This is a genomic window from Paenibacillus macquariensis (genome assembly GCF_900156375.1).
Lineage (GTDB): Bacteria > Bacillota > Bacilli > Paenibacillales > Paenibacillaceae > Paenibacillus_AQ > Paenibacillus_AQ macquariensis.
This window is the reverse complement of the sequence record NZ_FTNK01000012.1, coordinates 115,344-173,014: the sequence shown is the minus strand read 5'-3', so window position 1 is coordinate 173,014 and position 57,671 is coordinate 115,344. Positions and strand designations below refer to the sequence as shown.

Below are 57,671 nucleotides of genomic sequence, written 5' to 3'. Positions count from 1 at the left end.
CTGCAAAGCTTCCCAATGACTAAGTACAGTGTAACCAATAATGTGGGACGAATTGAATTTGAAGGAAATGTTGTTGCCGAAAGGACATCAGATGGAAAGAGAATATTTACGAAAGATGGTAAGAAACTTCTTGAAGAAGATGTAACCATACAAAAAGGAACAGATAACGGTAATGTTTATGATGATGTAAAATTCAATAACCTCAAATATTTGTTACCATGGTCGCCAAATGCGGATAAGACAGGAAGCGAATTAGCTGGTGTTGAAGAAAAACTGTACCACTATAATGAAAAAGGCGGAACAACGACTTGGGATCTGCCAAATAGCTGGAATAATGTATCAACAGTTAAGTTGTATACATTAACAGATACTGGTAAACAAAATGAAAAGGAATTGAATGTAGTTAATGGCAAAATCACTATAGATGCTAAACCAAAACAAGCTTACGTTGTATACAAAGGTGATGTTTCTGTAATTGCTAAAGATATGAAGTGGGGATTTGGAATGCCTGCAAAGGATCCAAGCTTCAATAGTGGAACATTAGATAATTGGGATGTAAAGAGTGGTGCAGCAACTGTAGAACGAAATACTCGTGGCCAGTACGAATTAGTAGTAAAAGATAACGCTGATGAAGAGACTGTACTAGAGACTCCATTATCAGGATTAAAGCCAGGAATATACTCAACATCCATATATGTTCAGGTAGGCAATACTCCAAACAGTACAAATGCTAATGATCCAAACACCGCAGGAAAGGCAAAACGTAAGACGACGATTGGTGTTAAAGATTTCGGCGGAGCAGACATAACAAACTATACTGAAAGTTCACCGCTTAAAAACTACATCTCAGCTGACTCAAAGCACAGCACCAATATGCAGAGAATGAGAGTCGTATTTGATGTAGCAGAAGGACAGGAAACTGCAACATTATACTTGAAGGTAGCACAAGGAACGGCGACTGTAACATTTGACGATGTCCGCTCTGTACCTACAAAGAGAGTTGTACCACAATCTCCAGAGGTAGTAGTAGCTGAAGATTTTGAAAATGTTGACCAAGGTTTGACTCCATTTATTATAGCAGATGCTGATGGAGTAAGTGATCCACGTACTCACTTATCAGAATTACACGCTCCATACACTCAGAAAGGTTGGAATGGCAAAGCAGTTGATGACGTATTAAATGGCGGATGGTCAGTTAAGTCACATAAAACAGGTAGCGGTCTTATCATGAGAACATTGCCACAGACTTTAAGATTCGATAAAGGAACAACGTACGAAGTAACATTCAAATATGAGAGCCAGTTCGATAAGAAGATTAATTTCGTTGTTGGCAACGGTACGAAGGAAGTGATGAATGTACCTATGCCGCAAGCAACTGTTCCTACACTGTTTACTGTTAAATTTACAGCAAACTCAGAAGATTACTGGATAGGAACAAGAAATACGGTTGGAAGTTCAGCCGGAGATTTTATTCTTGATGATCTAGTCGTTAAAGAAGCAAAGAATGCTACTATTGATCCACCACAAATTTCGCCTGTTGACTTATCAGTTATACCTGTAGATGGTATCACTGCAAGTGCAACGGGTTATCAAGAAGGTGATAACCCTGAAAATGTTCTTGATGGAGACACAGGCTCATTGTGGCACACAGCTTGGGACGGAAGTGATACATTACCACAATCCATTACGCTTGATTTAGGTAAAGCTTACAATGTAAACAGAGTTGATGTTACACCTAGACAGGAGACTGATGGTAAGGGTGTAGCTAATGGTAATGGATTTATTGCAAAATATGACTTATTTGTTAAGTATGCAGATGCTGAAGATTTTGTAAAAGTTGTTTCAAACGGAACATGGGAAAAAACAATTGCTACAAAACAAATAGCTATTGACAGTTCAAAGGCAATTACTCACGTTAAGTTAACTGCATTAGAAGGACGTGGTAATTACGCATCGGTAGCTGAGATGAGGGTTGCTCAAGAAGCGCCATTCATAACTGGACCAAGTAAAGTTGATGTTAGCACTTCCGTTGGTATGCATCCGGAAATGCCTGCAACTGTAAAGACAACATTGAGCAATGGCGCACAAATGGAATTACCAGTTCAATGGCAAGCAATTGAGCCTTCAAAATATGCTACTGAAGGAACATTTGAAGTCGTAGGGCATATTAATGGAGTTGAGGCTGCAGCGATTACAGCTACTGTTACCGTAACAGCTAGTGAAAAAGCAGATATCGTAGATGCAAAAGTAATGAATGTTTACACGACAGTAGGAACTACACCTGTTATGCCAGAATCGGCTAAAATGATAACTTCCAATGGTACAGTAATAAATGTACCTGTTACTTGGGATGAAATAGCTGAAGGTAGCTACCAGAATGTTGGATCATTCAATGTAGAGGGTACAGTAGAAGGGACTAATATCAAAGCACAAGCTATTGTAATAGTTACAGAACACCAAGCTACAATTCGTGAAATTCCTGAAATAAAAATGAGCACATTGATTGGTATAAAACCACTTTTACCAAATACGATTGAAGTAACAATGAGCGATAATTCAAAGAGATTTGTATCTGTTACGTGGGAAAGCATTTCTGATGAGCAGATAAGCAAAGAAGGTCAGTTTGCTGTAAATGGTACGATCGAAGGTGCGGATAAGAAAGCTATTGCAGAAATTACAGTAAAAGAAGATCCAAACATTGCATTGAGGAAACCTGCAACTGCAAGCAGTCAGCAGTCAAGTAATACTGCAGTGATGGGTAATGATGGTCAAACATCAACTCGTTGGAGCGTAAGTGATCCAAAAACTGAACACTGGTGGCAGGTTGACCTGGGAGCACAGTACGATGTTACTAGTTCAAAGATTACTTGGGAATCAGGTTCAAGTACTATGAAGTATAAAATAGAAGTATCTTCCGATGGGGAGAACTGGGAAAAAATTGTGGATAAGTGGGATAATCCAGTTACTGAAAGTTTCACAGAAGATACTTGGTCAGCTAATAATGTTAAATTTATAAAAGTGACTGCTTTAGGTGTTGATACAACATGGGCAGGTTTTCGTGAGTTTGAAGCTTACGGTGCTAAATCAATTACAGATCCAGGTCAAGAATATGCAGTTGAAGTACTAAATGGTGAAGGTAGCGGAAATTATGCTAAAGGAGCCACCGTTACAATAGCAGTATATGAAGCACCAGAAGGTCAAGAATTTGACAAATGGATTACTGATAATAGTAGCGTTGTATTCAAAGATGCAAGTGCAAAAGCTACTACATTTGTAATGCCTGGTGAAGCAGTAAAAGTAACAGCAACTTATAAAGATGTAACAGATCCAGGTCAAGAATATGCAGTTGAAGTAGTAAATGGTGAAGGTAGCGGAAATTATGCTAAAGGAGCCACCGTAACAATAGCAGTATATGAAGCACCAGAAGGCCAAAAATTTTACAAATGGATTACTGATAACAGTAACGTTGTATTCAAAGATGCAAGTGCAAAAGCTACTACATTTGTAATGCCTGGTGAAGCAGTAAAAGTAACAGCAACCTATTCATCGGATGGTGACTGGACACCATCACCAGATCCAACGCCAAGCCCTACACCTACACCAAAACCAAAAGATGATAATAAGCCAACAAAACCAGCAGATCCAGTAAAACCAACTAAGCCTGAAACTCCAAAAGTAAAGCTTTCTGATCTTGCGGATCACTGGGCTAAGGCGTCCATTGAAAAATCGGTTGAACTTGGTTTTGTAACTGGCTATGAAGACGGGACTTTCCGTCCGAATGGTACTGTAACTCGTGGTGAGTTTGCAACGATGTTAGCAAGAGCGCTGAAATTGGAACATGGCGATACTGAGTTTAGTTTTGCTGATCAAAAGCAAACACCGGTATGGGCTCAGCCATTCATTCATGCACTTATAAAAGCTGGTTTCATTTCTGGATACGAAGATGGTTCTTTCCGTGCAAATAATGAAATAACACGATCTGAATTCGTAGTCATTATTGTTCGTGCATTAGGTCTTGAAGTGGATTCTAATGCACACCTGACATTTAATGATGCGAAGCAGGTTCCGGCATGGGCTAGATCCTATGTTGCAGCAGCCGTGGAAGCGGGTCTAGTTAAGGGGAACGGTGATGGCAAATTCAATCCCAACGGTTCAACAACTAGAGCTGAAGCAGTCACTTTGATTCTAGCAATGCTTAACGCAAAAAAATAGAAGTAACTTCGAAGAAGATCGTCTGCTCTAGTGCAGGCGATCTTCTTGCTTCTTCATGAGATCGATAAAAAGTCGGGGCAGATGAATTTGGTTGTAGCAATTGCAATTAGCTTATATTATGGAATATCTAGAGATATGTGAGATTAAAAAGCGTACAGGGTTGCCTATAACTATATCATGATTTTGAATGTTTTATCATTCTGACCTCTTATCGGAAGGGCTATGATGAAAGTAGCAGATGAGTAATAGCCTGCATCAAAAAAGAATAGGGGAAAATGTTATAGTCATTGATCTTCTGACTAAAGAAGTGGTAACTGGCAGCTATCAAGAAATCCAAATTATTGTCATTAACTTATAAGTAGCGGGATAGTATGGAAAAATAATTTTACTCCATATATTCAGTTTATTGAGAAAATAAGCAGTACTCCTGCCCCACGGTGATAGTTATTACCACATTGATTTTAGGCGAGTTAAACAATCTTAAAGAAGTTAGAGAAGAACGCTATATTATACTTCAGTAGAATAAATTCCCCTCAAGCACATACTCGAATGAAATCATGAGGTACGAGTGCGCTGGAGGGGTTTTTCGTTTTTTATGGTAAACGTTAAATATGTTTACTTTGTAATGAACACATTTGACTTTTTCTGTAAAATTCGTCAAGAAATAAATATATTGTCATTAAACTATCGATGGCGGGAGAGTAAGATGTAAACATAAATAATTCGATTTATTGATCTATCTTCACGAAAAAGAACAGGGTTTTTGAGATCCTACAACGAATGACCTTGCCTCATTTATACATGACTCCAAACAGATATATAGCATTTTGTAATTAGAATGCTCCTTCCTATGAATATTTCCATGAATTTAAATATTTCGAATCATACTTAAATAGGGGAATAGGATTATGCCTCGATATTACATATTCAACATGTAGCTTACTTCAACTATATATTCAGTTTCCAGAGAAAATAAGGAGTTCTCTTGTTCCGTGATTAGAGTCTTATAATTATATGACTGATATGACTGATAAGGCTCCCTGTGCAGAGCTGGACAATATCCAAGCAGAGTTCTTTGTATCACCCTCAGGTAGCGATACAAATGACGGGTCTCACGACCATCCTTTCGCTACTTTGCAAGCGGCTCGAGATGCAGTGCGTCTAATTAACAGCTATATGACCGGAAATATATACGTGTCTATTACATCTGGTAGTTATTACGTCGATAATACGTTTTTATTCAATGAAAGTGATTCGGGTACGATTGGATTCGACGTTATTTATAGGAATTTGGATGGTTTGGGGACTGCGAAATTCATAGGCGGCAATAAAGTAACTTCGTCATGGAGTGCAGAATCGCGTACAGGCGCAGATGCAGACCTCCCTACTGCTGTAGAGGGAAAAGTATATAAAACTAATGTTGGAACAGGTATTTTTCTCTCAAATTAGTTGCGATCATCTCGAATAATGATTTTTTATAGAAAACACGAAAAATATGAGTCATAGAGTATCAGAATTGAAGTTATGGAAATATTGGGACAATTTGTTTGGTCTTGCTTCCAAACAACGGGGGACGTGTATGAGATGGGCGGTTCTTTCAATGATTAATATAATAAAAAATGTTAAAAAACATAAAAATGAATAGTTTTTGTGGTTGTTGGTTTACGAGTAGCCAAACTATACTGTAAGCGTTATCAGTATTCTGTTTGACAAGATTTAATCTTGTCAAACGTATGAAGCAAAGAGAGGTGAAATAATGAATAGTTGGGTGCTGTAATAATGAACTTCAGAAAAAAGAAATAACAACATCAGTTAAGGAAGGAGATGTGACGGGGGTTCACTTCAGAAGCGATCACATCGGAAATTAAACAGGGAGGAAAGATGCGAAATGGTGAAAACTTATCATAAATTCACTGCTATAATGATTGTTCTTTGCATGGTATTAGCCATAGATTTAAGTTCGGTTACAGATGCATTCGCTGCTGAAAAGGCTCCCAGTGCAGTGCCGGGCAATATCCAAGCAGAGTTCTTTGTATCACCCTCTGGTAGCGATACAAATGACGGGTCTCACGACCATCCTTTCGCTACTTTGCAAGCGGCTCGAGATGCAGTTCGACTTATTGACAGCAATATGACCGGAAATATATACGTGTCTATTGCATCTGGGAATTATTACGTCAATAGTACGATTTCATTCAATGAAAGTGATTCGGGTACGAATGGATTCAACATTATTTATAGGAATTTGGATGGTTTGGGGACCGCAAAATTCATAGGCGGCAATAAAGTAACTTCGTCATGGAGTGCAGTAACGCGTACAGGCGCAGATGCAGACCTGCCTGCTGCTGTAGAGGGAAAAGTATACAAAACTAATGTTGGAACAGACATTAATTTCAATACCTTATATGTTAACGATGCCAGAGCAATTATGGCACGAACAAAAAATTTAGAAATCGATCCAAGATTTCCTGCAGCATCAACTACCTATATGAGATCAGCCGGCGGAGGCATCAATACCCTCATCTATAAGTCTGGTGATATTGATTCCGAGTCATTGACTGGAATGATTCATGCACAAACTCGAGGAGACTTGGATGCACAGGTATATATGTGGGATGGAGGCTATTGGGATTGGATGACGGACACCATTCCAATTGCAAGCATAAATACATCCACACGTACACTTAACTACAAAACCGACCCGAATAATAGAGCGGCATATCGCCCCAAATACGCTACACGCAGCGATGCAAGATACTTTTTGCAGGGAAATTTAGGGTTCCTGGATCAGCCCGGCGAATACTACTTCAACAAAACGACAGGGGATCTGTATTATTATCCTACTATCGATTCCGGTAATATAAGCGATCAGGACATCGTGATCCCTGCGGTAGAGAAAATCATTGAGGTCAAAGGCGCCGCCCGTACAAGCATGGTATCGCATATTACATTCAGTGGGTTGGAATTTAAAGACACCAATTTCCCTGACTACTACAGTTACGGGTGGAACTGGGGGGATGCAGGTGACGGCTTAGGATATTACCCGCCGGAGGCTGCAGGTAGTACACAGCCTTCTTACAGCGAACAGTCCGAAAGAGTGGAGTTTCAGGTTGGTGTAATCACCTTAAGCAATACGAACAACATCACGATTACCAATACGCATATAACAAATGCGGGGATGTTCGGTATTGAACTCTATCTTGCAAACCAGTACACGAATATCAACAACTCTCTTATTGAAAATACCGGGCATGGCGGTATCAATCTGGAGGGTGGCTATCCCGGCGTAGGCGGGGATTCCAATGGGGACGGCTATAACAGCCATAACATAGTAACCAATACGATTATTCATGATATTGGTCAGTTGGTTGGTCAAACCGCTGGTGTTACAATTAACAACTCCGGCTATAATACATTATCGCATTTAGAAATTTATAACACGCCAAGAAGAGGCTTATTTTTGACCGCCGGTTACAGCCGTAACGGCGGAACGGCATCCCCAAACGGTGATGCAAATTTCAATATAATGACTGATATGTATTCGCATCATAACACTTTCGAATATATCTACTTGCACGATAGTCAACAGGATGGTGGGGATGACGGTGCATTCTTCGCGTGCTATCTTTACAGAGGCCCCAATTCCAAACCAAATTATATTAACCAGATGGTAATAGACAATGTGGGGGCAAACCCCAGTATGAGTGATATAGCACCAAACGGAATGAACTTGGATATGGGTACTTCCGGGTTTGAATTGAGTAATGTAAAAATAGTAAATCCGCAGCATTTTAATTTTGAAATAGGCGGCGGTGATTCAAGATATAAATTGACCAATACAAATATTGATTTTGGTACTGCCTACAATCAACTCGCTACTTTTGATGATTCTTTGATGGACTATGCCAACATAGGAGTTGGGGCTGATTTCCCGAGTGTCTATAGGCCAGTAAGTAACACATTTCAGGAACCTGCCGATATCTTTTTCAAAGATGATTTTGAAAACGGGTTGGACTTATCCAAATGGGTATTCAGAGGAACTAAACCCCGTATCACAACCGAATGGATGTCAGAGGGAGCTTTTAACGGCAAGAAAGCCTTGAAAATCGATAGCGATAGTGCCGTAACGGGAGTGAAGCCTGTCCTGTACAGGGATCTAGGTCCTTCACTCAATAAAATAGTTACTGTGAAATTATTTGACAGGCAAAACGAATCTCAAGCTCCATACGATTCTGGGGCTACTATTTCAACAACAGTCAAATCGCTGGCAAGGGTTGACAATAGTGTTAATGCAGTAGGCTTGGGTTTGGATACGACAGTAGATAGAAACTATTATGTTATTCTTAACGGCTCCACAGAAACTGCAACTTCTATTCCTCGTACTTATGGTTGGCATGAATTGAAATGGGATTACACCAGTGGTACTGATGTAAAGTTGTATATTGATGGCGTACAAGTTCAGACCTTGAGTTCAGTAACCAATTTCAATCGCGTTGAGTTGGGGTCTGATGACGGCAAAGGGGTAAGCTATTACGATCAGCTATACATCTATGGTGGAAAATTTGCACCACCGCTGTCTACGCTCCCAATTCCTCCCATGAACTTGGCACAGAGTGCATCAATTACAGCATCATCTTATCCTCTAAATGACCAAAGATATGCTCCACAGAACGTAGCAGATGACATCATAGGTGTATGGGGCTCAGGGGAATGGGCATCCAACGGCGAAGCTAATCCGTGGATACAGCTTGACTGGAGCAGTGGTCAGATGATTAATAAATTATTCCTTTATGACCGTCCGAATCCAAATGATTGGTCAAAAGGAGGGACACTTACATTCAGTGACGGTAGTTCTGTTGTAGTAACAGGAATACCGAATGATGGCACAGCAAAAGAAGTATCATTTGATGACAAGAATGTTACATGGGTCAGATTCCAGGTAACAGGCAGTACAGGTAATAATGGCTTGTCGGAGTTTCAGGTATATAGGGTAGCAACTTCCCTGACTGTACCTAAGGGACTTACAGCTAATGCATCAAGTAGTTCTCAGGTTACTGTGACCTGGGATGCTGTAGATGGTGCAACGGGCTATGACCTTGAGGTGGACGGTGGAGTTATAAATAATGTTACTAGTCCGTATGTACACACGGGATTAGACGGAACATCAACCCATACGTACAGGGTAAGGGCAAAGGATGCCTCAGGGATGACATTATGGAGTTCGCCTGTGAAAGGATTAACACCGGCACAAACATTGGGGAAATTTGAGGCTGAGAGTTACCTAGCCATGTCGGGAATTCAAACTGAATCATGCTCTGAAGGTGGCCAGAACGTAGGGTATATTGATGCTGGCGATTGGATGGAATATAGAGTAAACGTACCTGCTGACGGAGCCTACGTCGTAAAGTATAGGGTAGCTGTAAACAATGGTACAGGCGAGGTTCAATTTACGGTCGACGGAGTTAATAAGAAAACCACATCACTACCGGCAACCGGAGGTTGGCAGAACTGGACGACTGTTACTGATACCGTATCATTGGAAGCGGGTACACAGACTGTGAGGCTGAAGGCTAGTAAAGGCGGTTGGAACTTCAACTGGTTCGAGTTGTTGAATGCAGCTGACAAAAAATTAAACAGCATCACATCTCCTTCAGCGATCACAGGCTTGGCGAACGGCACGGAGAAGACGGCGGATGCACTTGGCTTGCCTTCTACAGTCGGATTAGTTACTGATGGAGGAAATGTAAACGCGAAAGTATCGTGGAATGTAGATGCTTCCAGTTATGATCCAGCTGTTAAGGAAGAACAGACCTTCACGATCGATGGAACCGTGACCTTACCAGAAGGTGTGAACAATCCGAAGAACGTAGCCTTGACAACAAGCATCCAAGTGACAGTGCTTCAAGCCGATCAAGAAGCCGATCAAGAAGCGCCAATGACAACAGATAATGCGTCCACCGATTGGATGAATAAAGATGTTACGGTACTTCTGGACGCTACTGACAGTGGAACGGGAGTCGCTAGCACCCATTACATCCTAAACGATGGTGAGGAGCAAACCGGCAATTCAGTCGTCTTCAAGGAAGAAGGCGTTCATAAATTGCAATACTGGAGCGTAGACAAAGCAGGGAATGTCGAGGAGCGTCATACCGCTACTGTCAAGATTGACAAGACGGGGCCGAACGTCACGTTCGAGTTGGACCCTACGACATTATGGCCAGCCAATCACAAAATGGTGAAGGGGAATGCCATACTTGATTCGAGTGATGCTTTGTCAGGAATCAAATCCGTCGTGTTAACCTCCATTACCTGCAACGAACCGGACAGTGAAGAAGGTGACATCCAAGCGAATTTGGGTTCAGAAGATACGTCGTTCAGCTTGCGTGCATCAAGATCCGGAGGGGGAACAGGTCGCGTATATACAGTTACTTACACGGCTACCGACCATGCAGGCAACCAAACAGTTGCAACTGCAACCGTAACTGTCCCGCACGATCAGTCTGGAAAGCCTGGAAAATAAAATACCATCATGAGTTAAAATAAACTGTGACCCACAAGAAGGACATTTGTACAAAGTGCCCCTCTTGTGGGCCTTTTGTGTTTTAATCAGAGACGGATTAAACCAACTGGGCGCAGATGGCGCAGACAATCTATAATCTATTGAACAAAAAATAGCTCATGCAGGGAGGAGACTCTTGGTGTGCAGGACGAGCATTCCGCATCACCATGACCTGGCTGATCAAAAGCAAACATCGGTATGGCTCAGCCATTCATTCAAGCCATTGCTAAATCTGGCTTTATTTTAGGATACGAAGAGGGTACATTCCGTGCAAATCATGAAATAAACAGAAGTGAATTAGTGTTATTATCATTCGTGCACTGGGTCTTGAAGTAAGTCCAAATGCTTCGTCAAGAGATCGATAAAAAGGAGGGGCAGTTGAATTTGGTTGTAGCAATTGCAAATAGCTTATATTATGGAATATCTAGGGATATGTGAGATTACAGAGCGTGCAGGTAGCCTAAAACTATATCATGATTTCGAATGTTTTATCATTCTGATCTCTTATCGGAAGGGCTATGATGTAAGCAGCAGATGAGCAATAGCCTGCATTAAATAAGTATAGGGGGAAAGTAAAATGTATAATGTTCGACCACGTATTACACGCGTATTAAGTATGATCATGATTTCGGCCTTAATGATTCCATTGGTTTCAGGTTGTACTAAAGGGGAAACGGCTACTAATAAGGGGCAATCTACTCAGCCGGATACGCAGCAGGAGCAGAAAGAAGAAAAGAAGGATCCTGTTACATTAAAATTCCCAATATGGTCAACGATTACGGAGGACTTATTTACGAAGCTAGATCTTGTAAACGAATACAAAAAGGAACATCCTAATGTCACCATTGAATTGGAGCTGTTAAAGGATACGGAGTATGAAAATACGATGAAGATCCGGAATGCAGCAAATGAATTGCCAGATATTTTGCCACTGAAATCAGCATGGCTGATTAATTTCAAGGATAATATTGTGCCTCTTGATGACTTAGACGCAGCCAAGAACAATATATTCGCAGCTGATTTCAAGGTGGATGATCATATTTATGGTGTACCAGAAAGCCAATTCAATGAGTTTGTTTGGTATCATAAGAGCATTTTTAAGGAATATGGAATTGAGATTCCACAGACTTGGGGAGAGTTTGTAGCTGCTGCGAAGACCATTAAGGATGGCGGCAAATATATTCCGATTGCGATGGGCGGTAAAGACGGTTGGCCGAATTATCCTTTCAACGAATTTATGCCATCTCTGGTAGCTAACGATGGGGATTACTGGTCAACGATGGCGACGAAGGATGAGCCTTTTACGAAAGGCGAAGCCTTCTATGATGCTTATGTGAAGATTCAGGAGTTGTACGATGCTAAGGTAATGGGTCCTGATCCACTTGGTGTTGGTTTTGATCAATCCAAGCTAATGTTTGGTTCAAATCAAGCAGCGATGATTGCTCTCGGTCAATGGTTCGGTAGTGATCTGAAATCGATGACTGATGTGGATATGAATGATATCGGTGCATTCTTGTTACCGGTTCGAAATTCAGTAGATGATCCATTCAATACGATTTCCATGGTAGATACGTTCTTTTCAATTCCAAAATCTTCGAAGTATCCAGATGAAGCGAAAGAATTCATTAACTGGTTCTTCAGTGACGCTTGGTATTCTAAATATATGACCGAAGCTCAACTTCAATCGACGATGAAGGATGTAAAGATTGATCTAGGTACAATGTTTGATGGTGCTTTTGACGTATCAAATCTGAATTATGTGCTTAATAAAGGCGGCAATGAGGATTATAAGAAAATTGAAACGGCAATTAAGTTCGATGTGAAGAAAATGGGGCAGGACATGATGGCAGGCAAGGATTTCAATAAGATGATGCAGGATATGAATAAGAGTTGGAAAAATGCCCGTTCCAAATAAATAAATCTCAATTCGAAAGGTGAGTAATGAGGAAGGTGGCTATCGTTAAGATGAGCCACTTTCCTTATAGAGAAAGGAATGGAAGGCAGAAATGAAAACGATTTCTATGCAGAAAAACATACTGTTATTCGGATTTTTATTAATTCCTGTACTGCTGCTATTGATGTTTGTTCTATACCCGCTTATAGAGCTTGTCAGAATAAGTTTTACCGATTGGAATGGAATGGCTGCCCAGCAAGTTTATATAGGTTTCGACAATTACATTAAGATGTTTACGGATTCATCAGATGTATGGCTATCACTTCGCAATAACGGCATCTACTTCATTTTCCATTTAATTATGATACCGCTTGAACTAGCGATTGCGGTTTTATTGGATAGTAAGATTCGTGCCAGTAAGTTTTTTAAGTCCATCATATTCATGCCTTACATAATCAATGGGGTTGCTATCTCGTATATATTCGCCTTCTTTTACAGTCCCATTAATGGTGGGTTAAATGGGATTTTGGAAGCGCTTGGGCTAGAGTCGCTCATACAGAATTGGTTGACGAATGATTCTATAGTTAACATTAGCTTAGTGTTTGTATCGATTTGGCGATTCTCAGGCTTCCATGTCATCTTATTCCTAGCCGGCTTACAATCCATTCCTCAGGATCAATTCGAGTCAGCAAAAATCGATGGTGCCAACAGTATTCAGAATTTCTGGTATATTATCGTTCCTGGTATAAAAAAGGTACTCGAGGTTATTTTGTTCTTAAACATCGTTGGGGCACTACAAGTGTTCGATATTCCGTATATTATGACACAGGGCGGTCCGGGTCATGCGAGTAGTACATTTACATTATATACGCTGGAGACGGCCTTTAAATTTAACAGCTTCGGTATGGCTTCTGCGATGGGAATCACGATGTTAATTCTCATTATAATCCTGAATGGTGTACAGAACAGGCTGTTCAACCTGAAGGGGGTTGGTGAGGAATGACGACAAATCGGTTAGCAAACCCTATCAAGAAGTTCGCCTTGTATTTAATTCTACTTATGATATGTATGATTATCTTCATACCCTTACTTATAACGTTATTTGCTTCATTTAAAACTTCGATGCAGATCGGCTCGGAATTTGCTCTAAAGCTACCTGAAAGCTTTAATTTCAATAACTACAAAGTTGTACTAGAAAAGGGAAAGTTTTTACAGGGGTTGGGTAATTCTTTATTCCTTATTGCGGTCAGTGTCATTATTAATTCTCTATTAGGAACAATGACTGCCTATGCGATTAATAGATTTGATTTTCGCTTGAAGAAGATCATACTCGGTCTCTTTTTAGCAGGTATGATCATGCCCGGTATGATTACTGAAATTTCACGGTTTACCATTATTAAAAATCTTGGACTTTATAATTCAATTTGGGCTCCGATCGTGATTTATGCAGCAACTAATCTGGTACAGCTCTATATTTATACGCAGTTCATAAATGGTATTCCCAAAGAATTGGATGAGAGTGCGATGCTGGATGGTAGTTCGTACTTTAAAGTTTTTACTAAAATGATTTTCCCACTTCTGCTGCCGGCAACTGCAACATTAGCAATTATTAAAGCTGTTGATGTTATGAATGATATGTATATCCCGTATCTGTATATGCCGTCAAGCACACTAAGAACGTTGACTACGACTTTGATGTATTTTAGTAGTTCAAAGTTTGGAAGTTGGGATTATTTAAGCGCTGCGATTATATTGGTTATGTTACCGACACTTGTGATTTACCTTATATTTTCAAAGTATATTTTCAAAGGTATTGTTGCGGGTGCAGTGAAAGGATAAGAAGATGCTAAGATTAATAATCAGAGATTTGAAAGAAACTTATGTGAAGAGTAAATAGAGTATCATGTTTCTATACGTACAAAATACTGTTGCTCCACTGGCACTGATGAGGTCGGGGCTGAGGGTCCCCCTAGGCTCCACCAAATAATACATTCAAACCATTTCATTACGAAGTGGTTTTTCTATTTTGGCGGATAGCCTAGGGAGGGATGAACCCCTAGAGTTTCGCCCGCGCGGACGTAGTGGAAGATGTATTATCGACAGCAGGTTGTCAATATGTTAATCTGCAATCATGACAAACTCGACTGAAAAGCCGGATGATTCGCTTAGCCGATTCTCATTGAACATTTTTAGAGTTTACGGATTGTTGATGCTGGCCGGCGATAATGTGACGATACCATTGGGTCAGATTAGCGCACGATGGCAAGTGCTTGGTCGGGCAGGAATCAACTGCAGACCGTAGCCAAGATGGTACGAGATATGGGTCATGCGCGACAGAGCGTGCAACGTATAGCTGATCTGCTGGAGAGCGAAGGACTGATTGCTAACCGGGATCCAAGGAGAAGGGACGGCAAAGAATGAACAATATTTATGATCGAAATCATACGATCGAGATTTTAGCACGTATCGATAAGTTGGGAGCTCATTCACAACCCCATTGGGGGAAGATGAATGTTGGTCAAATGCTGGCTCACTGCTCCGCATTCCAGGACATTGCCTCGGGAGTTTCTTTCCCAAAGAGAGGATGGCTAGGGATCGTGATTGGAGGATTTGTGAAATCAGCTGTTTATAATGACAAGCCATTACCTCGCAATATGTCAACTATCCCGACCATTTTATTTGCAGACAAAAGAGAATTCGAGAAAGAAAAAGAATTATTGAAACAAAAAACCGACTTATTTCAGCGCAATGGACCGGAGAGGTGTACGACTCATCCCCATCCCTTTTTCGGTAAGCTCACCTCCGAGCAGTGGGGCATCTGTATCTATAAGCACTTGGACCATCATTTACAGCAGTTTGGCGTTTAGTTTTCTCGAATGTGATATTCAGGTTGTTTTTGCCACTTGTTAGACAGCATCTCTCAGTGCCGTTCGTATATAATTGGGTAGTGTAACCAACCACGATGGGAGCACGTAGTGGTTGGTTACACTACCCAAAAGAAATGAATACCTGTATAAAGATTTATCACGGGGCTTAGCTCAGCTGGGAGAGCGAATCAGTATTGAATACTGATTCGAACATATTAACGATATTCATCGAACAAAAACCTCCCTCTCCATCAAAAAAGGTCCCTTTCGAAACAAATTCCCTAACCTTGAGAAACAACTGTAGGTTCTTCCGGAGCGCTCCTTTCGGTATAATGAAAGCGCATACTATTCCGTGAAGGAGATTATATATGAACTTTGACTTAAGCATAGTTCCATTCAGTCGAAGAGAATCGTTCCTAGCGATCTCAATTCTGCCTGAAGCTCAAGATAGACAACAAGGTTTGTATTTGCGCACCGTGCGGGGTGGTGACGATAAATTCGGCGAGGCATTTCTTATCCATATGTTGGATGACAGCGGCCAATCTGTACCGTTCCATTCAGAAGCTTTCCCCGAACTGATCCGGCTGAAATCGGCACTAGGCTTGACGGCTGAGATCTGTATCTCTGACAGCCGGACATTCCGTGTTCGGACGAATGGCTGCGGCATTCGCTTGACCTTCCGTACGGCCGCTTATGATTATGCGTATCAAGCAGCTCCCAGCAGTTGGGAAGTAAACAGCTTCACCCATGAATGCAGGTTCATGCTCACTGCGCTTGTTGGAGAGCTGCGGATGGAAGTTCCATGGGACAAAATCAAAAGCTCTTATGTTATCGCAGATTTCTTACCAGACAATAAATCAGGTAACTCAGAATTTGCTATTGAAGAATTCCGGACAGTTTGGGAGCAGCGAGCTTCTTGGGAACCATTTGACGATATCGTTAAGCAAGTGAAGGAAGAGTTTAGCCACTGGCTGAATCACAGCTTATCCTTGCCACAACGCTGGGAGGAAAGCCGAGCGCTTGCCGCCTATATTACGTGGTCCTGCCTCGTTCCAGCAGAGGGCTGTCTCACCCGTCCTGCGATGTATATGTCGAAAAATTGGATGACGAATATTTGGAGCTGGGATCACTGCTTTAATGCAATGGCGCTTGTTCGCCATGATCCGAAGCTGGCATGGGATCAGTTTATGATTTTCTTTGACCGGCAGGATGAGAGTGGACTAATCCCGGATTTCATCAACGATAAGTTTGAGCTGTGGAATTGCAATAAACCGCCAATTCACGGATGGACGCTTGCTTGGATGATGGCCCGAACGGACTTTATCAAAGAGGCGCAGCTTCGTGAGGTTTACGGACCTCTGTCCAAATGGACAAAGTGGTGGTTCCATTACCGCGATGGTGATGGAGACGGCATCCCTCAGTACAATCATGGCAACGACTCCGGTTGGGATAACAGCACGGCGTTCAACAATGGCATTCCAGTAGAGAGCCCGGATTTAGCAGCCTTTCTTATTCTGCAAGCAGAGATTTTAGCTGAGATTGCGGAACAGCTTGGACATATGAAAGAGGCTATAGAATGGCGACAGCTTGCTGAAGGCACACTGGAAAAGATGATCAGCCATTTCTGGAAAAATGGTCGATTTACGGCTTGTCGATCCGGCACGCATGAGGTTTCCGAAGGAGACAGCCTACTCTTGTTCGTTCCAATTCTATTGGGCAAACGTCTGCCTGAGCATATCCGTACTGCGCTGCTGCAAGGGCTGAGGGATGAGAGCAGATTCTTAACTGCTAATGGCTGGTCGACAGAGAGTATAAATAGTCCCTTCTATAATCCCGACGGCTATTGGCGAGGTCCAATCTGGGCACCTTCGACAATGATACTTGTTGAAGGTGTTGCCACAGCAGGAGATCGTGAGCTTGCGGAGGCGGTCTCACGCCGGTTCTGCACAATGCTCGATCGAAGCGGAATGGCCGAGAATTTCGACGCGATTACGGGGCAAGGTTTACGGGATCGAGCTTTCACCTGGACGTCGAGCGTGTTCCTTATTCTAGGTAATGAATATACAACTTAATGAATTGCTGCACTTCCACAACGCCATAAACGGGCGGAAGGGAGGTGCTTTTGACGTTCAGAAGGATCGATCTCATTCGTGATTGGTGAAGCTGCAATCCAGTGAATTTCCTGCTGAGTTGGGTTTTGGTTACATTGTTCCGTCAAAGTGATCCGTGCTACACTTCAAGTATTATTTTGTAGAGGACGGAGGGTGAACTAAGATGAATCATTTACTAAAGCAAATCTACAACCGTCTTTTGTCTGGCTCTTACAGGAGCATACGAACCAAACTGCTCTTCTGTTTTCTCATTGTGACGATTATTCCGCTACTCTCGCTTGGAGCCTTGTCTTATTACCAATCTGCAAAGGTCATTAATTCTCAGTTTGGTAAATATGGAGAGAATGCAGTAGCTCAATTGGAACAGCAAACGAGCTCTTATTTGAACCGCATGAGTCAGACAACGGAAACGATTTATTCCTACTTACTTGATCCTGCGCGGGTTGATCTAGGAGATCAGATACCCACATCGTATAAAGATATTATGGATAAGAATGATTTTGAAGTACTTTTGAAAGCGCTTAAACAGGATCGGACAATGGGTATCTATATTATTACCCGTTCCGGCTATTACTACGGGGAAAATAATCTCGATGTATCCAAGCTCAGTCTTATACCCGCATGGCCAGTAATGAAGAATTCGTATTCTGAAAAGTATTGGCTAGGATTTTATCCTCAGAATCACGGTATGGAGGATACGATTGAGAACGGGATTTCGGTGCTTGGCTTGGCTGTTTCGGTTAATAATCCTTACGGAGCACTGCGAGGCAGTAAAATTTTAATCGAAGAAAACGCCGAAGATCTGCTTCATATGTTCCAGTTGTTCGAGAACGATACGAAGGCTCATCTCAAAATAGATGATCCACAGGGACGGGTTATCTATGAGACGGCAGCCACCTTCAATTCCAAAGAGAGTGACATCGTATGGAATAAAACGATTGAAGTTAATGGGTGGAGCATCGAGGCGAGATTGCCGGCTACATCGTTCTACCACTCTTCCAGCATTATAAGGTCGAATACTATAATCGTCGCTATTGCTTCCTGTCTGCTGGCCTTTGTACTAGCGTACTTGTTCTCTTCCCGGTTTACCGTACGTATTCGCCGTCTTAAGGATGCGATGCAGAAGGTAAGATTCGGCAAGTTGCATACGATGACGCAGGTTGATGCCAAGGATGAGCTGGGTAGTCTGGATACAAGCTTTAATAATATGGTGAGCGGTATACAGTCGTTAATTGGCGAGGTTGAGCGGAGTGAGCGACTTAAGAAGGAAGCGGAGTTAAGGGCCTTCCATTATCAAATCAATCCCCATCTGCTGTTCAACACTCTTAATTCGATACAATGGAAAGCGAGACTGCAAGGAGCGGAAGATATTCGTCAGATGCTATACCATCTTACTATGGTACTTGAAGGTAATTTGGATATCTCACAGGAGCTGATCCCTATAGAGCGTGAGCTGCGAATGATGGAGCATTTTCTGAAAATCCAGGAAATTCGCTATGGTCCCATGTTCGAGTTTGAGTTGGAATGCGATGAGCAGTTGAAATGCTATTTGATTCCCCGTATGACACTGCAGCCATTATTCGAGAATATTTTCTTTCACGGCTTCGAGGACGGTAAAGGTGTGATCCATTTATCCGTTAGGGAGACAGGCAATCATCTACTGCTTACATTATCTGATAACGGGGCTGGTATTTCTGCGGAGAAGCTGAAGCTTCTATTCTTGCCGAATATGACGAAACGCAAAGGAAGGGGAGGACTCGGAGTTCAAAATGCCGATCAGAAATTCAAGCTGCACTTTGGCTTGCAGTATGGATTAACTGTACAATCGATTCAAGGTGAAGGGACTAGGATCATCATGGAATGGCCTAAGAAGGAGGAGAACCTGAATGGAAACAACAAAGACGATTAAGGTGTTAATAGCAGACGACGAGAGCATTGTCCGTAAGGGACTCCGGTCGACCGTCCCATGGGATAAATATGGAATGGAAGTCGTCGCGGATGCTCCGAGCGGCCGCAAAGCCTGGGAAGCCTTCCTTGAACATCGGCCTGAGGTCGTCATTACAGATATTGTCATGCCCGAGATGGATGGCATCGAATTGTCACGCAGAATAAAGGAGAAGGCGCCCAACACAAAAATTATCCTACTCAGTTGCCACCGGGATTTTGAATACGCTCAGCAGGGAATGAAACTGGGCGCATCGGGCTATTTGCTCAAAACCGCCTTCGAGGATGAAGAGCTGGAAGATATGCTGGAGAAGTTTCAACGTGAGCTTACGACAGTTTCGGAATCTGTGGCGCCAGCGGAAACCGCCAGCGATCAAGGAGAGCGGCTTAGTACGCTGTTATATGCTTGGCTGAACGGACATAACGATAAATTTATTGGCGAAATGGAGAAGCGTACTCGTGAAGAGTGGTATTTCCATAATGAGCCCGTCTATATATATCTGGTAAAGACCTCAGGCTGTGAGTCATCCTGGGTGGATCTATTGAAGGAAGCCGCATATGAGGACCGAAGGTTTTATGAAGGGGCTATTATTCCTTATGGGCAGGATCGATGCTACTGTATCGTGGCGAAATCAGATTTGAATGCTGTGGACATGTTGCTGGTGGAACAAAAGAGCAAGAGTGCGAAGCTGCAGTGGGCAAGAAGAGGGCCGCTCTTACATGCGGAAGAACGACTTCAAGCATGGTCAGCGCTGCATCAAGAAGCCGAATTGGAGAAAATCCACAGCGTATCTGCGGTGGATTGGCCGGATGCAATCTGGCGAGCAGTTAAACTGCTGCATGATAACCCAGCTGCGGAATGGTCGGTTAGCGACGTAGCAAGGCAGGTCGGCCTCAGCCGCAGCCATTTCTCGATCCTGTTCAAGAAAGCGGTGGGGGACAGCTTCGTCGCCTTTCAATATAAACGCAAACTTAAACTGGCCTATATGTTATTGAAAGATACGACCCTTACGATGCAGGATATTGCCGAGCGCACGGGACTTGGCGATAGTAAATATTTCAGTAAATGGTTCAAACGCTGTACGGGACAAACACCTAGCCACTACCGTACCCAACAAAAAAGCGGTACGCTCCTAACAGATGTACACCTCCCCAAGTGAATCGAACAAAAACACACAAATGTTCGAATAGATAACGGTTTTGAAACGCTTTCATTTTAGTTATGATGAGAGCAGTTCAATTATGATATACCACATGGATAGGGGGCTGCCAGAATGAAAAAGAAAATTTCTCTTGTTGTTCTCACGACTGCTATGTCAATGATGTTGCTTACTGCATGTACCGGTAATAACGAAAGTGCAAATGGCACGACGCAGCCCGTAAATGGAAATGGTTCCACAAAAGTGAAAACGCTTCGATTTGCCACATGGGATACCGGAGATGCGCTCAAGATTGAGCAGGATATCGCAAAGAAATTCGAAACCAACCATCCTGGAACGAAGATTCAGGTAGAGGCTTACGCGGACGGATTTGACCAGAAGCTGGCTGCAGGCTTCGGTGCTACGAATCCTCCCGATGTGATGTACATGTGGGATTTTCCAACCTATCACCAGTCGCTTGAGCCGCTTAACAGTTACGCAGACGGAGATAAGGACCTGAACAAGGATGACTTCTACAGCGGCTTGTTCAATTACGCGACAATTGAAAACAGCCTTTATGGTATTCCAGCAGGCTTCACGACTCGCGTTGTTTACTATAACAAGAAAATGTTTGATGATTCGAAGATCCCTTATCCGAAAGATGGGTGGACGTGGGATGACTTCCAAGATATCTCCAAGCAACTGACAGATAAAGCAAAGAAGCAGTATGGCTTCGGTGTTCGGGCCGAGAACGATACGTATGATCTGCAAGGTTTTGTATGGAGTAACGGTAGCTCTTTGATCTCAGATGACGGCAAAACGATAAACGGCTACATGAACAGCAGTGAAACAGCAAGCGCTATTCAAATGTTTGGCGACATGGTGAAGAACGGTTCGGCCGTGCTTGCAGGCGGCAAAGGTCAGCAAAGCGGCGAGGATATTTTCAAAGGCGGCAAAATCGCCATGTGGGAGAGCGGTATTTGGCCACTCGAATCCTTTAAACAAGCAGGCATAGATGTAGGCGTCGTGGAGATGCCAGCCTTTCCAGGCAAGCCAGTTAAAGGCGTTGTTGCAGAATCTGCGCTGTCCATTGCCAAGGATTCCAAAAATAAGGATCTGGCTTGGGAATTCATCAAATATTATGTATCCAATGAAGCGATCAAGATGCGAGTAGCAGATTTGCCAGTAAGGGTAAGCGTCGTGAAAGAGCTCAAGAAAGATCAGGATCCTCTGTACAAGCCGTTTTATACGATGTTACAGCGTTCTGACAATACACCGGCCTTTCTGCTTAATACGAAGTGGAATGAAATAAATAGACAGCTTTCCGCGGCAGTAGAATCAGTTGTGCATGGCGGTAATGCACAGGATACATTGAATCAAACGGTAAAGGAAAGCGAACGTTATTTGAAATAAAATTACAGCTTCAGAAGGAAGGTTAGGATATGGCTCACACCTACCCGCAGACAGTAGGGAAACAATCGGCTAGCCTGGGGCCTAGAAGGAAACGCAGATGGGGTGGGGCTGCGCCCTACCTCTTCATTTTCCCGTGGATCTTCGGATTCCTCGTTTTCACTTTAGGGCCATTGTTGTTCTCACTTATCATCTCATTGTTTGACTGGCCGATCGTGGGCAAGGTGCATTTTATTGGATTAGGCAATTATGTGGAAATGTTTACCGATGATCCGTTGTTCTGGAAGTCTTTCGGAGTCACGCTTAAGTTCGCAGCTCTGTTTGTTCCCCTCAATATTGCAGTTGGGCTGGGACTTGCGATTCTGCTCAATCAGAATACACGGGGCAATGCTATTTTTCGAACAGCATTCTACTTACCTTCTGTTATCTCGGGCGTTGCACTCGCTATGATCTGGTCTTGGGTGTACAGCGGTGATTACGGCATATTGAATTATTTCCTGTCGATCATCGGTGTACAGGGTCCGGATTGGTTGAATGATAAGAATTGGTCTCTTGTAGCAATGGTTGTCGCAAGTCTATGGGGACAAGGCTCAATGATGCTCGTATTTCTCGCAGGGCTCAAGGGGATACCAAAGGATCTTTACGAATCGGCTTCGATCGATGGAGCAGGTAAAATCAGGCAGTTCATTAGCATTACGATTCCGATGCTGAGCCCGACGATTTTATTCAACCTTATCACTTCAATTATCGCTGCCTTTCAACAGCTGACTCTCGCGTTACTGCTCACTGGTGGAGGCCCTATGAAATCTACGTACTTCTACGCGATGTATATGTATGAGAATGCGTTCAAGTTCTTCAAAATGGGCTACTCTGCAGCAAATGCATGGTTCATGTTCCTTATTGTGCTCACATTGACATTCCTTGTGTTCAAGTCGTCAGAGGCTTGGGTGTTCTATGAAGGGGAAATGAAGCGCAAGCCAGAGAAGACAACTAAGTCTGTTAGAAAGGGGAGATCTGCATGAAACGATTCATCGTTTATGCTTTATTGATCTTCTGCTCGCTGTTGTTCGCTGCTCCATTATTTTGGGCGGTGACGACAGCTCTCAAATCGCAATCGGAGCTCTATCTTTTTCCACCAAAATGGATTCCTTCTGATTGGAAATTCATCAACTTTGTCAATGCATGGACGATTCAGCCCTTTAACTTATTTCTGAAAAATACGTTGATCGTGACGTTGTTGTCTACGATTGGTCAGTTGATATCCTGTACTCTCGTGTCTTACGGGTTCGCGAGATTTGAATTTAAGGGACGCAATCTACTTTTTCTCGTTGTACTAGCGACTATGATGGTCCCTTGGGAAGTGACGATGATTCCGCAGTATATGGAGTTCAACTATTTGGGATGGATTAATACGCTCAAACCGCTTATCGTTCCATCGTGGTTCGGTTCGGCTTACTTCATCTTCCTGCTTAGGCAGTTTATTCTGACGATTCCACGTGAATTAGATGAAGCTGCAACCATTGACGGGGCCAGTAAGTTTGGCATTCTTGTGCGAATCATTGCTCCGCTCATGGGGCCTGCGCTCATATTAGTCGGCGTGTTTCAAATTATGAGCTGCTGGAACGATTATCTAGGACCGCTGATTTTCCTTAATGATCAGACAAAATACACACTGACGCTCGGACTATCGCAGTTCAAGGGCATGTTCGGCGTAGATATGCAGTCCATTATGGCGATTACCTGTCTAATCTCGATTCCTCCGCTCGCTGTGTTCTTCTTTGCACAGCGTTATATTGTCGGTGGAATAGCAGGTACGGGGATTAAGGGATAGGTAGGTAGAGAGATAGAGATTCGAGAGGAGAAGCAGCTATGCGAAACGAGAAAGTAGAACGCGATTGGGATAACCTTGCCGTGCTGGAGCGCGGCCGCACGAGAAGCCGGGCATACTTCGTCCCATATTCCGATCGTGCTGGAGCTTTGAGCTATGACCGAGGGAGCTCCCCTTGGTTCCGATCATTGAATGGAAGTTGGAAGTTTCATTATGCGAAAGGGCCTGACTGGGCCCCAGACGGATTTTATGAAGAGAAATACGATGCATCTAGCTGGGATGAAATTCAGGTTCCAAGTCATTGGCAGCTGAATGGCTATGGGAATCCACATTATACTGACTTATATTATCCATTTCCTGTCGATCCACCACATGTACCTAATGATAATCCGACAGGTAGCTATATACGAGAATTTGAGCTTCCGGAACATTGGGATGGAAGAAAGATTGCCCTCAAGTTCGATGGCGTAGATAGTGCTTTTCATGTGTGGGTCAACGGGATATTCATCGGGTATAGCCAAGGAAGCCGTTTAACATCGGAGTTTGATTTGACGCCTTATGTAAAGCCGGGGAGCAACCGTATGGCTGTCCGTGTTTACCAATGGTCGGACGGCACTTACTTGGAAGATCAGGATATGTGGTATATGAGCGGTATTTTTCGCGATGTTTATTTGATTTCGGAGCCATCCTCTGTCCGTATTTTGGACTACCGGATTGTTACAGAGTTGGATAACGAATATTGCGATGCCACGCTTTCCATACAGGTAGAGTTGAATGGAGAGGACTTGCGAGGAGAAGTGCGGCTGGACCTGCTCGATCAAGAAGGTGCACTTGTATCTTCTGTAGTGAATCTAATCGCCGCTGCTGAAGATCAGACTTCTTTTGCTTCGTTCGTGATTCCAGTCGTGAAGCCAGCACTCTGGAGTGCAGAAGCTCCTGCTTTGTATCATCTGGTGATTCGTATCGCGGATAACAATGCTCAAGTGGTCGAGACAGTTGCCCAGCGAGTTGGCTTTCGCAAGATAGAAGTAAAGAACGGCCAATTCCTGGTGAATGGCAAAGCAATTTTACTAAAAGGCGTAAATCGGCATGATCATCATCCAGATACGGGACGAACGGTCACGCTTTCGACGATGATCCAAGATGTAAAAATGATGAAGCAACATAACATTAATGCGGTCAGAACGGCACATTATCCGAATGATCCACGGTTCTATGATATTTGTGATGAATATGGCTTGTATGTCATGGAAGAAACAGACTTGGAAACACATGGATTTGAGCTTCTGGGCAATATTTCCAAGCTAAGCGATGATCCTGCTTGGCAGGAGGCGTATATGGACCGGGTTCGCCGTATGGTGGAGCGGGATAAGAATCATCCATCCATTCTGTTCTGGTCACTGGGTAACGAGTCCGGTTTTGGTTGCAACTTCCGCGCAATGTCGGAATGGTGCAAGAAGGCAGATCCGACCCGTCTTATACATTATGAAGAAGATCGGGAAGCGGAAGTGTGCGACATTGTGAGTACGATGTATTCCTCCGTGGAGAAAATGGAAGGATTCGGTCAGATGGTTGAGCACCCTAAACCGCATATCCTATGTGAATTCGCTCATGCGATGGGGAATGGTCCAGGTGGGCTCAAGCCATATTTCGACACCTTTGATGCTTATCGAAGATTGCAGGGCGGCTTCGTCTGGGAATGGATTGATCACGGTATTCGCAGGAAGACAGCCGATGGCAAAGACGATTACGCTTATGGTGGAGACTATGGGGATGTACCGAACAACAGCAATTTTGTTATTGATGGCCTGGTTCGTCCGGATCGAACGCCATCTCCTGGACTTCTTGAATATAAGAAAATTATCGAGCCTGTCAGGGTCGAATATATAAATAATAATCGCATACGAATCACCAATCGGTATGACTTTATAACACTGGATCACCTTTATGCAGATTGGAGCGTGACGGTAGATGGACGGACCGTCCAAAGCGGTGTATTGCTGCTGCCTCGGATAGGCCCAGGTGAAAGTGAAGAAATGTTCGTTCCTACTCGAAATGACTCGCAGCTGACACTGTTGGTGAATGGTGCGGAGCGTTGGCTGAATATCGGCTTTTCGCTTGCAGCATCTTGCATTTGGGGAGAGCGAGGGCATGAGATCGCTTGGGTGCAGATTGCACTTGAAGCTGTAGGAAATGAGCAGAGTAGCACAAATACCCGAATGGATGGGGATAACGCCGATGAAGGATTTACCCCGGCAACCGCTAATCTACCTATTCGGAGATTATCCTGCACGGAGGAAGGACGACGGATCGTCCTTAAGAACGATTCTTTCCAAGTGGCATTCGATTCTCGGCAAGCAGGGATCAGCTCACTCCGAATAAACGGTAAAGAGTTATTGAACAAAGGACCGCATCTCAACTTCTGGAGAGCGCCGATTGACAACGATATGTATGTCCTGCCCGACTGGCGTAAGGCACACCTCGATAAGCTGACGGAACGAATCGATGTTTGCCGTTGGGAGCGATTGGATGAAGGGACGATTCAAATTAGATGGACCTCCCGTATTGCCCCGCCAGTTTACGATTGGGGTTTTCGCTGTGAAACGATTTACACTGTAACAGGCTCAGGTCTAGTGACTATTGATGTGCACGGTGTACCAGAAGGGAAACCGCCTGCCATGATTCCTAAAATTGGACTTCAAATGGAGATACCTTCAGATATGAATTCTGTTAAATGGTATGGCCGCGGTCCGGGAGAAAATTATTCCGACAGCAAGGAAGCAGGACGATTTGGTGTATATAGCAAGTCAGTTGATGAACTATTTACCCCTTATATTTATCCACAAGAAAACGGAAATCGTACGGATGTTCGCTTTGTATCCATCACCGATGGTAGCGGTATTGGGCTGCTTGCGGCAGGTGTGCCTACGCTTGAATTCAGTGCCCGACGTTATACGGATGCTGACTTAGAATTAGCCAAACATGTGAGTGATCTTGTTCCGCGTGATTTCATCACGCTAAATTTGGACTACCGCCAGAATGGTCTTGGCAGCAATAGCTGTGGGCCTGCTCAATCACCACAGAGCACAGTTACGTCAGAGGAATTCCGTTTCCGGCTGCTGCTACAGCCCTACCTTTCCGAAGATGCCGCTCCCGAGAGGCTCAGCCATCAGATGAGATTGGAAGCGAAGTACCTATAACAAGAGGGGAACTTACCATGCTTAAATCAGAAGACATACTGAATGAATCTGATCACCTCAATAAATATTGCTACTTGAAAGGCTTCGTTTGGGGATTCTCCGCCTTGCTCCAGAGCAAAGAAAGGGGTAGGAGATGTCCGATTATTTAAAGGATTTACTTCGTCTGCCAGTGGGTGTACGCCGCTTTTTAATGACCGAAGCGTTATACGGGATCGGAATCGGCCTGTATGCACTCGTTCTCAATTTACATTTATTATCCAAAGGATTAAAAGAAGACCAGATTGGTGCATTGGTATCTGTAGGTATATTAATTATGGGGGTGTTAGCCATTCCTGTATCCTTACTTGCCAATCGATTAGGTCGAAAAAAGCTGTTGATTATTGGCGTTCTGTTTGTTGCGGCAGGCAATATACTGTATGCGATCAGTGGAGAAATTGTATATTTCTACGTGGCACAAGTCCTCGTCTCGATCGGACTTACGCTAGTGGAGACAACAGAGGTACAACTTCTCTTCAATTATTGTTCTTCACGCAAGGAAGAGATGCGTGCATTCTCACTTATGTTCGCGGTCTTTACAGCCTTCACAGGAGTAGGAACTTTAATCGCAGGATATCTGCCTAGTGGAGCAGGGGATGGAGAAGGCTATAGGACTGCTCTGCTTTTAGCTGGTCTGGTGCTTGTTATACATGGGGTTATCCGTGGTCTATTACTGCCTGCGGAGAGCAGCGTCATTCTGAAAGAAAACAGTCATGAAACAATCCGAACCCGAGAAATCTTGCCTCGTTTGAAGCTGAAGCTGCCAAGCTCTAAGCTGTGGCTGTTCTCTGTGTTCATGGCTTTACTTGGGGGTGCGCTCGCCATTACGGGGTCATTCTTAAATGTCATCGTCAAATACCGGCTGGACTGGCTTGATGATAACGTTTCCCTGCTGCTCGCTGTAGCAGGTATCGTCCTCTTCGTGTGTTCCTTGCTGACCCCATATATGATGGAGCGATTCGGCCAGCATTATGCTATTATTTTCGTTTTTCTCATCAATATCGTGCTTTTTACCGCTCTTTTCTGGTTAATGCCGGTTTGGATGTTCACGATATTGTTCCTGATCCGCGGGGGCGCTGCGACAATGCTCTCCAATTTAGTTGACAGCCAGTTAATGTCTGCGTTAAAAGAAAGAGAGAGGAACCTCTTCGCGGGTATGCGGTCTGTGTTCCGCAGTGTAGGTTCCTCGATTGCAACTTTTTATGCGGGGTTGATATTGACGGGCGCAGACTATCAGATGCCCTTCTTAGTAACTGCGGTGGTGCTGGGCATAGGGTTAATATATTATATGCGGTGGGTTCGTCCACTTTTAGATTAAACAGATTTGGTTGCATTCGTTTTTGAGTATTAACAATTTATCAGTTGTAATTATTTTAAGCTCGTTTCAAATATTTCTATAATGAATGGATAAAATTAAGTGTATTTGGTATTAAAACACCCAATGGTGGGAGACCGCATCACTGGCAGTGATGCGGTCAGGGGAGATGGTTCCCTAAGCTCCACCATATTAAAGAAAGCAAACCACTTCTTAGGAAATGGTTTGCTTTCTCTTTTTTTAAGGCAAACATAGTTGCTCATATTATTAAATCAAGCTGCTAGCTGATTGTTTTTCTTTCCACATCATTGTAATGACTAGACCTATAAACATAATGACAGCAGCAAAGAGATATGGATAGTTGATGTTGACATCAAATAATATACCGGCTAACGCGGGCCCGACGATATTACCCAAGCTTGTATAGGTTGAGTTCATTCCAGCGATAAATCCTTGTTCTTTTTCGGCCGATTTTGATAAATATGTTGTTAATGCTGGTCGTAGCAAGTCAAATGCGAGAAAGATGAAGCAAGTTACTAGCAAAATGGCTAAATAGCTTGAGATCATGGTGGATGCTACGGCTAATACAACGCCAGTGATTAAGCATAACTGGATGAGTTTCTTTTCACCGAATTTATTTACCATTTTACCAAACAAAAAGACTTGAACAACAACCCCAAATATGGAGCTTATTGTAATAATGGTAGCAATATCTCGCGGGGTGAAACCAAATTTATGATCAGAAAATAGACTAAATACAGTTTCATATTCTGATAAACCAAAGGCCAATACAAACACAATAATAAAGGCAATTAAATATTGTGGATGAAATGATCGTTTGATATCACTTACAAAGCTTGTATCTTTTTTAAGCTGAGCAGTTTCCAAAAGCTGTTGTTTGGTTAGTGGCTCTTTTAAAATGAATAGGGATGAAATACATGTTATTAATGCGAAGCCACCAGCAAAGTAGAAAGGGGCACGAATACCCAGCTCAGCAATAAAACCTCCAATACCTGGACCAATAATAAACCCGAAACTAATGGCGGCAGAAATATATCCCATTGCTTTTGGTCTTTCCTCTACTGATGTAATATCTGCAACATAGGCAGTAACGGCTGGCATTATAAAGGCAGCACTAATACCTCCTAATATTCTGGAAAAATAAAGAATGAATACATCTGTACTTAACCCAAAAATCACCTCGGATAGGCTAAAGATGAATAATCCGATGATGATCATTTTCTTTCTGCCATACGTGTCAATCCATCGTCCTGCCAGAGGAGACATGAGTAATTGTGCGAATGCAAAGGCCGCCATAAGATAACCCATCGATCGGCCTGATAAATGCATCATATTCATAAAGGATGGCATAACAGGGATGATAAGTCCGACGCCTAGAAAAACAATGAATATATTACTTAATAGAATGAGTAAGACTGTTTTTTGTTCTTTCAATGGTTTCTTCATGAAGTAATACCTCTCTTTTGTAAAATCATAGCTGTGAAATACCTCTCCAAAATACGGTCCAGGAGGCATTTAGTTTATCGTTCAAACGTGTTTCATTATTCCCATATGCAAGCTCTAGCATGATCGAATCAACTACACCTAAGAAGGCAAGAGTAGGAATGGAGGCGGTATCTTCCATGATGGCTTTGGCATCGATCCAATCTTGAAATTTGCTTTCTAGTACGGTTTGAATCTTTATTTCCGTATCAGTGACTTCCTCATTAATCGCTGTTGCCAAATGGAGAGGTGGGAAAAAAGACATACGCAGCCAGAACTTTAACTGCTCGCTCTTTTGAAACAAATCAATGACTAATTGCAGATAACCAAATAAATCTACTTTGGGATTATAGGTATCCACTTTACTCAAATATTGTAGTTTAGATGAGATTTCTGCCTCTTTGGCATCTTGTAGAACTTGTAGGAATAGATCGTCTTTCCCTTTGAAATGAGCATAAAGAGACTGCTTTCTCATACCAACATCCTCGGCAATTTGAGACAGAGATGCTCCCTCATATCCATGAATTGTGAAAAATTTTAAAGCGACGTCTTTAATCTCCTTACTTTTCAATAGAATCACCTCGATATTAACGAACGTTCGTCAGTCAGTTTATCAAATTTATTTGTGTTATACAAATGTAAATTGCTCACAGTCTTTATGATCTAGAGGTTATTATTTACTCCGGCCCCCCTTTTAATGTATAGAACAGAAGCTCTCTTGTGATGAAAATGTAATAGATAAGAATCACAGGCTGTCCTCGATCAAATGTGATCTGGGGTAGCCGGTTTGTTGTTCATTCTGCCTGTGTCCATAGGACGATGTTGGATGGGGATGAAATGCTGGACCTTGCTGTCGTACATTGTGGATCTTGTATTTTTAACAAAATATAAAAATAAGACAATCGAATCATGAATTTGTATCATTTTTCGAAAAAAAGTTAATGTGAAAGCGCAAAAAATCATGCTTCTATTATCTCGTTTCATGTTTTTGAAGGAAGTAGAATGTTTGTAAGAGGTTCTTCGAAAGTGAATTGAAAGGGATTTCAATAAATAACAATGGATGGCCGGTTTACCCAGCTATATCAAGGCTTATTTGCCGATTTCTCTGCGAAAGTTGAGTTATTATAGATTACCTTATTTAGTATTATATCGAATAGATATCGACTGGCGTACGCTCAAATGATTCAAAAGACTATTTTCTTAGAAATGAGAGACTTGATTACGGCGAATGAAATATACCATCCCTGACATATCTTTTTACCACTTCATACTATATGGATAAAGTAGGATTCCGAATCCTACTTTTGGTAATAATAATGTTATACAAATTTGACTGGTTTTTAATAATATCAAGTCATCTTTATCTCATCTTTACATCGTTATGATATTATTTCGAAAGTATTAACATTTTTGAGACTATGAGGGAGATATATGCAAAAAACAGTATTAATTGTAGAAGATGAAGATATTTTACGCGAAATAGTGAAAGATTATTTATTGAATGAAGGATATGAAATACTAGAGGCAGTAAATGGAAATGAAGCTTTGGACATTTTTGAAGAATATGAAGTGCATTTAATTATTTTAGATATTATGTTACCGGAGTTAGATGGATGGTCTGTTTGTAGACGAATTCGAAAATCATCTGATGTACCTATTATTATGTTGACAGCTCGTGCGGATGAAGATGATACGTTACTTGGTTTTGAATTGGGGGCTGATGATTATGTTACAAAACCGTACAGTCCGCCCATCCTATTGGCAAGAGTTAAACGATTAATTGATAGTCGGTATTCTTCAACAGGTAATTTATCTAGTCTAGATACCTTAGTCATTAGTGGTATCCATGTCCATTTCCCTTCACGAACCGTGACAGTAGATGGAGAAAGTATAAGTTTGACACATACGGAATTTGAAATATTAACTTATATGATGCGAAATTCAGGGATTATTATTACGAGAGAACAATTAATCATTAAAATTTGGGGTTATGAATTTGCTGGTGATGATCGCACAGTCAATAGTCATATCCGGAATTTGCGTCATAAATTAGGTGACAAAGCAGATAGTATTGTCACTGTTATTCGAGTAGGTTATAAATTCGAGGACAAAGCATGAAATGTGGAATTGTATCAAAATTATTCTTGATGACAACATTGTTATGTGTGCTTATTTTAGCAACTATTTTTATTGGACAAACCATATTTTTTAAGCAATATTATGCAAATAAAAAAGTGAATGATATTAAAACGAGTATTCAATCCTTTGAAAAAGAATACTTAAAGGCTGAAGAAGATGGACCAACCATTCAAAAGCTAGAGCAGGATTTTTACCAAGAAAATACAACGTGGATTACAATATTGGACAGTGCAGGAAATATTAAGTATGCAAATGATTTTTCTATAGAAGTTCATTTAGTCCCTTCACGAAATAAGAATTCCTCTAATCGTGTAATTAACATCCCATTGTATAGCCTGATTGGTTTAGAAGATATTGAAAGGCTAAAATTTAATCTTGAACAGGGATCGTTAATTGTGATTGATGGAATAGAAAAGGATGATAAAGTTGTTCCTGTTATTTTAACAAGAGAAAATGGACAATTTACATTAGAAAATAAACTGATATCAGATAAGCTATATGGCAAAAAAGCCACAATAGAACCTTCTCTAAAAGATAGTTTGCAAATTTATTTTAGAGGACAAATTAAGAATCTACAATTACCAGTAGGATCCGTAAGTTCAAATATATATTCAAATCGTATTCTTATAGAAAGAATAAAACAATTTCAAGTAAATCTATTGTTAAATGAGAATTATAATAGTGAGTCTGAAATGATGGACTATAAGGAAAATGATATTAATTATAAAGTATTTATTAAACCAATAAAAGATACGACTGGCGAAACAACATATATTTTTGCCATGACATCGTTACAACCAGTTGATGAAGCCGTACAAATGTTAAAAGGTTATTATGTATATTTAATTATATTTGTACTGCTACTTGTTGTACTGGCATCCTTTTATTATTCAAAAAAGATTGCTAAACCATTGTTACAAATAAACGATACGACAAGCAAGATTGCAAACTTGGATTTTTCAGAGACAATACCTATTACATCAAAAGATGAGATTGGTACGCTATCACATAATATCAATACACTCTCTGCTACATTGCATAAGCATATTGATCAATTGCAACAAGATATAGAAAAAGAAAAGCGATTAGAACATACACGTAAAGAGTTTATTTCCGGGGTTTCGCATGAATTAAAGACACCTTTAAGTATTATGAAGGGTTGCATCTCAATTTTGGAAGATGGTGTTGCCGGTAATAAAAAAGATTATTATTTTAAAGCAATGGCAAAAGAAGTAGATAAAATGGATATGCTAATTGTTGATATGCTGGAATTGGCAAAGTTTGAATCTGGCACGTATAAAATGAAAATGGATGTCTTCTATATTGACCAGATCATCGAATACTTATGTGAGCAATTAGCTATAGACATAACGAACAAGCAATTACATGTTCATAAACAACTTTCTGCTATTAAGATCGTTGCAAATCAACATCGGATTGAACAAGTTATGACGAATTTTATTACCAATGCGATTCGTTACACGCCGGAAAATGAAAGTATTATCATTTCCACAATAGAAGAAAATGAGCGTGTAAAAGTATGTGTAGAAAATAAAGGGGCTCATATCAAGCAGGAGCATTTGGGGAAAATATGGGACCGTTTTTATCGTGGAGATATGTCTCGTCGACGTTCGCAAGGTGGAACAGGATTAGGGCTTGCTATTTCAAAGAATATTTTAGAGCTGCATGGTGTGCAGTATGGTGTTTTGAATACTGAGGATGGAGTAATGTTTTTCTTCTATCTAAACAAAGAGCGGTAGGTATTCTATTAAGAAATTTTTTCACTACCTAAACCTAAAAGCTAAATTGCAGCTGTTCGTTCAAGGACCTTTACCAAAAGGTATTGAACGGACAGCTTTTTTCGTTTGGAATGCTCAGAAATCATATTCATTTTAGTGACAACACCTTTTTAATTCTTTAAATGATATCGATCTCATCTTCATCTCATCTTTATCTCTCTCCATTAATCTGTTTAAAGTAATAGAAAACTTATTGATGGAGGTATATTATTATGACAAAAAAACTATTCTTAGGTGTGTTTATTGGCGTCATTGCAATATTTGCTGCAGCTTGCGGAAGCGGAAGCAAACAGAGCGATAACCAGACAGGTCCTGTTGATGCGGAGGACCCGTATAAATCTTTTTATCATCACAGCGTTTTTTAGGAGATTCACTTTTATTAGGTTTATCTGATGTGTTAGTGGACTCCAATGTTATTGCTAATGCAGGTGCCACAGCCCTATTCGCTATTGAAGAAGTAGATAAAATTGCGAATAAAAAACCTGAACATGTATATATCATGTTGGGGTCAGATGACTTGTTGATGCCTGTAGATAATCCAAAGAAAGATTACCTGGAAAACTACGCTAAATTGATAAAAAAGATAAAGGAAAAAATGCCGAAAGCAAAGATACATGTAACATCGGTTACCCCAGTGACTAAAGAAGCAATGGAGAGAGAACCACGGTATAAAAATATCCCGGATTATAACGAGGGACTTGAAAAATTGGCAGTAACAGAGAAGATTGATTACATCGATTTATCCTCTATATTTGAAGAACAGCAGAATCTGTATAGTAAGGACGGGATACATTTTGAGGAAAACTTTTATCCTCTTTTCCTGGACCATATTAAAGAGCATATTGACTCTTCAGATAACATTGACGGAGTGATGGAGTAAAAATGAAAGCGATCATCAATGAAACCAAGAAAAACCGTTATATGCCCGGGTTAGATGGGATAAGAGCGTTCGCTGTATTTGCAGTGATCGCCTACCATCTCAATTTCGAATGGGCTTCTGGAGGATTTTTAGGCGTAACCATATTTTTTGTCTTATCTGGATATCTAATTACGGATCTACTTATTAGGGAATGGGGGAATACTGGACGGATTAATTTGCGTAATTTTTGGATCAAGCGTGCCAGACGTTTGCTGCCAGGACAAATCCTTGTATTAATAGTGGTAGTCTGCTGGATGGCTCTGTTTAATTTTCCCCAATTGGCTGACCTATGGGGTGATTTGCTAGCTTCGCTTTTTTACGTTACGAATTGGTGGTTCATTTTTAACGATGTTGGCTATTTTTCCAATTTTGGACAACCTACACCTCTATTACATTACTGGTCTCTGGCTGTCGAGGAGCAGTTTTATCTGGTTTGGCCAGTTTTGCTCTTGCTGGGACTCCGTTTTGTTCGCAAACGCAGGCTTCTTATTGGGTTCATCCTCATTGGTGCATTGGTTTCTGCACTTGTAATGGCTTTTCTCTATCAACCGGGGTTAATGGACACAAGCAGGGTTTATTATGGGACAGACACCCGTGCGTTTGCCTTGCTGATTGGCGCATTACTTGCGGTATATTTACCTAGCCAAATGTTTGAGGGGAAGATTGCTGATAACAAATGTCTGCGTATTTCATTGGATATCATCGGGACAATTGGTTTTGCCATTCTATATTGGATGATATGGCAGACCAATCAGTATGCGGCTTTTCTCTACCGCGGCGGAATGGTCCTTCAATGTATTGTTGCAGCTACAGTAATAGCCGCAGCGATTCACCCATCCACCTGGATCAGTAAAATTTTAGGCGGCAAGCTACTGCGCTGGTTTGGTGTTCGTTCATATGCAATTTATCTATGGCATTACCCTATCTTAGTCTTTTTCTTCCCTGGGGCGGGAGGGGGAAATTCCATCGTTCACATTCTCATACAAATTGGTATGACTCTCCTATTCGCTTCGATTTCCTGGCGATTTATCGAGCAACCTATCCGTTATGGAACAGCAGGAAGCATGTGGAGCAAGATCCGCCCTACCAAAAATGCAACAAGTTCTACCGTTAACAAATAATAACGAGATGCTTGTTATCTGAAATCCGTTCGTCCAATGGCCGTTATACCACGGTATTGGGTGAACGGATTATTAATTGTGGTGGAAAAACTTCGCACTTTAGGGGGGGGGAGACCCCATTGTATTATTCTTTAAATGATATCGATGTCATCTTCATCGCATCTTTATCTCTCTCCATTAACCTTTAAACAGTACAAAAATGCTGTGAAAGAAGGTAGAAACATGAAAAAAACTATACTGTCAATTACATTACTTTTATTCTCAATTCTAATATTATTGGCTTATGGTGGGGATTTCAGGGATGAAAACAATAACGTAAATTATGAAAATGAAAAAGATCGTAATACAGCTTTTAAGGTTGTCATTGATCCAGGACATGGCGGTACAGATGGCGGGGCGACAGGTGCTAGTGGCCAATATGAAAAGGATTTTGCTTTAGGTGTGTCAAAAAAGGTGGAAAAACTTTTGGAACAGGAACCTGGAATACAAGTATTTATGACTAGAACAGATGATAGTTTTATTTCTTCAGAAAGCAGGTACAGACCTAGATATGCCAATGAACTGAATGCAGATTTATTTTTATCTATTCACGGTAATACTGTTACCGATCCGGACGTTACAGGTACGGAAACTTATTTTTATCACAAGAATAGCCGGCGCCTTGCTAAGATCATACAGAAACATGTGGTTGAGGCAACCGGATATAGAGATAGAGGAATCAAGGAGCAAAACCTGTTTGTCGTAAAGGATACAGAAATGCCAGCCGCTTTGATAGAAGTAGGTTATCTGACTAATCCTCATGACGAGTTCCAAATGTGGACTGATGATTTTCAAGATAATGTTGCTACTTCGATTGTAGAGGGGATTAAAGAATACAAAGAGGATTCGAAAAAAACAAGATATTTTTCAATGAATCTTTTAGGGTCTCTATCCAAAAATAATCCAGAATGAAGGGGCATTTCACTTTCATTTTATCCAATCTTTGGGTTGAATCAAATCAATCTATCAACAAATATAAAAACGTAATAGAATAGAGATCTTTACATGAAAAAGTTTAACTTATTTATTTTCCTTGCTTGTTTGGTTATTACTTCTGGCTGTCAAAGTGATCTTGTCCATGATAAGGTGGGGGAAAATTCTACCGAGTAATTGACGACGGCATGGGTATGCGGCAGTAACGTATTACAGAGATTTTGAATGCTTCTAGCGAAAGCGAGACCGGATTTGGCATACGAAATATCCATCAGCGCGTACAACTTCAATATGGAGAGGAATACGGTGTGTCTATATTTAGCCGGAAGGGCGTGGGCACTACTGTTAATATACGGATTCCAGCAAGGAAACGCAGGCTGTTTGTAGAGGATGACCAAGCGTCCTGAATGGAGGAGCACGGCGTTTGAATCTACTGCTAAAAGTCCTCACCCGAGTAAGCATCGTCAGCCATTTGAACAAAGAACCTATGTCCCCTGACATAGGTTCTTTGTCATGCATGAAGTTCCTTCATACGACTCTTTGTAATTAACTTTTCACTCGCTTGCGATCACGATACTGCTTAGGAGTGACGCCGGCATGCTTTTTAAACGACTTAATGAAGTGAGTTTGGTCGTAATAGTTCAAACGAGTAGCGATGGTAGAGACAGATTCACTTGTGAAATCCAGGAGCTTCTTAGCTTCCTCCACCTTCTCTTGATGGATAAAGTTGGTGATCGTGAGCCCCGTTTCCTTTTTGAATAGGGAAGATAAATACGTACCTGTAAGTCCAGTCAGTTGAGCAAGCTCTAAAATTGGAATCGCCTCATACAAATGATTGAAAATGTATTCTCGGCACTGCGCGATCGGCTTAGATACGTTACCTTTTCTGTTTTCGCTCACGCGATCCGCAATATCTAAGAATGCATCTATCATCGCGGTTTCAACTGAGCGAACATCCATCAGATCCTCAATATGTTGGATATAAGTATCGCTTAATCGGTACGCAAGTTCAGTATAAAGTCCGCCCTCCATACCCGCTCGAACGGCTACTGCAATCGCGCATATGGCAATATTTTTTCGGCTTCTCAAATGACTTCGTTTGGAGAGCGTGCCTGCGTCCTCCATGGAACCCATTACGAACATCTTTTTAAGCGCTGATTTATCACCGTTCTTAATATGCCGTAATAAAATTTGTTCAACTTCTGGACTCGTGTGAAGACCAGAAAACTCCTTCATATTCGACATCGATAGTTCGATAGCTTCCTCTGACAAAAAACGTTGCTTGATCCTAAAATTATGCTCAAGAACATCTGTCAGTTCTAGCGTCTCTCGATTAACAACCCGATGTGTCATAACTCCAATGTGAAATAATCTATGTTTTGAAATCAGGGGGAGACTTCTTAAATGATCGGCCCAAATAGGATGTAACTTACTAGGAATCTGACTGTCATTCATGAGATTTCTAATCGTTTCTTCAGTTGGAACATTGTCGATAGACGGACCTATGATGATTGTACCTATACGCTTATCATCTGAATACACAGGCTGTACGATAAACTGTTCCTGAAACTCAGTGGTCTGAATAATTGGAAAAGGTTTATCCCAGGTCCGGGTAATTAACTGCTGCAAGTATTCAGGATTTTGTAAGGCGGAAAATGGAATTTGAGCATTGGTTTCTAAATAGTCATGTCCGCTTGGTTCATCCTCACTCATCCAAAAGACAGGTAGCTGCAAGCTTTCATGAATTAATTGTGCTAAAAAGGGGGGATTATTTTCCATGATATCTCCTATGAAATTTACTTTTTTTCGAATAATCTTACCATATTTCTATCTTTTAGGTCATCTATAATGAGTTAGCAGCAAGATGAAAACGTTTCATAATAAAATAAGGGGGATTAAAAATGAATCGTGACATAAAGAATATTGTTTCACAAATGACTTTGGAAGAAAAAGCGGGCATGTGTTCTGGGTTGGATGTCTGGCATTTAAAAGGGGTGGAGAGATTGGGCATCCCGTCTATTATGGTGGCCAATGGCTCTAATGGCCTGCACAAACAAACGGCTTCATCCGAAAGCGCTAACATGAATAGTGGCATTCCCTCCACGTGCTTTCCAACCGCGGCGGGACTAGCCAGTACTTGGAACCGCGAATTGATTCGTGAGGTAGGTACTGCACTTGGTGAAGTATGCCAAGCTGAAAATATCGCCGTGTTGCTAGGGCCTGGTGCCAACATTAAACGTTCTCCACTCGGTGGACGCAACTTTGAATACTTTTCCGAAGACCCTTACTTATCTTCTGAAATTGCTGCAAGTCATATCCAAGGCGTGCAAAGTCAAGGTGTCGGTACTTCACTCAAGCATTTTGCAGTGAATAATCAAGAATATCACCGTATGACATATGATGCAGTCATCGACGAACGTACACTGCGCGAAATCTATTTGGCCAGCTTTGAAGGCGCGGTTAAAAAAGGACAGCCTTGGACGCTAATGACCGCTTACAACAAAATTAACGGAAGTTACGCCTCACAAAATGATCATTTACTGGGCGATGTATTGCGCAATGAGTGGGGATATGAAGGCTTAGTTGTATCCGACTGGGGCGCTGTCGATCAAATCGTAGATTCATTAGCTGGCGGTCTTGAGCTTGAAATGCCTGGAAACGGTGATATCAGCGAGAAGAAAATCATTCATGCTGTGAAGAATCAAAAGTTGTCCGTAGAGGTACTAGATATCGCTGTAGAACGGATGCTGCAACGTGTCTTCATGCACTTAGACAATAAGAAGGAAAATGCTACATTTGATCAAGACGAGCACCATCAGCTGGCACGTAAGGTAGCCAGTGAAAGCATCGTACTTCTGAAAAATACAGATAATGTACTCCCTTTGGAGAAAAGCAGCAAAGTGGCGATCATCGGTGCTCTTGCTCAGAAGCCCAAATTCCAAGGTGGTGGCAGCGCTTTTGTTGTTCCTACGCGCGTTGATATTCCCCTTGATGAAATTAACCAACTTGCAACCAGTGAAGATTTGATCACCTATGCACCTGGGTACACTTTGGATTCAGAAGACGTGGACAACAGCTTGATGGAGGAAGCTATACTGGCAGCCCAAGTAGCTGACGTAACCGTGATTTTCGCAGGATTACCCGATGGCTTTGAAACTGAACTCGCCGATCGAGCACACTTGCTACTGCCGTATAATCAACAACAGCTGATTGAAGCTATTGCGGCTGTACAGAGCAAGGTCGTTGTCGTTCTAATGAACGGAGCCGCTCTAGAAATGCCTTGGGCCACTTCTGTGAGCAGTATTGTTGAAGCTTATTTGGGTGGACAAGCAGTAGGAGGTGCCATTGCTGATGTACTGTTCGGTGAAGTCAATCCAAGCGGCAAGCTAGCTGAGACATTCCCGATGAAGCTTGCGCATAACCCATCTTTCCTTAACTTCCCTGGCGAAGGCAATCGCGTGGAATATAAAGAAGGCATTTTCGTTGGATATCGCTATTATGATACGAAAAAAATCGAGCCTCTTTTCCCATTCGGACATGGGCTTAGCTATACGACATTCGAATATTCCAATCTTACAATGAGCCGCACTGAGCTATCTGATACGGATACCGTGGATGTACAAGTGACGATCTCAAACACTGGCAGCCGCGCTGGTAAGGAAACCGTTCAGCTTTACGTGAAAGACATCGAAAGTTCAGTGGTAAGACCTGACAAGGAGCTAAAGGATTTCGCCAAAGTAGAGCTCAAGCCGGGTGAACATACAACCATTTCCTTTACACTTCATAAACGTGCCTTCGCTTATTACAACGTTGCTTTGAAAGATTGGCATGTCGAGAGTGGGAGTTTTGAAATTATGATCGGCGGATCATCTAGTACGATCGCTTTGGGAGCTACGATTCTCGTGAATTCTACAGTTTCTCTCCGCCAAACCTACGATCGCAACTCTCTGCTAGGTGAACTTATGACCAATCCCGTTGCTGCACCTATTCTGCAAGCACTTACACAGAACTTCCAAGCCTCCATGGGGATTGCAGAAGGAGACGAGAAAACCGCCAAAATGATGCAAGCCGCGCTGACTGGCATGCCACTTCGCAATTTAGTTACGTTTAGCCAAGGCGGATTTACAGATGGAATGGTTGAACAGCTACTCATCCAATTGAACGAACAAAACTAATCATACAAGTGAGGACACCACTATGGAACAGACTAAAATCAAATTTTCAGAGAAGCTTGGCTATGGCGTTGGTGATATGGCAAGTAATCTCATCTGGACGTCGGCTGCGACTTTCCTGACCTTCTTTTATACCGATATCGTAGGCTTCTCTGCTGCTGCCGTGGGTACGTTGTTGTTGATTGCCCGTTTCTTCGATGCATTCGTGGATATCGGTGTCGGTGTGTTAGTTGATAAAACCAGAAGCAAGCATGGCAAGGCTCGTCCCTGGTTGCTTTGGCTAGCCATTCCATTCGGCATCTCCGGTGTCTTGCTGTTCTCAGCTCCAGATTTAGGTCCAACTGGCTCGCTTATTTACGCTTATGTGACCTATCTCCTCATCAATATTATTTACTCAGGTGCCAACGTTCCTTACGGTGTGTTGAACTCACTGATTACACAAGATCCTTACGAGCGATCTTTACTTAACATTTTCCGTATGGTCATGGCTATCTTTGGCGCTGTTGCTGTCTCCACCTTGACAGTTCCCATTGTGAATGGGTTCGGCGGTGGCAAACACGGGTGGACGATGACCTTCATGATTTATGGTGTACTTGCAGCTGTACTGTTCTTGATTACTTTCCGCACGACGAAAGAGCGAGTTAAGCCTTCTATTGTCCAAAATGTTGTTCCGCTTCGTCGATCTTTGAAGGCGCTCTTCCGCAACAAATATTGGGCATTGCTAGTCACCTTCATGATGTTAAGCTTCATTATGTCGTCCGTTAACACTGCGGTTAATATTTATTATGCACAGTATATTTTGGAAGATGTTAATCTAATGTCCGTACTCAGCATCATTTCTTTCATCCCGATGTTAATTGGCCTGCTGCTTATTGCTCCGATTATTAAAAAGTTCGGTAAGCGTAATTCTGCCATAATCGGGTTAGTTATCACGATTGTGGGAGCTTTGATTACGATGATCGATCCTACAAATCTCACAATCGTCATCATTGCTTCTGTGACCAAATCACTTGGCGGCGTGCCATTAGCAGCGACGATGTTCGCCATGCTGGCAGACACCGTTGAATATGGAGAATGGAAAACAGGCATGCGTACAGAAGGTCTCGTATACAGCGCAGGCAGCTTCGGCTCTAAGGCAGGCAGCGGGCTCGGCGCAGCGATAGTCGGTTGGATGCTTGCATTCGGAGGTTATGTTGGTGGTCAAGAGCATATCAGCGAGTCAGCGCGTTCCTCGATCCTCTTCATGTACATTTACTTGCCGATCATCATTAGTGCGCTTATGGTGGTTATTCTCTACTTCTATAAATTAGATAAGCAGTTCCCGCAAATTGTGAAAGAATTAGAAGAAGCGAAGAACATGTAGTTTACACAAAAAAAGAAGGGGGGTTATCAACATGAAAGCAATGAAAATTACGATGCTGACGGATGGGTTTCCAGTACTTTTCGCCAAGCAGCTTAGTCAAGCAGCCGCTGCTTACACATCTGAAATTCGTATCATCTGGGAAGAGCGCAACATTATTTCGGATGTCAAAAGCATTCTAGGGCTTATGGCGCTTGAGACAAAAAAGGGAACGATATTAACCCTCACCATGGATGGCTCGGACGAAGAACAAGCGATTGAAATTGGGAAGTTATTCGAATAATATTGGGTATTGCAGTGCCTGACAATAAATATAATTAAAAGGCAATCTTGACCTGTAAGAAAAGGTCGAGATTGCCTTTTTATGTTGGAAACAAAGTTCGAACATTAGCGGTTTGTAAACTCAGTTACATAATATTATGATTTCTTCTGAGGAAAAAAAGTATAGTCGAACACAAATTCCTTCTCAGTTAAACGATATTGCTCGAGTGTGTAGGGACCACAGCTTCCAGAGCCGACGCCTGTCATCGCATAGTCAATGTTCCAGACGGTGCAGCCACTTCTTTGAAGTTCAAAATGATGTTTTGTGGCAGCCAGTTCTTCTCGGGTATACTCCGAGGCGCAGAAGCTGAAAGGTTTTGTGCTGTATGCCCTAAGTGTTGTATTCGCATTCGAGAGTGTACATTCTGCTGTGCCATAGTGCGACCCGTTCTCTTGCGGATAAATATAGTTTTCAAAAAGCTCCGGCACTGCTGCATGAAACATACTTTTATAACATCCAGCGTGTTTATCGCTGTAGCTCTCTTGTGGCCCATATCCGAAATAGGTGCAATTTTGAAAATCCTCGGTTAGAAAATAGCGCATGCCAAAACGCGGAAGATAATCCAGATCCTTACGCACTGATACATGCATTGACGCTTCTATGGCTCCGCTACCATGCACTTTATAAACAGCTTGAATATTACAGAAAGGAGTAGCACGATCTGCTACAAGTGATAGAGGGCAGGTAATGGTAACAGAAGTATTCGATTGTTCTACCGATGTTTCGTAAGTATAAGCATGAGCTGCATCCAGTCGAAGGCTGTTCCAGGAATGTTGACCGTAAGAGGCAATTCCAGCCTCACCCATATCGTTATCCGTAGGGGCGCGGTAAATATCAAACTCAGCTGGTCTGGCAAAACACTCGATCCCATTAATCACACACGAATCAAAAGTACCGAGTTTAGCTTTAAAATGATAGGAAAATGCTTCTCCACACACTAGCCATCCGGTTTTGGTTTGCTCAGCCGTTACGGCAGAGTGCGATTCAGGCAAGGACACATTCATATCTTCTGTGGAAAGATCAAATTGATCAAATCCCAAAGATGTTCCGACCGGGATCAGCGGATGGGCTGCTTTTTGCAGATATTCAAATTTCAGATAGATACGCGAACCATCTATATAAGGCAGTGAAATCGGCAATTGTGCCTTCGAATGCGGAGCAAGACTGAAATCGGTAATGCTGCCTTCTGCTATTTTGGTGCCGTTCTGTTCTAGTGTCCAGACAATGGAAAGAGCATCGGAAAGGTCTGCAAAGTCCAGTTTGTTGTCAGCCCAGAAAGTGTTAGCGTCTCTTGTAACATGAACAGGACGGGCACAGTTTTTCAGCTCCAATAGCCCTGTGTGCGGCGTTCGGTCAGGATAAACCAGTCCGTCTACACAGAAGTTCCCATCGTGCAGCACTTCTCCAAAGTCTCCACCATAAAGATACTGCGCGTTACCATTAGCATCATATTGTAGAATGGCATGATCACACCATTCCCACACAAAGCCGCCGGCAAAACCGTCATAACGATAGAACAACTCATAGTATTCGGATAGACTGCCAGGGCCATTGCCCATTGCATGGGCAAACTCGCATAAAATCAATGGCTTTTTGTTTTCCTGAGCCAGCTTTTCTGTATATTCAAGATCAGGGTACATATAGCTTTCAACATCCATAATATCAAAATTGAATTTTCCCTCATCCTCAGGCATAAAGTTCTTGGATTCATAATGAAGCAGACGTGAGCTGTCTAGCTTCCGCACAGCATCAACAGCAGCTATCGTATTGATACCTAATCCACTCTCGTTGCCAAGTGACCAGATTACAACACAAGGGCGGTTGATGTCACGAGTGACTAGACGCTGCACACGGTCCACAATAGCCGTTTGAAACTGCTGATCGTGATGGACAAGCGCATACCAGTCATTATCGCGTAAACCATGGCTCGACCATGCGCCATGTGATTCCATATCACCTTCATCAATGACATAAAAGCCGAATTCGTCACACAGATGATAGAATTCCGGCGCATTCGGATAATGCGAAGTGCGAATGGCGTTGATGTTATGCTGCTTCATCAACTGCAAATCCATTACCATTTGCTCGCGCGAAGCTACATAACCGGTATCGGGGTAGCTATCATGGCGGTTCACGCCTTTTAGCTTGATAGGTTGCTCGTTGACAAGCAACACGTTACCTCGAGTAGCTATCGTGCGAATTCCGATTGTGTCTACAATTCGCTCCTGTAAGGTATCAAGAACCATCTGATATAAATACGGCTGCTCGGCATTCCAATGCACTGGATTTTCTATAGTCAGGCTAAGCGTGTCGTCGCATGTTTCGCCCTGTGCCACGGCCCTGCCCTCGGCGTCCAGGACTTTGACGGATTTAACAAGCGCCGTGCCGAAATCATCAAACTTGAATGATACCGTGGCACTTTCTTGTTGTATAGACGGTTGCACAACATAATGGCGTACATGTTGTTGCGGGCGTCTCAATACATAAACATCTCGGAAAATACCCGACATGCGGAATTTATCCTGCGCTTCCAGATAAGTTCCATCACACCATTTCAGAACCGCGACAGCAATTTGATTCTCTCCATCTTGTAAGAATGAGGTAATATCATATTCCGCCGTAGAATGTGATACCTGACTGTATCCTACAAATACACCGTTGAGAAATACATAATGACAGGAATCCACACCTTCAAAATTCAAATAAAATCGCGTTTTCTCCGTAAGCTCTACCGAGAAGGTCCGCTTATAAACACCGCACGGATTTTCTTTGGGTACAAAGGGAGGGTTGAACGGAATTGGATAATCTATGTTGACATACTGGTGGTTGTCGTATCCATACATTTGCCAGTTGGATGGAACCGGGAGGACGTTGTCCGGAGTACTTTCCAGAGAAGCTTCGGAAAAGGAAGGAAAGTACGCAAACTGCCAGCTTCCGTTTAAGAGCAATACACGTTCATTGTATTCTTTGGAAGAGGTGTCATCGCCGGGTGAACAAGGTATGTAATAAGAACGGTCTGGCATCGTGTTCATGCGAACGATATTCAAATCTTGGTGATAATTGTAATTCATAATAATTCTCCCTTACCGTTTGATTTATAAAGTGACAGGCGTGAAAAAGTATAATGATTGTTTTAAATAGCGCATAGCGGTTTCCTTACTTTATTCGTATATGAAAATAGAAATCCGGTGTATTATATAAAGCAATACACCGGATTTCATAGAGGAGTGCGAAATTATTTGCTTGCTCTCCAGGCGTCATATTGAGCCTGCTTTTCTTTGATGATGTCATCCACGCCAGCAGCTTTCAGGCGCTTGAGGAATTCTGGCAATACTTTCTCAGGATCTACAGAACCGGAGCTGAGTGCCGGAACCATTTCGGTTGTAACTGCGGTGCAGTTTGCTAACTGAGTTTTTACAGGTGTCGAATCGAACACGAAGCCCGTTACTGGTGAGATTTCTGCTGTTTTGTCCGTTTCATAGACAAGTTTTTGGAGCTCTTTTGAGGTCTCGCCATCTTTGTTCTTGTCATATATAGAACGGTTGAAAGTTGGGCTATAAGATTGACCGATCTGCCATTCGTTCCAGTTGAAACTGTATTTGCCTTCAATCTGTGTATACGCGCCTTTTTCATTAAAGTTGTAGTCAACGCCTTCTTCACCGAGCGTGATGAGTTTGTAAAGGTCATCGTTGGTGTTAAGCAGCTCGATAAGTTCCAACGATTTTTCAATGTTCTTCGATTCGGAATTAATTGAAATTGCCGAATTGGCACCAGCACCTGCCGGTATCATCGTACGAGTAGTGGATACGGAGACAGCAGGGGCTTTATCCTTTGAGCTCATTGACATGGCGAGGTTTTGCCCAGGAACGTCGATACTGTCCGGCCAACCGTAAGTTTTCTCAGCGACAAATTTAGCCGCTTTACGGTCAGGAGACGTATCTTTTACAGTTGCACCATCCTTGCGAACATAACCTTTGATGAACCAATCGCGCATAATTTTAGTGAATTTCGCAAAATCTTCTGTTTCATACTGGTTGATGACTTTGTCTGGGTTATCAAGGTTAATCCAGCCAGGAAGGGTCTGATCACCTACGGATTCCATATTCCAGTAGAGCGGGTCATTTGCAAACAAGCTGTAAGGAGAGCTGGTTTCAAAACCGATCATTTCAGGATGTTTTTTGAGCGCATCGCCAAGGAAAGGTCCAATCATTTCAAGTGCTTCTATGGTTGGTTTGCCTTTTATAGCCTCCCAGTTAAAGCCCGATTCTTCTGCAAGGTCTTTGCGGAAATTAAAGCCGTTGCGCTTGGAAGTGCCCCACTGCTGATAGTTAACGACTCCATAGATACGGTCTTTAACTTTAACGCCATCCCATAGGCCTGCAGGGATACGGGAATAAGTTTCAGGCGCATATTTAGGTAGAAGGTCCGTTAGGTCAGCATAAGCCCCTTTGGTAGCGTTTTCAAGGAAGTTAATGCCACCCCAACTAGCTGTGAATCCTAGATCCCAGTCATCGCCGGAATTGATCATCAGATTCATTTTGTCAGCATATGTACTGCTGTCTACCAGAATCAGATTCAGTTTTGCGTGAATGTCTTTGGCAATGATTTCGTTCGCTTTCTTCATGACACGGTCAAAATCATTGACAGGGCTGTTCATCATGTAGAAGTTGAGATCAACCAACTTCTCATCAGCCGGAGCTGGAGCCGGAGCTTTAGTTGGAGCAGGATCGTTAGTAGAGCTTGCGTCTTTCGGTCCGCATCCACTCAGCAGTATGCTAAACAGCATCGTTGCGGACAACAGAGTCAAAGATAATTTTTTCATAGTAGTTCCCCCTGATATTTATTTAATTCTCCGGGTGTGTTACCCGGTAAAATTACTCTTTTACAGCACCTATTGTCAAGCCTTTTTCAAAGTACTTTTGCAGTAATGGATACAGCAAAATAATAGGGCCGATGGCGAGTACGCAAGTTGCCATGCGCGCGCCTTCACTAGGTAGCATTCCAATTGCAGCCTCCATTGACCGTGAAGCTTGTGAGTTCGACTGCAAATATCCAATGTTGTTCATCAAAGATTGCAGCAGATATTGTAGGGGGCGCAGTTTTTGTGATTCAATGTACAATGATGCGGTCATCCAATCATTCCAGTAGCCAATGGATACAAACAAACCGATGGTTGCCAACGATGGTTTAGAAAGCGGAAGTACAATCCGGAAAAAAGTATGGATTTCACCCGAGCCATCGATACGCGCTGACTCAATTAATGACTCTGGAATCGTACGGAAGAAATTTTTCATAATCAGTATGTTTACCGCCGACACCAGACCGACGACAATCAGCACCCAGATGGTATCCTTCAGATGTAAAATTCGCGTCATCAAAATATACGAAGGAACAAGACCACCGTTAAACAGAACCGGAAGATACACAAAGAATGAGAGCGCCTTGCGATGAGTTACTTCAGGCCGTGTCAGTGAATACGCCAGCATGGAAGTAAACAGCAAATGTAAAAGTGTGCCAACAACTGTCACAAAGACCGTAACCGCATATGCATTCAGAATAGAGCCTGCTCCATTAAATACATACTTGTAAGCATTCAAACTGAACTCTTTGGGCCAGAGGCGATATCCATCGAGCATCAGCGATCGTTCGTCCGTAAATGATATGGATACAACTAACAGCAGCGGAAGTATGCATGCTAGACTCATGGCAATGAACATAAGATGAATCACTAATTTTGAAAAATGTAGTTTTCTATAAAGCATGTAGTTACCTCCCAATTTGAAACGGCTTTAAGTCTTTTTTTCAAAGACAGCATTCCGTTTCTGCAGACCGATCAGAAAGTGCAATTTTCATCCTTTCGGATCGTTAAAATAGTGAGCTATCGGGATCCCTCTTTTTAATGATGTAATTCGAGATCAACACTAGGAAGAAACCAACTACCGCTTGATATAAACCAATTGCCGACGACATGCCGTAGTCATTGACTTTTTTCAGAGAGCGGAATACAAGTGTGTCGATAACGTCTGTTGTTGAGTAAAGAGCACCCGCATCATTTGGAAGCGTGTAGAATCCGTTCCAGTCACCCAAACCGCCGTTGAACAATTTCCCAACCCACAGCAGTGAAAGAACAATGATGGTCGGTTGCAAAAGCGGCAATGTAATATGTTTAACACGTTGCCACTTCGATGCACCGTCCAGTTGCGCAGCTTCATAGTAGTCGGTGTTAATCCCGGCAATCGCCGCCACATACAGCACTGAAAAGTAACCGACGTTCTTCCATAGATAAGCTATCGGTAAGATGTATCGCCAGTAAGAAGGCTCACTGTACCAGTAAATGGCCTCTCCGCCGTTATCTGTAATCACACTGTTGACAATACCACGGTCAACACTCAACAGGCTGAAGAGAATGAACTGGATGACAATCCATGAGAGGAAGGTCGGTAGCAAAATCGATCCCTTATAGGTAGCAGATACAAATTTGTTTTTTACTTCATTTAATAAAATAGCTAGTGCCAATGCGCAAAGCGTAACGGAAACTACTTGTATTAAATTGTAAAAAAGTGTATTGAAGGTAACACTTTTAGCTATGTCTGATTTGAAGAAAAACTCAAAGTTTTTGAATAGCGGGTCCTTCCATGGACTTCCGAAAATACCATCGCGTGCATTGTAATCTTTGAAGGCAATGATAACGCCGACCATCGGAAAGTAAGATAAGATCGCAATTAAAATTAATCCTGGTGCCATCAATAAATAGAAAGGCATTTGACGGCGTGCGCTACGCAATCTCTTGCGAGGCTTAACCTTACGATTCGGAATTGCATTTGTAATCGTCTTCATTGTTTCACCCCCTTTCTTTTCATCATTTGTATGTCTGCTATCACTGTAGCTAAGAGTGGGGGGGGGGACAACAAATAAATATGTTGTTATATTTGTTTTTCAACACTGTGCATCTCTAAAAAATAACAATTTCTACAAAGTGTTATAAATCATTGAGGTATAATTAATTTATCATTATATAATTATCAAAATAATACATAGAAAACCTAGGGGGTCGCAATGAAGCTTTCAAATAAAACAAGGAAAGGCAGTACGAGCTTTCTTCGCAAATCTTTTTTCTCTTTTTTGATTATCTCGATCATCGTCACTGTTTTACTTACGAGTTCTTTGACGTTTACTTATTTGCACAATACGAATTCATTGATTAGCCGATATAATGAAAAACTGATTGCCCAGTCTAATTATAGTATTACCTATCTTGACGAGACCGCAAAAAAATTAGGCAATGCACTGTACAGTGACAAGTACATCATCGAATTTTTAAATTTGAAGGAAACGGATGAGTTTGTGGAACTTTGGGCAAGTAGGGTCATAGACAATCACTTTCTGACACTGCAAGATATCGACAGTGTGTATCTTTACAATGCGGGGATGGATTTGTTTTATTCCTCACGAAGCGGAGAAAGACGATCGGCATCTGCATTTTCAGATCAGGATATTGCAAAGATATTAACTGACAAAAATTTTGTGGCCGATTATCTTGGTCGCCCCATTGTGGCATCTGTTGATGAAGCGACACAATCGGCAAATGTGTGTTCATATATATTATTTGAACCAGGGACGACGGCGTCTGGTTTAAAAAATGCTATCGTTGTCAACATCCGAACGGAAGCGCTTACTAAATCTATCCGAGCGATTAACAGTAGTGATTCAGTTCCTGACACATCTTTTTTAGTGGTTGACTCCAACGGTTCTATTTTAAGCATGGCCCTCTCACCGGATTTTGCCCATGACATGAGTGAAGTTCGGACATTAGGCCGGAAAGCGCAGGAACTGGACGGTATCGTGAATCAGGTGCAAAAAATTGGCGGAATCAGTTATCTTGTTTCGAGCAGTAAAAGTAATGCAAATAACTGGTACATCATGGGCGTTACACCCGTCAAAAAAATTTTCAAGGATGTAATCACCGAATCAATCGTGTCGGGGGGGATCGGAGTAGCTGTATTTATTGTTTGCGCGGTCATTTGCCTATTCTTGGCACGCAGACTGAACAATCCTATTCAAGCCATTACGAAATTCATAAATGGGGAAGCTCCTGAAAAAAGCGATCCACTCGTGTCTGACACAGCAGAATTTCAAGTTATTCTTTCGGTATTTGAATCGATGAAGGAGCAAAATTTACAACTTGATACAATCATGCGCGAAACCGGCTATGCTGTTAAACAAGATTTACTGAATTCTCTGTTAAATGAAAGATCAACGTATTCGATGAATACCATTCTGAACAAGCTTCATGATCTGGACTTGAATTATATCGTCTCAAATCAGCTGTGTATGTGTCTGTTCAAAATAGATAATTACAGTGTATTTATGTCAGGAAATAGTCAAGAAGAGCGGTTGGCATTGCGTTATGCCATTGTGAATATTGCAGCAGAAGTAGCGGAGGAAATTCCATGTGAAATATTCAGTTGTGATTCTGATAAATTTGTAGTGTTAGTTGATTGTGCAGAAGTAACGCAATTTAAGTTAGTGCAGGAAAAAATAGAGGAATATTTACGCGAAGTACAAGTTAAAACGCAACAATTTATTCATATATCTTTATCTATGACGTACAGCACCTTGTTTAAGGGAATGGAACATTTGCCTAGCATGTATAACAATTTGAAGGGTTCAATTCAACTCAAGATTCGGTATGGACATGGATGCATTATTTCTCCTTATATGATGGATGAAATCAATATGGATGATTTCCATGTACCTGTGAAGAAGGAAGAACAGTTAATCGAAAAAGTACTTGAAGGAGATATTGAAGGTGCTATTGTCATATATCAATCTATCAATAACAAGTTGTATACATGTTCTTATAATGAAATCATATCGTGCATTATACATTTGATTTATTGTATTTACTCCGGTGTATTTAGCAAAATGCCTGCCATAAAGGATAATCAAGATCTATTCCTGCAGGATCTGTTGCACAATCTGCATGATGCAGAAGTGAACACAGATATCGATGATGTTATGAATACCTTTTTGACAAAGCTCTGCAGTAAGGTAATGTTGTTTAAAAACACGTCAAACAGTAACGATTATTTAATTCAGCGCATTATCGGAATTGTAGAACAGGAATATTCCAATACTGGCTTATGTTTAAGTTCAATTGCTGAAAAGTTGCGTATGTCTCCGAATTATGTAGGTCGATTGTTTAAAACGTCAAACGGTCAGTCGATTGCACAATACATCTTTGATTTTCGCATGCAAAAGCTTGATGATAATATGCACAATTCCCAGCTGCCTTTGTCAGCGATTATAGAGATGGTTGGTCTTGAAAGAAATAATTATTTTTACACTCGATTCAAGAAGCATTTTGGTAAGTCTCTCAGCGAATACAGGCTACAGTTGGGACAGGATTCGAATGATGATGATTAAATATGTGTTTAGTCCTCTTCTCCTTCACTGGGGAAGAGGATTTTTTTACTTTTTCAACTGATTTATTCCAAAGATATTAGAGATTTATGGGAGGGGAGGGCAAAAAAACCGCATTGTGTTGGAGATGGAGGATAGGCTCCAAACCTATCAAGGAAATCATTAGTACTTTCGGAACTTGCCTGGTGATTCCCCAGTTATTTTTTTGAATAAAATATTAAAATAATTTGCATTTGGATATCCGATATGTTGAGCGATTTCTCTAACTGAAAGGTCGGTTTGAGCCAGCATACGTTTCGCTTCATCTATCCGGCATTTAATCATGTATTGAATGGGAGACATACCAATCTCTTCTTTGAAGATATGAGCGAGATGATAGGGACTTACAAAAACAAATGATGCTAGCATGCTAAGCGAAAGATCCTGTGCGTAATTCTCTTGGATATAATCTCTTGCATTCCGAGAGATTGTGGATATGTTGGCGGTTTCCTTCGGCTGATTAGCGATTCGTATAATGTGAATGATTATGCTTTGGAGCATGAAGGAGATTAAGTCCTGGCTGCCTAGCTTAAGATCTGTATTTTCCAGAAGCACATTTGTGAAATAACGTGAAAGGATATCATAGTTTTTCTGAAGATGGAGAATCGGATTCTTCGATGCATCTATTAAAATATCTGGCGGCATTTCATGAAGCTTAATATTACCTATTAGAATACGAATGCCTTTAAGAGGGTAATCGTCGGAAGAGCGTGTGAGGAGCTTGACTCCAGGGTTGCAGACCATTAGGTCCCCTTCCCTGACGGATACTACCTGATTGTCAAAATGAATTTCTCCTCGTCCACCTTGAATCAGAAGTAACTCCGTGAAGATATTTTCTCTGGGGCTATTATCACTGGTAATCAAATCCTGCAGATATGAAACAGAGACGAGACGTGGCGTCTCTAATAAAATGGCCGGGTTGGACATGTTTACAGAAATCACCTTCCGTCTCTAAGGGAGTGTAAAATATACAGCGCTTACAACAAATTCATGTTATCATTATTTCTAAAATCTACCATGAAATCAAGTCGAAATAATTCGACTAGCAAGAAACTGATCATTTATCACAAGATAGTTAATTTATTTTGTCTACTTGTTCCTCTAGACTTTGTGTATGAAATCAGTAAGGTCTGGTGAACGGGGATATGTACTGATACTGGAAATTCACTGAGGTGGTGAAGGCCTTGCTCTTGCAATTGAACAATTTGACCAAATCTTATTTTGGTGTGACGGTGTTGGATCATGTGAATTTCGACCTTAAGCAAGGTGAGGTGCATGCCATTCTAGGACAGAATGGAGCCGGGAAATCAACGCTAGTGAAGTTAATATCCGGGGTAGAGGAACCAGACAATGGTGAAATCTATTTGGATGGTAACCTCGTCCGAATACCATCGACACTAGAGGCGCAGAGGCTCGGAATCTCTACGATTTATCAAGAGACTGCTCTAGTACCGAATATGACGATAGCTGAAAATATCTTCTTGGGGCGGGAGCCGAAGCTATTTGGCCTATTCACCCATTACAGTAAAATGAAGCGTGAAGCGAAAAAAATCTTGAAGCAGTTGGGCTATTCCTTTCATCCTACCACGCTTGTTCGGGATTTATCGATCAGTGAGCAGCAAACCGTTGCCATTGCGAAAGCAATTTCCCGGCAATGCAGAATTATGATTATGGATGAACCTACGGCGAGCTTGACGGAACAGGAATGTGATCGATTATTTCGAATGATAGAGACGTTCAAGTCCGAAGGTGTAGGCATTATTTATATCACACATCGGTTAAAAGAGGTGCAGGGTATTTGCGATCGAGTTACGATTTTGCGTGACGGTCAGCATGTCATTACTCGCGAGGCGAAGGGTTTTAACGAGAAGGAAATTATTACCTATATAGTGGGGAAAGAGCTGTCACATTATTTCCCTCCAGTTCCTATCGAAGTAGGTGAGGAATTAATGCGGGTGGTTGGACTAGGCAAGAGAAATCAGTTTACGGATATCGATTTTACCCTCCACGAAGGTGAGATCTTAGGATTTGCAGGACTTGCCGATTCAGGAGGCTCAGAGCTTGCCAATGCTTTATTTGGTCGAGTACGAACGGATGAAGGCTCCATTTACTGGCGGAATGAAAAGGTTGAATTTAGAAGCCCAAGACAAGCTATCCATCATCGGTTTGGATTGGTGGATAGGGATCGTGCCAAGGCAGGTATGTTCTCGGATATGCCCGTTTCTCGTAATCTGACGATATCCGGTTTGCGAAGGCTGAATAAATGGCAATTTATTAACGAACAGAAGGAACAGAGCAAAGCACTAGACGCCGTCCTTCAATTGGATATTAAAATGATTGATCCTGAGCAGGAAATTAAATTTTTGAGCGGAGGTAATCAGCAGAAAGTGATGTTTGGCAGATGGCTGGTAGCAGATAGCGATCTCTATATTTTGAATGAACCGACATGTGGGATTGATATCGGAGCGAAGAGTGAACTGTATGTCGTCATCCATGAGCTTGTTCAGGAGGGCAAGGGCATGATTGTAATTTCCTCCGACTTATCGGAATTAATTGGCCTGTGCACCCGAATTCTTGTCATGCATGAGGGTCGTATCGTTGACCAGATCCTTCATGAATTTGCGACAGAGGAGCGAATACTGAGCGCAGCCTCGGGATTACAAAGCTAGGGGGAAAGGATATGCTTATCAATAAGCGGAGGATGCAATTAACCCATTTGGAGCGTATTCATGCAATCAAGTGGCTGGCAAACTACAAATCGTTGGCTTCTATGCTTATCATATTCGTTATTGCATCAATGACTAGCCATTACTTCTTCACTTGGGAAAATATGGTCAATATTGTGAGACAAGCATCGATGATCGGCATTATTGCGCTAGGCGTTCATTTTGTCGTATTACTTGGTATGTTCGATCTATCTGTTGGCTCTGTCCTTGTCATTTCTGGTACTGTGATTATGGCCAGTCAAAATGTGTTTGGTACTGACATATTCTTATCCATGATTCTCGGTGTTGTTACCGGGTGCATAGTCGGCTTTCTGAATGGCTTCATTATCGCTTATGGACGTGTGCCATCATTCATTACGACGATAGCTGCCATGTTTATCTTTCGTTCGCTTGCGCTGTGGTACGGCTCTGGCGGTGCCTTAAACGGAAATTATATCCGGTATACAGAGCTTGGTCACGGCTCAACTTGGGGTATTCCTAACCTTGTATTTCCACTGATTGTGGTAGCGGTATCCGCTCATATTATTCTTACTAAAACGTTGCTCGGTCGTTATATCTATGCGCTCGGTCAAAATCCGATGGCAGCTTCCTTAAGTGGAGCACCGACCCGATGGATTGTCATTACGGCTTTTGCTATCAGCGGTACAGCTGCAGGGATGGGAGCGGTATTCGAGACTTCACGGCTCAATTCCATTTCTACCAGCACCTCTGGTATCTTTTATGAGCTGGATGTGATGTCTGCCATTGTAATTGGTGGATCCAATCTTAAGGGTGGTAAAGGTTCGATTCTCGGTACGGTCTGCGGCGTCCTTATGCTAACGATGATCAGTAACTATATGAATTTGCAAAATGTATCTCCATATCTTCAAGGAATTCTAAAGGGGATTCTAGTTCTGGTTATATTGTATCGAAAAAGCCGTAAAGGCTAATTTTTGTTAGGGAGGCAGTTGCTCGGTTGAGCGGCTGTTTTTTTGTTTGTCCCCCGACTTAGAGATCGAGCAATCGCCTCCGCAAGATTATGTAGTTTTGCCCCAATTTAGTTAATTGTTCCAATAATTCCGATCCTTTAGAATAACCTTATAGACGAGTAGATAGGGAGCGGGTGAAACATGGTACTAGAGATGATCGGCATAAACAAAGGTTTTTTTAATGTGAAAGCGCTTAATAATGTGAGTTTGAATCTTCAAAAAGGTGAAGTTCATGCCTTGGTAGGAGAGAATGGAGCGGGAAAATCAACGTTGATGAAAATATTGGCCGGTATTTATCAGCCCGATGAAGGCGAGATACGGCTAAATGGCAAGCAGGTTATCCTCTCCTCACCCAATGTTTCTCAGAACTATGGTATTTCAATTATTCATCAGGAATTAAATCTCATTCCAAATATGACAGTGGCAGAGAATATTTTCTTAGGGCGCGAGCCTAAGAAGCTAGGATTGTTCTCGAATATCCACCATATGAACAGGGAAACGAAGAAACTCCTTGAACGATTTGATTTGAATCTGGATCCGAATGCGATTGTATCCAGTCTTAGCATCGGAGAGCAACAGATTGTTGAGATTGCTAAGGCAATGTCGAGGAACGCAGAGATTCTGATTATGGATGAGCCTACCGCCGTATTGGAAGAAAGAGAAGTTCAGAAATTATTTGATCTTATTTATCAATTCAAGAACCAAGGTGTCTCCATCATTTACATCTCTCACCGATTAAATGAGCTGAAACGTTTTTGTGATCGCTTAACCGTACTTAGGGATGGTCAATTTGTGAAGACCCTTCCGATGGAGGGACTTACGGAGAAGGAAATTGCCAATCTGATGGTTGGAAGAGAACTGAATGAATTGTATCCGGCCATTCGTAATACCATTGGAGAAGAAATTCTTCGCGTAGAGAGTCTGACACGCAAACCGAATTTCGAAGATGTTAGTTTCTCCGTCAAACGCGGTGAAATCATAGGTTTTGCAGGACTTATCGGCGCAGGGAGAACAGAACTTGTCAGAACTATATTCGGTGATTGGCGTCCGGATGGAGGAGCTATATTCTGGAAGGGCAAGAAAACGGATTTCCGCAGTCCGGAGGATGCCGTAAAGGCGGGAATTGGATTTGCAACGGAAGATCGCAAGCATACCGGGTTGTTCTTGGATATGAGCGTGAGTCAGAATATATCGGTTACCTGTACAAGGAAAGTAAGCAAATGGCACTTCATTCGGAAACAAGTAGAAGGCAAGCTTGTTCAGAGGAATATTGAGCAACTGAATGTGAAGGTAAATAAAATCACAAATCCCGTTAAAAATTTAAGCGGTGGGAATCAGCAGAAGGTTGTGTTGGCTAAATGGATGGCAGCAGAAAGTGAGCTATTCATTCTGGATGAGCCGACACGAGGTATCGACGTTGGGGCTAAAGGAGAGATCTATGAACTGATCTCACAGCTGGCTGCCGAAGGAAAGGCTGTAATCATTATTTCATCTGATCTTCCAGAGTTACTAGGAATATGTAACCGAATTCTTGTGATGTACCGTGGGCAAATCAAAGGGGAATTAGATCACTCCATTGCTAATGAACAAAATGTAATGGTGCTAGCAGCAGGCGTATAAAGAAGGGAGTTTATAAGAATGTCAAACGCAGTTACAGAACTAAATAAGACGCAAACAAAGGAAAGAAATTGGC

The 57,671-nt window shown here is 42.0% G+C and carries 39 protein-coding genes (2 of these 39 cut by a window edge); 31 read left to right on the top strand and 8 right to left on the bottom strand.

Annotation, left to right across the window (positions count from 1 at the left end; all coding sequences use genetic code 11):
* From BW961_RS20090 to BW961_RS20000, 17 genes are all read left to right on the top strand, one after another.
* On the top strand, positions 1-4,212 hold the 3' portion of the coding sequence (locus tag BW961_RS20090) for an endo-alpha-N-acetylgalactosaminidase family protein (RefSeq protein WP_068586266.1). Its footprint begins 1,689 nt before the window's first position; only the last 4,212 of its 5,901 coding nucleotides appear in the window; its start codon lies off the left edge, out of view; its stop codon occupies positions 4,210-4,212.
* Between the two features lie 1,014 nt (positions 4,213-5,226).
* Complete coding sequence (locus tag BW961_RS20070; protein WP_068586269.1) at positions 5,227-5,661, top strand: hypothetical protein; 435 nt, start codon at positions 5,227-5,229, stop codon at positions 5,659-5,661.
* 439 nt (positions 5,662-6,100) lie between these two features.
* Positions 6,101-10,732 (top strand): DUF7402 domain-containing protein, encoded by a 4,632-nt coding sequence (locus BW961_RS20065; protein ID WP_068586272.1) that lies wholly within the window; start codon positions 6,101-6,103, stop codon positions 10,730-10,732.
* Positions 10,733-10,969: 237 nt separating this feature from the next.
* Positions 10,970-11,107 (top strand): S-layer homology domain-containing protein, encoded by a 138-nt coding sequence (locus BW961_RS31960; protein ID WP_082867496.1) that lies wholly within the window; start codon positions 10,970-10,972, stop codon positions 11,105-11,107.
* Positions 11,108-11,348: 241 nt separating this feature from the next.
* A complete protein-coding gene (locus tag BW961_RS20055; protein WP_068586276.1) occupies positions 11,349-12,686 on the top strand; it encodes an ABC transporter substrate-binding protein in 1,338 nt (445 codons plus the stop codon).
* Between the two features lie 91 nt (positions 12,687-12,777).
* Entirely contained in the window at positions 12,778-13,668 is an 891-nt protein-coding gene (locus tag BW961_RS20050; protein ID WP_068586279.1) for a carbohydrate ABC transporter permease, read from the top strand.
* Positions 13,665-14,504, top strand: a complete 840-nt coding sequence (locus BW961_RS20045) for a carbohydrate ABC transporter permease (RefSeq protein WP_068586282.1) — start codon at positions 13,665-13,667, stop codon at positions 14,502-14,504. The genes BW961_RS20050 and BW961_RS20045 overlap by 4 nt, the downstream gene beginning before the upstream one ends.
* A gap of 420 nt (positions 14,505-14,924) precedes the next feature.
* On the top strand, positions 14,925-15,086 hold the full coding sequence (locus BW961_RS30655) for a hypothetical protein (RefSeq protein WP_156510141.1): 162 nt from the start codon (positions 14,925-14,927) through the stop codon (positions 15,084-15,086).
* Positions 15,083-15,532 (top strand): DUF1569 domain-containing protein, encoded by a 450-nt coding sequence (locus BW961_RS20040; protein WP_068586285.1) that lies wholly within the window; start codon positions 15,083-15,085, stop codon positions 15,530-15,532. Before BW961_RS30655 ends, BW961_RS20040 begins: the two co-directional genes overlap by 4 nt.
* Before the next feature lie 368 nt (positions 15,533-15,900).
* Positions 15,901-17,604 (top strand): amylo-alpha-1,6-glucosidase, encoded by a 1,704-nt coding sequence (locus BW961_RS20035; protein ID WP_068586289.1) that lies wholly within the window; start codon positions 15,901-15,903, stop codon positions 17,602-17,604.
* A 202-nt stretch (positions 17,605-17,806) separates the two neighbouring features.
* Positions 17,807-19,552, top strand: coding sequence for a sensor histidine kinase (locus tag BW961_RS20030; RefSeq protein WP_068586291.1), 1,746 nt, complete (start codon positions 17,807-17,809; stop codon positions 19,550-19,552).
* The gene (locus tag BW961_RS20025; RefSeq protein WP_068586294.1) at positions 19,530-20,747 is read left to right on the top strand and encodes a response regulator transcription factor; all 1,218 of its coding nucleotides are present in this window, start codon (positions 19,530-19,532) and stop codon (positions 20,745-20,747) included. The genes BW961_RS20030 and BW961_RS20025 overlap by 23 nt, the downstream gene beginning before the upstream one ends.
* A gap of 114 nt (positions 20,748-20,861) precedes the next feature.
* On the top strand, positions 20,862-22,139 hold the full coding sequence (locus BW961_RS20020; RefSeq protein WP_068586297.1) for an ABC transporter substrate-binding protein: 1,278 nt from the start codon (positions 20,862-20,864) through the stop codon (positions 22,137-22,139).
* A gap of 29 nt (positions 22,140-22,168) precedes the next feature.
* Positions 22,169-23,158: a carbohydrate ABC transporter permease gene (locus tag BW961_RS20015; protein WP_082867497.1), complete on the top strand. Its 990-nt coding sequence runs from the start codon at positions 22,169-22,171 to the stop codon at positions 23,156-23,158.
* The gene (locus BW961_RS20010) at positions 23,155-23,967 is read left to right on the top strand and encodes a carbohydrate ABC transporter permease (protein ID WP_068586300.1); all 813 of its coding nucleotides are present in this window, start codon (positions 23,155-23,157) and stop codon (positions 23,965-23,967) included. Before BW961_RS20015 ends, BW961_RS20010 begins: the two co-directional genes overlap by 4 nt.
* Positions 23,968-24,005: 38 nt before the next feature.
* Positions 24,006-27,164, top strand: a complete 3,159-nt coding sequence (lacZ, locus tag BW961_RS20005; RefSeq protein ID WP_068586303.1) for a beta-galactosidase, LacZ type — start codon at positions 24,006-24,008, stop codon at positions 27,162-27,164.
* Between the two features lie 133 nt (positions 27,165-27,297).
* Complete coding sequence (locus BW961_RS20000) at positions 27,298-28,518, top strand: MFS transporter (protein WP_068586306.1); 1,221 nt, start codon at positions 27,298-27,300, stop codon at positions 28,516-28,518.
* A gap of 264 nt (positions 28,519-28,782) precedes the next feature.
* Here BW961_RS20000 and BW961_RS19995 read toward each other — a convergent pair whose 3' ends face one another.
* Positions 28,783-29,982, bottom strand: coding sequence for an MFS transporter (locus BW961_RS19995; RefSeq protein WP_068586309.1), 1,200 nt, complete (start codon positions 29,980-29,982; stop codon positions 28,783-28,785).
* 25 nt (positions 29,983-30,007) lie between these two features.
* On the bottom strand, positions 30,008-30,598 hold the full coding sequence (locus BW961_RS19990) for a TetR/AcrR family transcriptional regulator (protein WP_280175213.1): 591 nt from the start codon (positions 30,596-30,598) through the stop codon (positions 30,008-30,010).
* 851 nt (positions 30,599-31,449) lie between these two features.
* On the opposite strand from BW961_RS19990, the gene BW961_RS19985 reads away from it, so the two are divergent.
* From BW961_RS19985 to BW961_RS19965, 6 genes are all read left to right on the top strand, one after another.
* Complete coding sequence (locus BW961_RS19985) at positions 31,450-32,136, top strand: response regulator transcription factor (RefSeq protein ID WP_068586316.1); 687 nt, start codon at positions 31,450-31,452, stop codon at positions 32,134-32,136.
* Positions 32,133-33,917 (top strand): sensor histidine kinase, encoded by a 1,785-nt coding sequence (locus BW961_RS19980; RefSeq protein WP_068586319.1) that lies wholly within the window; start codon positions 32,133-32,135, stop codon positions 33,915-33,917. Before BW961_RS19985 ends, BW961_RS19980 begins: the two co-directional genes overlap by 4 nt.
* A gap of 251 nt (positions 33,918-34,168) precedes the next feature.
* Positions 34,169-34,321, top strand: coding sequence for a hypothetical protein (locus BW961_RS31290; RefSeq protein ID WP_244556007.1), 153 nt, complete (start codon positions 34,169-34,171; stop codon positions 34,319-34,321).
* A gap of 29 nt (positions 34,322-34,350) precedes the next feature.
* Positions 34,351-34,836, top strand: coding sequence for a GDSL-type esterase/lipase family protein (locus BW961_RS19975; RefSeq protein WP_244556006.1), 486 nt, complete (start codon positions 34,351-34,353; stop codon positions 34,834-34,836).
* A 2-nt stretch (positions 34,837-34,838) separates the two neighbouring features.
* Complete coding sequence (locus tag BW961_RS19970) at positions 34,839-35,996, top strand: acyltransferase family protein (protein WP_068586322.1); 1,158 nt, start codon at positions 34,839-34,841, stop codon at positions 35,994-35,996.
* A 222-nt stretch (positions 35,997-36,218) separates the two neighbouring features.
* Positions 36,219-36,947: an N-acetylmuramoyl-L-alanine amidase family protein gene (locus BW961_RS19965; protein WP_082867510.1), complete on the top strand. Its 729-nt coding sequence runs from the start codon at positions 36,219-36,221 to the stop codon at positions 36,945-36,947.
* 567 nt (positions 36,948-37,514) lie between these two features.
* Here BW961_RS19965 and BW961_RS19960 read toward each other — a convergent pair.
* Positions 37,515-38,747, bottom strand: a complete 1,233-nt coding sequence (locus BW961_RS19960; RefSeq protein WP_068586325.1) for a helix-turn-helix domain-containing protein — start codon at positions 38,745-38,747, stop codon at positions 37,515-37,517.
* 122 nt (positions 38,748-38,869) lie between these two features.
* Here BW961_RS19960 and BW961_RS19955 point away from each other — a divergent pair, with 122 nt between their 5' ends.
* The 3 genes from BW961_RS19955 to BW961_RS19945 are packed head-to-tail and all read left to right on the top strand — an operon-like array spanning position 38,870 to position 42,783.
* Positions 38,870-41,143, top strand: coding sequence for a glycoside hydrolase family 3 C-terminal domain-containing protein (locus tag BW961_RS19955; protein ID WP_068586328.1), 2,274 nt, complete (start codon positions 38,870-38,872; stop codon positions 41,141-41,143).
* 22 nt (positions 41,144-41,165) lie between these two features.
* Positions 41,166-42,503, top strand: coding sequence for an MFS transporter (locus BW961_RS19950; RefSeq protein ID WP_068586333.1), 1,338 nt, complete (start codon positions 41,166-41,168; stop codon positions 42,501-42,503).
* 31 nt (positions 42,504-42,534) lie between these two features.
* A complete protein-coding gene (locus BW961_RS19945; protein WP_068586335.1) occupies positions 42,535-42,783 on the top strand; it encodes an HPr family phosphocarrier protein in 249 nt (82 codons plus the stop codon).
* Between the two features lie 134 nt (positions 42,784-42,917).
* Here BW961_RS19945 and BW961_RS19940 read toward each other — a convergent pair whose 3' ends face one another.
* The 4 genes from BW961_RS19940 to BW961_RS19925 all read right to left on the bottom strand — a co-directional run bounded on the left by BW961_RS19940 (position 42,918) and on the right by BW961_RS19925 (position 49,659).
* Entirely contained in the window at positions 42,918-45,893 is a 2,976-nt protein-coding gene (locus BW961_RS19940) for a glycoside hydrolase family 2 TIM barrel-domain containing protein (RefSeq protein ID WP_082867498.1), read from the bottom strand.
* Positions 45,894-46,057: 164 nt separating this feature from the next.
* The gene (locus BW961_RS19935; RefSeq protein ID WP_068586340.1) at positions 46,058-47,644 is read right to left on the bottom strand and encodes an ABC transporter substrate-binding protein; all 1,587 of its coding nucleotides are present in this window, start codon (positions 47,642-47,644) and stop codon (positions 46,058-46,060) included.
* Positions 47,645-47,696: 52 nt separating this feature from the next.
* The gene (locus tag BW961_RS19930; protein ID WP_068586344.1) at positions 47,697-48,584 is read right to left on the bottom strand and encodes a carbohydrate ABC transporter permease; all 888 of its coding nucleotides are present in this window, start codon (positions 48,582-48,584) and stop codon (positions 47,697-47,699) included.
* 103 nt (positions 48,585-48,687) lie between these two features.
* Positions 48,688-49,659 (bottom strand): ABC transporter permease, encoded by a 972-nt coding sequence (locus BW961_RS19925; protein ID WP_068586347.1) that lies wholly within the window; start codon positions 49,657-49,659, stop codon positions 48,688-48,690.
* Between the two features lie 219 nt (positions 49,660-49,878).
* Here BW961_RS19925 and BW961_RS19920 point away from each other — a divergent pair, with 219 nt between their 5' ends.
* The gene (locus tag BW961_RS19920; RefSeq protein WP_068586350.1) at positions 49,879-52,248 is read left to right on the top strand and encodes an AraC family transcriptional regulator; all 2,370 of its coding nucleotides are present in this window, start codon (positions 49,879-49,881) and stop codon (positions 52,246-52,248) included.
* Positions 52,249-52,407: 159 nt separating this feature from the next.
* Here the strand turns inward: BW961_RS19920 and BW961_RS19915 are convergent, their stop codons facing one another.
* On the bottom strand, positions 52,408-53,211 hold the full coding sequence (locus BW961_RS19915; protein WP_068586352.1) for a helix-turn-helix transcriptional regulator: 804 nt from the start codon (positions 53,209-53,211) through the stop codon (positions 52,408-52,410).
* Between the two features lie 257 nt (positions 53,212-53,468).
* Between BW961_RS19915 and BW961_RS19910 the strand changes: the two genes are divergently transcribed.
* The 4 genes from BW961_RS19910 to BW961_RS19895 form a co-directional block, all read left to right on the top strand.
* Positions 53,469-54,953, top strand: a complete 1,485-nt coding sequence (locus BW961_RS19910; RefSeq protein ID WP_212568136.1) for a sugar ABC transporter ATP-binding protein — start codon at positions 53,469-53,471, stop codon at positions 54,951-54,953.
* 11 nt (positions 54,954-54,964) lie between these two features.
* Complete coding sequence (locus tag BW961_RS19905) at positions 54,965-55,939, top strand: ABC transporter permease (RefSeq protein ID WP_082867499.1); 975 nt, start codon at positions 54,965-54,967, stop codon at positions 55,937-55,939.
* A 180-nt stretch (positions 55,940-56,119) separates the two neighbouring features.
* Entirely contained in the window at positions 56,120-57,598 is a 1,479-nt protein-coding gene (locus BW961_RS19900; protein ID WP_068586359.1) for a sugar ABC transporter ATP-binding protein, read from the top strand.
* An 18-nt stretch (positions 57,599-57,616) separates the two neighbouring features.
* A protein-coding gene (locus tag BW961_RS19895) for an ABC transporter permease (RefSeq protein ID WP_068586361.1) crosses the window boundary here: on the top strand, positions 57,617-57,671 show its 5' end (the start). The gene runs 920 nt beyond the window's last position; the window shows 55 of its 975 coding nt (coding positions 1-55); the start codon lies at positions 57,617-57,619; its stop codon lies beyond the right edge, outside the window.

Coding starts and splice junctions, on each gene's coding strand:
- BW961_RS20070 (WP_068586269.1), top strand. CDS start 5,227: ATGACTGATATGACTGATAAGGCTCCCTGTGCAGAGCTGGACAATATC.
- BW961_RS20065 (WP_068586272.1), top strand. CDS start 6,101: ATGGTGAAAACTTATCATAAATTCACTGCTATAATGATTGTTCTTTGC.
- BW961_RS31960 (WP_082867496.1), top strand. CDS start 10,970: ATGGCTCAGCCATTCATTCAAGCCATTGCTAAATCTGGCTTTATTTTA.
- BW961_RS20055 (WP_068586276.1), top strand. CDS start 11,349: ATGTATAATGTTCGACCACGTATTACACGCGTATTAAGTATGATCATG.
- BW961_RS20050 (WP_068586279.1), top strand. CDS start 12,778: ATGAAAACGATTTCTATGCAGAAAAACATACTGTTATTCGGATTTTTA.
- BW961_RS20045 (WP_068586282.1), top strand. CDS start 13,665: ATGACGACAAATCGGTTAGCAAACCCTATCAAGAAGTTCGCCTTGTAT.
- BW961_RS30655 (WP_156510141.1), top strand. CDS start 14,925: ATGGCAAGTGCTTGGTCGGGCAGGAATCAACTGCAGACCGTAGCCAAG.
- BW961_RS20040 (WP_068586285.1), top strand. CDS start 15,083: ATGAACAATATTTATGATCGAAATCATACGATCGAGATTTTAGCACGT.
- BW961_RS20035 (WP_068586289.1), top strand. CDS start 15,901: ATGAACTTTGACTTAAGCATAGTTCCATTCAGTCGAAGAGAATCGTTC.
- BW961_RS20030 (WP_068586291.1), top strand. CDS start 17,807: ATGAATCATTTACTAAAGCAAATCTACAACCGTCTTTTGTCTGGCTCT.
- BW961_RS20025 (WP_068586294.1), top strand. CDS start 19,530: ATGGAAACAACAAAGACGATTAAGGTGTTAATAGCAGACGACGAGAGC.
- BW961_RS20020 (WP_068586297.1), top strand. CDS start 20,862: ATGAAAAAGAAAATTTCTCTTGTTGTTCTCACGACTGCTATGTCAATG.
- BW961_RS20015 (WP_082867497.1), top strand. CDS start 22,169: ATGGCTCACACCTACCCGCAGACAGTAGGGAAACAATCGGCTAGCCTG.
- BW961_RS20010 (WP_068586300.1), top strand. CDS start 23,155: ATGAAACGATTCATCGTTTATGCTTTATTGATCTTCTGCTCGCTGTTG.
- lacZ (WP_068586303.1), top strand. CDS start 24,006: ATGCGAAACGAGAAAGTAGAACGCGATTGGGATAACCTTGCCGTGCTG.
- BW961_RS20000 (WP_068586306.1), top strand. CDS start 27,298: ATGTCCGATTATTTAAAGGATTTACTTCGTCTGCCAGTGGGTGTACGC.
- BW961_RS19995 (WP_068586309.1), bottom strand. CDS start 29,982: ATGAAGAAACCATTGAAAGAACAAAAAACAGTCTTACTCATTCTATTA.
- BW961_RS19985 (WP_068586316.1), top strand. CDS start 31,450: ATGCAAAAAACAGTATTAATTGTAGAAGATGAAGATATTTTACGCGAA.
- BW961_RS19980 (WP_068586319.1), top strand. CDS start 32,133: ATGAAATGTGGAATTGTATCAAAATTATTCTTGATGACAACATTGTTA.
- BW961_RS31290 (WP_244556007.1), top strand. CDS start 34,169: ATGACAAAAAAACTATTCTTAGGTGTGTTTATTGGCGTCATTGCAATA.
- BW961_RS19970 (WP_068586322.1), top strand. CDS start 34,839: ATGAAAGCGATCATCAATGAAACCAAGAAAAACCGTTATATGCCCGGG.
- BW961_RS19965 (WP_082867510.1), top strand. CDS start 36,219: ATGAAAAAAACTATACTGTCAATTACATTACTTTTATTCTCAATTCTA.
- BW961_RS19960 (WP_068586325.1), bottom strand. CDS start 38,747: ATGGAAAATAATCCCCCCTTTTTAGCACAATTAATTCATGAAAGCTTG.
- BW961_RS19955 (WP_068586328.1), top strand. CDS start 38,870: ATGAATCGTGACATAAAGAATATTGTTTCACAAATGACTTTGGAAGAA.
- BW961_RS19950 (WP_068586333.1), top strand. CDS start 41,166: ATGGAACAGACTAAAATCAAATTTTCAGAGAAGCTTGGCTATGGCGTT.
- BW961_RS19945 (WP_068586335.1), top strand. CDS start 42,535: ATGAAAGCAATGAAAATTACGATGCTGACGGATGGGTTTCCAGTACTT.
- BW961_RS19940 (WP_082867498.1), bottom strand. CDS start 45,893: ATGAATTACAATTATCACCAAGATTTGAATATCGTTCGCATGAACACG.
- BW961_RS19935 (WP_068586340.1), bottom strand. CDS start 47,644: ATGAAAAAATTATCTTTGACTCTGTTGTCCGCAACGATGCTGTTTAGC.
- BW961_RS19930 (WP_068586344.1), bottom strand. CDS start 48,584: ATGCTTTATAGAAAACTACATTTTTCAAAATTAGTGATTCATCTTATG.
- BW961_RS19925 (WP_068586347.1), bottom strand. CDS start 49,659: ATGAAGACGATTACAAATGCAATTCCGAATCGTAAGGTTAAGCCTCGC.
- BW961_RS19920 (WP_068586350.1), top strand. CDS start 49,879: ATGAAGCTTTCAAATAAAACAAGGAAAGGCAGTACGAGCTTTCTTCGC.
- BW961_RS19915 (WP_068586352.1), bottom strand. CDS start 53,211: ATGTCCAACCCGGCCATTTTATTAGAGACGCCACGTCTCGTCTCTGTT.
- BW961_RS19905 (WP_082867499.1), top strand. CDS start 54,965: ATGCTTATCAATAAGCGGAGGATGCAATTAACCCATTTGGAGCGTATT.
- BW961_RS19900 (WP_068586359.1), top strand. CDS start 56,120: ATGGTACTAGAGATGATCGGCATAAACAAAGGTTTTTTTAATGTGAAA.